Source organism: Octadecabacter sp. SW4, assembly GCF_008065155.1.
Classification (GTDB): Bacteria; Pseudomonadota; Alphaproteobacteria; order Rhodobacterales; family Rhodobacteraceae; genus SW4.
Genome location: NZ_CP042819.1, coordinates 3,196,751 through 3,253,330, shown reverse-complemented (window position 1 = coordinate 3,253,330; position 56,580 = coordinate 3,196,751). Strand labels below are relative to the sequence as shown.

The window sequence follows — 56,580 nt, the reverse complement described above, 5'->3', positions numbered from 1 at the left end:
TCCATACATTCCGCTTTCAATATGATTTGCGCCAAAGCGCCCCACAGGCCAAGGAGACCCCAATGGCAACCGTAGCAGTTACCGACGACACATTTGACGCCGAAGTCCGCCAATCCGATATTCCCGTTGTCGTAGATTTCTGGGCCGAGTGGTGTGGTCCCTGCAAACAGATCGGCCCGGCATTGGAAGAATTGTCGGACGAGATGGCTGGCAAGGTTAAAATCGTCAAAGTGAATGTTGACGATAACCCAAATTCCCCGGCCCAGATGGGTGTGCGTGGTATTCCGGCGCTGTTCCTGTTCAAGGGCGGCGAAGTTGTCGCCAATAAAGCGGGCGCCGCCCCCAAAGCGGCCTTGAAGGGCTGGATCGAAGAATCGGTTTAAGCCACGCAAAACTTGGCAAGAACGGGCGCTTTCGGGCGCCCTTTTTTGTGGAAACCTTGTGTCGTGCGCCCAGCGCCGCCATATAGCTTTGCAAGCGAAAGGATGACGTCATGGCAGATCAAGAGTTTCCGGGCTGGCACGGCACGACAATTATCGGCGTGCGCAAGGGTGGCGAAGTCGTCATCGCGGGTGACGGCCAGGTCAGCGTTGGTCAGACCGTGATGAAAGGCACCGCGCGCAAGGTGCGCCGCCTGTCGCCGGGTGGCTATGATGTTGTCGCGGGCTTTGCCGGATCGACGGCGGATGCCTTTACCCTGCTTGAACGGCTTGAGAAAAAGCTCGAGGCCACACCCGGACAGTTACAGCGCGCCAGCGTTGATCTGGCCAAGGACTGGCGCACCGACAAATATCTGCAAAAGCTTGAGGCGATGTTGATCGTCACAGATGGCGCTGACCTTTATGTCATCACCGGCGCGGGCGACGTGCTCGAGCCGGAACACGATGTGACTGCGATCGGATCGGGCGGTAATTTCGCCCTTGCCGCCGGTCGTGCCCTGATGGACAGCGATTATGACGCCGAAGAAATTGCACGCCGCGCGATGGCAATTGCCGCCGATATCTGCGTCTACACCAACGGCAACCTCACTATAGAAAAGATCAGCAAATGACAGACCTGACCCCCGCGAAATCGTGAGCGAGCTTGACCGGTTTATCATCGGCCAAAGCGATGCCAAACGCGCCGTGGCCGTGGCCCTGCGTAATCGCTGGCGGCGCAAACAGTTGGGCGATGATCTACGTGACGAGGTTTATCCAAAGAACATCCTGATGATCGGACCCACCGGTGTCGGCAAAACCGAAATCAGCCGCCGTCTGGCCAAACTTGCCCGCGCGCCCTTTATCAAGGTCGAGGCGACAAAGTTCACCGAAGTCGGCTATGTCGGTCGGGACGTCGAACAGATCATCCGTGATCTGATGGATGCCGCCATCGTTCAGGTGCGCGAGAACATGCGCGAAGACGTCAAGGCCAAGGCCGAAGCCGCCGCCGAGGAGCGTGTGATTACTGCGATTGCCGGAAGCGATGCGCGCGAGGGCACACGCGACATGTTCCGCAAGAAACTGCATACCGGAGAGCTTGATAATACCATGATCGAGCTTGAGCTGGCCGATACGTCCAATCCCCTGGGCAGTATGGATATTCCCGGCCAGCCGGGGATGGCGCCCGGGATGGATATCGGTGCGATCTTTGGTAAGGCCTTTGGCGGGCGCACCATCAAAAAGCGGGTCACCGTCGCCGAAAGCTATGGCCTGCTGATCTCGGACGAAGCCGACAAACTGCTGGACGATGAAACCGTGAACAAGGCCGCGCTTGACGCCGTTGAACAGAACGGGATCGTATTTCTGGATGAAATCGACAAGGTATGCCGCAACGCAGACGCGCGCGGCGCAGATGTGTCACGCGAAGGTGTGCAGCGCGATCTGCTGCCGCTGATCGAAGGCACGACTGTCAGCACCAAGCACGGGCCGATCAAAACCGACCACATCCTATTCATTGCATCCGGTGCGTTCCATATCGCCAAACCTTCAGACCTGCTGCCCGAACTGCAGGGTCGCTTGCCGATCCGCGTTAATCTACGCGCCCTGACCGAAGGCGACTTTGTGCGTATCCTGACCGAAACCGATAATGCGCTGACCCGTCAATACACGGCCCTGATGGCAACCGAAGAGGTCACTGTCGATTTTAGCGATGATGGCATTGCCGCCCTTGCCAAAATCGCTGCCGAGGTGAACGAGTCGGTTGAAAACATCGGTGCGCGTCGTCTTTATACGGTGCTCGAGCGCGTGTTCGAAGATCTCTCCTTTGCCGCGCCTGATCGATCCGGCGACACCGTCAAGGTTGACGCCGATTTCGTCGAACAGCATCTGGGCGAACTGTCGCGCTCAACCGATCTCAGCCGCTACGTCCTTTAACGCGCCGTGGTTGGGTTCGCGCTAACGATTTGCGCTTCCCTTTCCGGCTCAACGCTCCCAAAGATGGCGCATGCCTTGGGTATCCTTCCTTCGTGAAAACGCAGCCTTCCTATTTGCGGGGTTCTTGTTTGCATTCACGTCATCCTATGGACAGACCTATTTCATCTCGCTTTTTGCAGGTGAAATTCGGGGTGAATTCGGCCTAACTGACGGACAGTGGGGGGGAATTTACACCCTCGGCACGACGCTGTCGGCGATCGCGATGATCGGCGCGGGCGTTTTGACGGACCGGTTTCGCGCGCGCACGCTTGCGATCTGGATCAGCATTGGTTTGGCGCTGGCTTGTCTCGCGTTGGCATCGGTTCCAAATGCTGTTGTGCTGATCGCGGTCATCTTTGCCTTGCGGTTCTTCGGGCAGGGAATGATGTCACAGCTTTCAGCCGTTTCGATGGCGCGTTGGTTTGTCGCGACCCGCGGGCGCGCGCTTTCGGTCGCATCAATGGGATTTTCGGTGGCGCAGGCGATCTTGCCCGTCATATTCGTCGCCCTTTTGGGCGTGATTGCCTGGCGCGGCTTGTGGGTCTTGGCGGCCGTTCTGGTCCTGATCACAATCCCTGTTCAACGGCGACTTTTGCGGCTTGAACGCACACCCTCAAGCATGGCCGAAGCAAATCAGGCCCTGGGCATGGGTGGAAAACACTGGACCCGGGGCCAGGTGTTACGCAGCCCACTGTTTTGGCTCATGGTGCCAGCATTGCTTGGGCCGCCCGCCTGGGGGACAGCACTGTTTTTTCAACAGGTGCATCTGACCGAGGTCAAAGGCTGGGATCTGGTCAGTTTCGTCGCTCTCATGCCGCTGTTCACTGGCGCAGCCATCGGCGCAACTTTCGCGTCCGGCGGTGCAATTGACCGGTTCGGAGCCAGGCGGCTTATCCCGTTCTATATGCTACCTTTTGCGCTGTCGTTTCTAATCCTGGCTTTCGCGCAAACCATCGGTCACGCCGCCATAGGATTGGCTGTGTTCGGGATTGGACAGGGCATGCAAGCGACGATTCCAGCATCCTTTTGGGCAGAATATTTCGGCACCCGGCATCTTGGGTCGATCAAGGCCATCGCGGCGGCAATCATGGTGTTTGGCTCGGCCATCGGTCCCGGCGTATCAGGGGCGCTGATTGATTTCGGAATCACCTTTCCCGAACAGATGATCAGCATCGCCGTCTATTTTCTGCTGGCGGGTCTGTGTGCGACAGTCGGGGTTATCAGGTTTCGCAGCGCCCTAGCGATGGCGACGTAGATAGACGTAAAATGCTCCGTGCCCGCCGTGCTTCAGATGTGCCTCGCTTACTTGCAGCACGGCACCGGCCAGCGGCCCAACGCGCAGCCATTGCGGAACCTGGTGGCGCAATACCCCCATGCGGGTCGGGATCGGGCCGCCATCGTCGCGATCCTTTCCCTTGCCGGTAATCACCAGAACAAGCCGCTTGCCTGCCGCATGTGATGAAAGAATAAACGACACCAGCGCCGGATGCGCCTGATCAAGCGTCATGCCGTGCAGATCAATCCGGCCTTCCGGCCTTAGCTTGCCGCGTTTGAGCTTGCCAAAGGACTTGCGATCCATCGCCACCGGCGCGCCCGCAAGCTGCGCCGACAGCGACGGCAGCAGATCATGCGTGCCGTGGTGATCGACATTTTGTCCAACCCTGAACGGTTCAATCGCACGAGCCTGTTCAGGTGGCTGCACTTTTTTCGGGCGCGGTTGCATGGATTTGGGCACTGCGCGGGGCTTCTTGATCGGTTGGGTCCGCCCGGCAACCTGATCCCACAATGCGCGTTCTTCCGCACTCAGGTGTCGTGGCCGCCGATTCATTCGATGACTTCGGACAGCAATGCATAGGCGCGCTGAATCGGCATCAACACAATCAGACGCCCGCCGTCCCTGATCCGACCGGCGGCGCGGCCCGCCTGCGCGCCCGTGCCGAAAAACACATCGGCCCGCTGCGCGCCTTTGATCGCCGATCCGGTGTCTTGGGCAATCATCAGACGGTGCAGTGGAACAGCGCCTTCCTTCTCGATCCAGACCGGAGCGCCAAGCGGAACATAAGCCGGATCAACGGCGATAGACCGCATGGCGGTGATTGACCGGTTCATCGCACCAAGCGGTCCAAGGTCGGCGGGCACTTCGCTCACCTCTCGGAAAAACACATAGCTTTGGTTTGTCCACAACAGCGCGCGCCCTTCTTCGGGGTTATCGCGCACCCAGTTGCGGATAACCTGCGCGGAAACCTCATGCGGCTGGTAGATGCCCTGGCGCACCAGTTCTTCCCCGATCGAGCTATATTCATGGCCGTTTTTACCGCCATACCCCACACGGATCATCCGCCCGTCCGGCAAACGAACGCGGCCCGATCCCTGCACTTGCAAGAAAAACACATCGACCGGATCATCAATCCACGCAATCTCAAGCCCCTGCCCCGCCAGTGCTTCGGATTCTTCGATCTCTTGGCGGGTCAACCACGGCGCGCCTTCCTCAATGTCAGGCGGAAGCGCATAAAGCGGGTATTGATAGCGGCCGCCCTGTTCCAACGCGCCGCGCAATTCGGGTTCATAATAACCTGTAAAAAGCGGGTCTTGGCCGTCTTGGATCAGAACAGGCTGAAATGCGTATTCAAAAAATGCGCGCGGATCGGTCCCAGCTTTGGCCATCTGGCACAGCGCATGCCAATCGGGATCCTCCAGGTCGCCGCAGGTATTCAGGAACACGTCAAGGGCGGCTTGATGGTCATCTTCTGCCCAGCCATCCAGCGTATCAAACGAAAGCATCCGATATGTCGTGTCGGCCATGCCCGTCCCCGCGTTCAGTAGCAGGCCCGCAGTTGCCAGGGCCTGCCAGATCATTCGCCCGTTGCCACCAACAACCAATTCGGATCGTCGCTGCCCATCGTGCGTGCAAACGTCCAGATATCGCGCTGGCGTTTGATTTCGGTGGCGCTGCCTTCGACAACTTCGCCGGCCGCGTTGCGCACCACGGACGTCAATTCACCAACAAACTTCACGCTGACGTCACCCTCGCGGGTGGTTTCATCAAATTCAGCCGCGACAAGGGCCAGATCGCTGATCCCGACGAACGTCGCATCAATCGTGATCCCTTCGGCATGGCGGGCTTCAACGACGCTGGCAAACGCTTCATAGACGTCATCATTCAGGAACGATCTGATTTGCTCCAAATCACCCTTTTCAAAGGCCATCAGAATCATTTCATAGGCACCGCGCGCACCCTGCAGGAATTCGGTGACACTGAAAGTCGGATCAGCCTTTTTCATGGCCGCAAGCGCACTGGCAGCGGCACTGTCCTCGGCGACATGATCAGTGATGTCACGATCCGGTCCGCCTTCGATCACTTCGAATTTCTGGCGCGCCTTGCTCGCATCAGGGTCTGAACGCGGCACGGGCGGCTTCTCAAATCCTTCGCGTGTCCCAAGCACACTACGCAGGCGCAGAATCAGGAAAATGGCGATGGCGGCAAGCACTAAGAGTTGGATCACGGGGTTTGTCATAAAGGCCTCTTTCGGGCGGGCATGGAAACGCAGTTACTTAGCACTTATGTAGGGCAGGGGTGTGATCAAGTCCACCACGCCCGAAACAACCAATGAGGTGCCGCAATGTGGCTGTTAATTCTGTTCATAGTCATTCCGCTGATCGAAATCGCGCTGTTTATTCAGGTCGGCGGCGCGATTGGGCTACTGGCAACGCTCGTGATTGTGATCGGGACCGCTGTCCTTGGCGCAGCACTGGTTCGCTCGCAAGGGGCACAGGCAATGGCGAACCTACGCCAGTCGATGAACGAATTGACTGATCCGACAGAACACTTGGCCCACGGCGCGATGATCCTGTTTTCGGGGGCTCTGCTTTTGACGCCTGGGTTCTTTACCGATGCTGTAGGGTTTGCCCTGCTTGTGCCCGCGATCCGGCTGGCGGTTTACAAGGCCTTGCGCGCCCGCATGGATGTGCAATCCTTCGAGATGGGCCAGAATCCGCGGCCTCGTGGCCCGCAGGATCAGGTGATTGACGGCGAATTTGAAGAGGTTGATCCCGAAAAGCGCCCGACCCACGGGCCGTCCGGCTGGACCAAGCACTAACCATTGAGGCTGGCGCGCTGGGCTGATAGGACACGTCCAACTTATTTTTGATAACCGGAGATGCCTAAAATGGCCGACGAACAAGATCCCGCACAGAATGGCGCGACACAGGCGCCGCAGATCAACCAGCGCGTGCTGGCGCAGTATATTCGTGACATGTCGTTTGAAAACGTCATGGCGCAAAAGGGCGTCAAAGGCGAAGTTGCCCCTGAAATCGCTGTTCAGGTCAACCTTGATGCGCGCAAACGTTCGGTCGAAGGGCAATACGAAGTCATCACCAAGCTGAAAGTCACGTCTTCGAACAAAGAGAGCAAAGACGTTCTGTTCCTGCTCGAGCTGGAATACGCTGGAATCTTCCAGATCGAAGGCGTCCCGGACGAGCAAATCCATCCTTATCTACTGATCGAGTGCCCGCGCATCACATTTCCCTTCGTGCGCCGTGTGGTCAGTGATGTGACACGCGATGGCGGTTTCCCACCACTGAACCTTGAAACGATTGATTTTCTTGCGCTTTATCGCAACGAATTGGCCCGCCGCGCGGCCGAACAAAGAGCAGACGCTTAGACGTCCAGTTTTTTCCACAAAGCGCCGTCGCCCAGGGTTTCGATGAAATCAGCGTGGGCGGCGGCTTCTGCTTCGGTCAGACGCTTTGTCAGTTGAGTTGGGCGTCGGCGTGCGCGCCAATCCTGGCTTTGCGTGGTTTCCGGACCGGGGGCAGTTGACGTGGCCAGCCCGAAATCCGGCTGCCGCCCACCAATCAATTCCAAATACACTTCGGCCAGTATTTCGCTGTCCAAAAGCGCGCCGTGCAACGTGCGCGACGAGTTGTCGATGCCGAACCGGCGGCAAAGCGCATCCAATGACGCAGGTGATCCGGGGAATTTGCGGCGCGCAATGGCGAGCGTGTCGATCGCCTGGTCCAGCGGCAGCAGCGGTCGTTTAAGCCAGCCAAGTTCGGCATTCAGGAATTTCATATCAAACGCGGCGTTGTGAATGACCATTTTGGCCTCACCGACAAAATCCACAAAGGCCTGGGCGATGTCTGCAAATATTGGTTTGTCAGATAGAAATTCGTCTCCCAAACCATGCACCGCAAAGGCGCCGGCAGGCATTTCCCGCTGTGGATTGATGTATTGATGATAGGTGCGGCCCGTGGGCACATGATTCAGCAGTTCGACCGCGCCGATTTCAACGATGCGGTCGCCGTCAAAGGGTTCGAATCCCGTTGTTTCGGTATCCAATACAATTTCACGCATCCGCTTTACCTTGCTTGATCTTCGCAATCGCATCTCGCACGGCAGCGCGGGCACCGTCCATAGTATCGGTCGGAATTAGATAATCCGCGCGAGCGCGTTTTTCAGCATCCGGCATTTGGCGCGACTGTATTGTTTCAAACTGCGCCTCGGTCATTCCATCACGCGCCAATACGCGCTGTTTCTGGGTTTCCTCATCAGTGGTGACCACAGCGATTGCATCCAGCCAGGCATCGGCGCTTGTTTCAAACAAAAGCGGGATATCAAAAACGGCAAGCGGGTCGTCAGGATGGTTTTCAATGAATTTGGCCCGATCTGCGGCGACAAGAGGGTGAATAATAGACTCTAACACGGCCAAAACGCTAAGGTCTGCGGCGATCATCTTTTTCAGGGCTGGGCGCGATACGGCGCCGTTCTCTATCGCCTCGGGTAACATATCGGCAAGCGCTTTTGCGCCTGCACCGTCGGCTTGATAAAGCTCGTGAACCGTCGCGTCCGCATCCCAAACTGGAATACCCTCATCACGAAACATCTGCGCCGTGGTGGATTTGCCCATGCCAATAGAACCGGTCAATCCCAGTAAGAACGTCATCGTAACACTGCCGCCCGGGTGGCCACATCAACGTCGGGTCGCACACCGAACCAACGTTCAAACCCAGGAACGGCCTGATGCAACAACATGCCCAGCCCATCAACCGTGACACAGCCAGCGGCATCGGCTACGTCCAGCAGTTTGGTTCGTAGCGGCGAATAGACCAGATCGGTCACGACAGTGCCGCGCCGCAATCCATCAAGCGGTACACGAAATTCAGCGCCGCCGGTCATGCCAAGCGCAGTTGTGTTCACAACCGTCGCGCAATCCTCAAGCATATTGCCGGCCTGCACCCAATCAACAACCCGCACCTTCGAGCCAAATTCCGCTTTCAGGGCTTCGGCCTTGGGGCGTGTCCGGTTCGCCAGAAAAATCTCGGTGGTTCCAACATCGATCAATGACGCAACCACTGCGCGGGCCGCCCCACCGGCCCCCAAAACCCCGGCCGGTCCGGCACTGGGGTTCCAGCCCGGTGCGCCCTGTTTGAGATTTGCAATAAAACCGTAACCATCCGTATTGTCAGCATGAATTTTGCCATCCCGGCGAAAGATCAAGGTATTGGCGGCACCGATCAGGGTCGCGCGGTCTGTCACCAGATCGGCAATATCCAAGATCGCGACCTTATGGGGGATCGTAATATTGACGCCAACGAAGCCCATCTTGGGCAACGTGCGAATGACGTCTTCAAGATCGTCCTCGCGCACATCCATCGCGATATAGGCACCAGGCAAACCATAGGTTTTAAGCCAGTGACCATGCAACTGGGGTGATTTCGAGTGGCCGATCGGATGGCCAATAACACCAGCAAGGGGGATCTTGTGATCTGTCATGTGGGTAGTGTTCCGCGAAGAGAAAGATATGACAAGAGTTCCAGCAACGGTAGACCAAGAACAGTGAAGTAATCACCTTCTATCTTCTGAAACAAGCGCGCGCCTTCTTCTTCCAGTTTGTAACATCCAACGCTCCACCGCAGACTATCCCAATTTCGGGCAAGATAATCGTCGCGATAGGCATCTGAAATCTCGCGCATCGTCAAGCGCACCTTACCAACATGGCGCCACTCAGGCTTGGCATCACTATAAAGACAAACCGCCGAGAGCAGACTGTGGGTTTGACCGCGAAGCTGGGTGAGCTGGCGCGTTGCATCTTCGATATCGATAGGCTTGGACAAGCACTCGCCGCGAAAATCCAATACCTGATCGCAACCGAGCACCAACGCATCAGGATGCTTTTCAGAGATCTTTCTGGCTTTCATTTCAGCAAGCGCATCCGCGATATCACGCGGCGTCGCTTGCTCGGCCAAGAGCGAGTGGCGAATCGACTCTTCGTCAATGCGCGCGGGAATCACTTGATGTGGCACACCCGCATTTTGCAGCAAACGGGCGCGAATTTCCGAGGATGACGCAAGAATGATCGCTTTTTTCATGTGGATAACCTTGGTGACGAATGACGGGAAAATCCAGAAGATTAAACGGGTGATCAGAGAGGGCGACAACGGACTGGGGATGGAAGGCTCGGCCACGGATCGTTCACGCGCTTTATCCCTTATGGATAAGGATAAGTTCCCGGTGTGGATAAGTTTTAGGTTTCGCGGGCGTCAACCCTTACAAAACACTTAATACGACATCGCATTTTTAAATTATTCATATTTTACAATGCACTAAATAACAAATTTCGCTGGCCTCTGGCAAGTCTTTCACTTTAGGCTTGGGATAACTTGGTGGATAGGAAAGCCATCCACAGATTCGGCGATCCCTACTTACAACAACATCCTTCTTTTCTTTTCTATTTATTTAAGTAGGCCTGCGAGAGCTTGCCCCTGCCTTGGATTGATTGACGCGTAGCCTTGAAACAGCTAGGACAAGGCGGAACCCGTCCGGGTTTGAGATTTTCCAATTTTAGTCCAACGACGAGGCCTTTTGGCCTGAGAGGCGAAGAATGTCCCAAGACCGTTTGAATCTTGCCGACCTGAAGGCACAAAGCCCGAAGGATCTACTGTCCCTTGCCGAAGAGCTTGAGATCGAAAATGCATCGACGATGCGCAAGGGCGACATGATGTTCGCCATCCTCAAGGAACGGGCTGATGACGAGTGGGTGATCGGTGGTGATGGTGTTCTTGAAGTCTTGCAGGACGGTTTCGGGTTTCTACGGTCACCCGAGGCGAACTATTTGCCAGGCCCGGATGATATCTATGTCTCGCCCGAGATGATCCGCTTGCACAGCCTGCGCACCGGTGACACCGTAGAGGGGGTTATTCAGGAGCCAAATGATAACGAGCGCTATTTTGCGTTGATGAGCGTTGAAAAGATCAATTTTGAAGATCCGGAGCGGGCAAAACACAAGGTCGCGTTTGATAACCTGACCCCGCTTTATCCCGATGAGCGGCTGACGATGGAAGTCGAGGATCCGACGATCAAGGATCGGTCGGCGCGGATCATTGATCTGGTTGCGCCAATTGGGAAAGGCCAGCGATCGCTGATCGTCGCACCACCGCGGACGGGTAAAACGGTCTTGTTGCAAAATATCGCCAACAGCATCGAAAAGAACCACCCCGAGTGTTATCTGATCGTGCTTCTGATTGATGAACGACCGGAAGAAGTGACCGATATGCAGCGTTCTGTTAAGGGCGAGGTTGTCTCTTCGACCTTTGATGAACCGGCATCACGCCATGTTGCGGTGTCCGAGATGGTGATCGAGAAGGCGAAAAGACTGGTCGAGCACAAGCGCGATGTGGTGATCCTGCTGGATTCGATTACCCGACTTGGACGGGCGTTCAACACGACAGTGCCATCTTCGGGCAAGGTTCTGACGGGCGGTGTCGATGCAAACGCATTGCAGCGACCCAAACGTTTCTTTGGGGCGGCGCGCAACATCGAAGAAGGCGGTTCGCTGACCATTATCGCGACTGCGCTGATTGATACGGGCAGCCGGATGGACGAGGTGATCTTTGAAGAATTCAAAGGCACGGGTAACTCGGAAATTGTGCTTGACCGGAAAGTCGCTGACAAGCGCGTGTTCCCTGCGATGGATATCCTCAAGTCCGGCACGCGCAAGGAAGAGCTGCTGGTCGACAAGATCGACCTGCAAAAGACATTTGTCTTGCGGCGCATTCTGAATCCGATGGGCACCACAGACGCGATCGAATTCCTGATTTCGAAATTGAAACAGACCAAGTCGAACGCCGAGTTCTTTGATTCGATGAACACGTAACTATTGTTATAAAACAATAGGTTAGACATGGATACTATCTTTGCTCTTGCCACAGCGCGGGGAAAGTCAGGGCTGGCAGTCATACGCATTTCGGGGCCGGAAAGCCTTGCGATGGCTACGACATATTGCGGGCAATTGCCAGCGGGCGGGCGCGGATTGCGCCGTATTGTCGATGGTGAAGGGCAGATAATTGACGAAGCGTTGATTCTTGTTTTCCCCGAAGGTCACAGTTTTACCGGCGAGACTGTCGTTGAACTGCACCTTCATGGAAGCACAGCTATTGTGAAAGCAACCCTTGCGCTTCTGGGCGGGGATGGGCGCGGTCGGTTAGCGGAGCCTGGTGAGTTTACCCGCCGTGCGCTTGAAAACGGTAGGCTTGACCTCGCGCAGGTCGAAGGACTTGCTGATTTGATCGATGCCGAAACCGAAGGGCAGCGCAAGCAAGCCATGCGGGTATTTGCGGGCGCGCTGGGCGACAGGGCGGCCATGTGGCGCGAGAAGCTCGTGCGCGCGGCCGCGTTGGTCGCGGCGACAATTGATTTCGTTGATGAGGACGTGCCGGTTGATGTCTATCCCGAGGTGCGTGCGCTGCTAGGTGACGTGACCCAAGATCTGAAACGTGAAATTGACGGGGTTAAGGTCGCAGAGCGGATACGTGATGGGTTTGAAGTCGCCATCGTCGGGGCTCCGAATGTCGGGAAATCGACGCTTCTGAATCGCCTTGCTGGTCGGGATGCGGCGATTACGTCGGAGTTCGCCGGGACAACGCGCGACGTGATAGAAGTGCGCATGGATCTCGACGGTTTGCCTGTCACATTGCTTGATACGGCTGGTATTCGTGAAACAGGTGACTACGTCGAAGAAATCGGGATTTCGCGTGGATTGGAACGCGCGGCGCTTGCCGACCTGCGGGTGCTGCTGGTCGAAGATGCGACGGACGTGCCGGACCTTTTTCGCGAGGGTGATATTATTGTTGTCGCCAAGGGCGATAGCTACGCTGGTGACGCGCCAAGTGTTTCTGGCAAAACCGGTCTTGGGGTGGATGCATTGGTTGCCAAGATTACGGCAGTGCTGCAAAAACGTGTCATGTCCGCTGGTGTAGCGGTGCGTGAACGGCACGAGCTGGCAATGCGGGCGTGTGTTGAATGTCTGGATAATGTTGAGGGACTGTTGCGCAATGATACGGCTCTAGCGGATTTGATTGCCGAGGAGTTGCGTGCGGCCATCGCCAGCCTGGACGCTCTCGTTGGGCGCGTTGACGTTGAGGACCTGCTTGACGAGATTTTTGTCAGCTTCTGTATTGGCAAGTGAGGAGCGTTTCACGTGAAACATTTTGATTTTGACGTGGTGGTGATTGGCGGTGGCCATGCCGGTGCTGAAGCCGCGCATGCTGCTGCCAGGGCTGGTGCACGCGTGGCCCTGTTGACGTTGAACGCTAAAGGTATTGGTGTGATGTCGTGCAACCCGGCGATTGGCGGGCTGGGCAAGGGCCATTTGGTGCGCGAAATTGATGCTTTGGACGGGGTTATGGGCCGGGTCGCCGACCTTGCAGGCATCCAGTTCCGGCTGCTTAACCGCAAGAAAGGCCCGGCGGTGCAGGGGCCGCGCGCGCAGTCAGATCGGGCGATCTACCTCAAGGAAATGCAGCGCGAAATTCACTCGGTTGCCGGGCTCACCGTTCTTGAGGGCGAAGCGACAGACCTGATGATGGTGGGCCACCGTGTGTCGGGCGTCGTTTTGGCTGATGGCAGTCAAATACCCGCGCAGTCGGTCGTTTTGACAACGGGCACTTTTTTGCGCGGGGTGATTCACATCGGTGATGTCGCCAAACCCGGTGGGCGTGTCGGCGAACGTCCCTCAATTCGGTTGGCCGAACGGCTGGATGGGTTCGGCCTGGCGCTGGGTCGGCTTAAAACTGGTACGCCGCCCCGCCTTGATGGTCGCACGATTGCCTGGGATAGGCTGGACATGCAGCCCGGTGACGACGATCCTGAGATGTTTTCGTTTATGTCGCGGCACCCGACAGCGCGTCAGATCGCCTGCGGGATTACACATACGAACACGCAGACCCATGACATTATCCGCGAGAACCTGGCGCGTTCAGCGATGTATGGCGGCCACATTGATGGTGTCGGACCACGCTATTGTCCGTCGATCGAGGACAAGGTTGTGCGGTTTGCCGACAAAGATTCACACCAAGTTTTCCTGGAACCAGAAGGGCTTAACGATCATACGGTCTATCCAAATGGCATTTCCACATCGCTCCCCGTCGAGGTGCAAGAGAGTTACGTCAAATCGATTTTCGGGCTTGAAGACGCAACGATTACCCAGCCGGGATATGCGATTGAGTATGATTACGTCGACCCAACAGCGCTTGGCGCTGATATGCAGCTGCGGGACGTTCCCGGGCTGTTCCTTGCGGGTCAGATCAATGGCACAACCGGTTACGAGGAGGCGGCGGCGCAGGGGCTTGTCGCAGGGCTGAATGCGGCACATCGCGCTTTGGACAAAGATGCCGTATTGTTTAGCCGGGCGACATCCTACATCGGCGTGATGATTGACGATCTCGTGACGCGCGGGGTGACAGAACCCTACCGGATGTTCACCTCACGCGCCGAATTTAGGCTTGCGTTACGCGCTGATAACGCTGATCAACGCCTGACACCCCTGGGGAAAACCCTCGGGATTGTATCTGACGTCCGCGCGCGTGCCTTTGATGTCAAAATGGCAGCACTGGCAAGCGGCGTTCGGCAACTCAAGGATACCCGATTTAGCGCCCGCGCGTTGCATGGCGTTGGTATTCGTGTGAATCCGGACAGCCAAACGCGCGATGGATACGCGGCGCTGACAATTGCGGATGCTGACTTTTCCCATTTGTTGGAGATCGAGCCAGGCCTGTCGTCGATCCCCCCTGAGGCACAGGTGCAGATCAAGCGCGACGCGCTCTATGCGACCTATATCGAACGGCAGATCAAGGAGATCGAAGGCCTGGCCCGTGATGAGGCACATGAGATTCCCAGTGATTTTAAATATATAGGGCTTCCTGGCCTCTCAAACGAGCTTGCGAACAAACTCAGCAAGGCCGCCCCACGCTCGCTCGCGCACGCGTCGCGCATCGACGGGATGACACCGGCCGCGCTGGTTCTTATCCTCGCGCATCTGCGCAAACTCAAAGACCGCAAGTCTGCCTGATGGACCAGGACCAGATCGAACTTTGTGCGGGCCTTCGTGTTTCACGTGAAACAATGGATAAGCTTCGCGCATTCGAGCAGCTCGTCAAAAAGTGGACAAAGGGGATCAATCTTGTCTCAAAGGCCACCGTTGATCACCTTTGGGAGCGGCATATCATTGATTCAGCACAGATTTACACTATCGCGCCATCGATCTGGCAGCGCTGGGCTGACCTGGGGAGCGGTGGGGGATTTCCTGGAATTGTGATTGCAGTTATCGCCCAGGAAAAAAAGCCACAAGCGCAGGTCGTGCTGGTTGAAAGTGACCAGCGCAAGGCTGCGTTTTTGCGAACAGCGGCCCGTGAGCTTGATCTACCTTCCCAAGTGATCTGCAGCCGGATCGAGGCGATCGAGCAGTTAAACGCTGATGTCGTCAGCGCCCGCGCGCTCGCGGACCTATCGCAGCTTTTGTCCCTCTCGGTGCGACATCTAAGGCCACAGGGTTGCGCTATTTTCCCCAAAGGTGCGCGTGCCACCGACGAAATAGCGATAGCGCGTCTGGATTGGCACTTTGCCTTAGAGGAGATCCAAAGTATCACCGAACAGCAAGCCCGCATACTCAAGATCGAAGGGATCAGCCGTGCCCGACTTTAGTCGTTCAAAAGAAACGAAAATTATTGCGGTCGCAAATCAAAAGGGCGGTGTCGGTAAGACGACGACGACGATCAACCTGGGCGCCGCTTTGGCCGAACGTGGCCGCAAGGTTTTGCTTGTCGATCTTGACCCTCAGGGAAACGCATCAACCGGGTTGGGCATCGAAAACGAAGACCGCGACCTGACAACCTATGACCTGTTGCTTGGTGAAGCCGCACCGGATGAACTTGTTCAACCCACGACAGTTAAAAACCTGTCAATTATACCCGCAACAACCGATCTGAGTTCCGCTGATATCGAGCTGACCGCCAACGAAAAACGCAGCTTTCTGTTGCATGACGCACTGCGCCAGCCAGCTTTCGACTCGCTGGCGCTTGATTATATCTTGATTGATTGCCCACCATCCCTGAACATCTTAACGGTTAACGCGATGGTTGCGGCGCATTCCGTCTTGGTGCCTCTACAAAGCGAGTTTTTCGCACTAGAAGGGTTGTCGCAGCTGATGATGACAGTCCGCGAGGTGCGCCAGACAGCGAACAAAAAGCTTCGCATCGAGGGTATCGTGCTGACAATGTATGATCGTCGCAATAACCTGTCCCAACAGGTCGAGGTCGACGCGCGCGAAAACTTGCGAGACCTCGTTTTCAAAACCAAGATTCCGCGCAATGTCCGCCTGAGCGAGGCGCCGTCCTATGCGATGCCAGCGCTGGATTATGACCCGCTTTCAAAGGGTAGCGTTGCTTATCGCGAACTCGCCCAAGAGCTGATGGCCCGTGAACAAAACGAAAAGGTGTAACAATGGCAAAGAAGAATAACCGAGGTCTGGGTCGCGGCCTTTCCGCGCTGATGTCCGACGTTGCCCAAGCCGATGAAGCGAGCCAAGCCGACCGCCCGCGGCGTCCCGATCTTCTAGTGCCCATCGAATCGGTCGAACCCAACCCGGATCAGCCAAGGCGGAGCTTTGATGAAGAAAGCCTGAATGACCTGACCGCATCAGTGCGTGAAAAGGGAATTATTCAGCCGCTGATCGTGCGTCGGAAGCCAGGCGACGGCACGACATATGAAATTGTCGCGGGTGAACGTCGCTGGCGTGCCGCGCAACGTGCCCAGTTGCATGAAATCCCTGTTCTTGTTCGCGAATTTACCGATACCGAAGTGCTGGAAGTCGCGATCATCGAGAACATTCAACGCTCTGATCTGAACGCCATCGACGAGGCTGCGGGTTATCGTCAGCTTATGGATCGCTTTGGCCATACCCAAGACAAGCTCGGTATCGCGCTTGGCAAAAGCCGTAGCCATATCGCCAACCTTATGCGCCTTTTGACCCTGCCCGAGCCGGTTCAATCGCTTGTCGCGGACGGTCGCCTGAGTGCTGGCCACGCCCGTGCCCTTGTCGGCCAGGATAATCCGCTGGAGCTTGCCCAGAAAATTGTGCGCGAGGGTCTCTCTGTGCGCGATACGGAAAAGCTGGTCCGCAAGGGCATTGCAAAACCGAAACCAGCCACAAAACCCCGCACCAAGGACGCCGATACTGTCCAAATCGAGCGGGAGCTGTCGGCCGCATTGGGGATGGGTGTTCAGATTGACCCAAGTAACGATGGTGAAAGCGGCAAGCTGACGTTGAACTATCGGAACCTTGAACAGCTTGACGACCTGCTGCGCGCATTGTCGGGCGGCTAATCGTCCAAAAGGCAGCGCAGCACACCATTCAGAACGGGGCGGCCAAGCGGTGTCACCCTGAGGGTGCGCCCATCGAATGTCACAAACCCCGAATCGCGTAAACCATTGATTTTATTTTGAAAAACGTCATGTGGGGGCAACAAGACACCATCAAGGTCAACTCCTTCGGACAGCCGCAACCCCATCAGTAGCCGTTCGGCCCATTGATCCTTGGTCGACAAAGGCGAGCGCAGGCTTTCGCCCGACCCTGTTGTTTCAACGTCTTCAAGCCAGCGACCCGGCGCAAGTGACGTTTCGGTCGCGTATTTGACGCTATCAATTGTCAAGCGCCCATGTGCCCCCGGCCCAACCCCGGCATAGTCCTGATAGCGCCAATAGGTTAGGTTGTGCGCGCTTTCATAGCCATCTTTGGCATGGTTAGAGACTTCATAGGCCCGTAGACCAGCCTTTTCGCAAACCTCCTGCGTGACCTCGTAAAGGTCCGCAGCAAGATCTTCGTCAGGCAGCCCGCGCAATTTGCCAATAGCATACCGGTCTCCAAAGGCTGTGCCGTCTTCGATCGTCAGTTGGTAGAGCGACAGATGGTCCAGCCCCAGGGCAAGCGCGCGTTCAAGTTCCGCCTGCCAGTCGGCGACACCCTGCCCTTGTCGCGCATAGATCAGATCAAAACTGACCCGATCAAAAATGCCGCGCGCCGTTTCAAATGCGGCCAGGCCTTCGTCCACCGTATGCAGCCGCCCCAACGCCCGCAGGTCCGCATCATTCATCGCCTGAATACCCATCGAGATGCGGTTGACGCCTGCCTGCCGATAGCCATGAAACCGCCCGGCTTCAATCGAGGTCGGGTTGGCTTCCAAGGTAACTTCGATCGAATTGGAAAGCGGCCACATTGCCCGCACGGCCGCCATGATTCCGTCAACCGTTTCAGGGTCCATCAGGCTGGGTGTGCCACCACCAAAGAACACGCTGGTGAGCGTGCGACCCTTCGTGAGTGCGCCAACGCGGGCAATTTCAGCGACGTAAGCAGCAAGCCAACGTTTCTGATCAATATGGCGCGCAACATGCGAGTTGAAATCGCAGTAGGGGCACTTGGCCTGACAAAACGGCCAATGAATATATAGGCCAAACGCCTCAGGCAAAGCAGCCAGCGATCAGCTTTTTGAACGCATCGGCGCGATGGCTGATCTCGTTCTTTTTCCAGCGATCCATTTCGCCAAAGGTCGTGTCAAATCCATCGGGTTGAAAGATCGGATCATACCCGTGCCCTTGATCGCCGCGCATCGGCCAAACGATCCGGCCCGGCATCACGCCAGCGAAAACCTCATCATGACCATCGGGCCAAGCCAATACCAAGGTGCAACAGAACCGCGCGGTGCGGGGCTGGGGCGCGTTTGCGGCCTCCAGCTTGTCCCAGGTCACACGCATCGCATGTTCAAAATCGCGCCCCTGGGGTGTTTCGGCCCAGTCTGCCGTGTAAACACCTGGCGCACCGTTCAGTGCGTCGATTTCGATCCCGCTATCGTCGGCCAGCGCGGGCAAACCCGTGGCCTTGGCCGCCGCATGCGCCTTGATCCGTGCGTTTCCGACAAAGGTCGCTTCGGTTTCTTCCGGTTCTGGCAGTCCGTGATCGGCATTTGATGTCAGTGTCACTTGATAGGGCGCCAGCAGCGCGGCAATTTCATCGCGTTTCCCCACATTGTGGGTCGCAATGACCAGCTCTGCACCCTCAAACCGCCGTGTCATGCGGTGGCGGCCTTTTGCATGGCAACCAATTCGCCCACGCCCTTCTCCGCCAGATCAAGCAGCGATTCCATCTGCGCGCGGGAATAGGTTGCGCCCTCGGCCGACATCTGCACTTCGATCAATTGCGATCCGGTCATTACGAAATTTCCATCAACGCCGGCTTCGCTGTCTTCCGGGTAATCCAGATCAAGCACCGCCTGCCCCGCAAAAATCCCGCAACTGATCGCCGCAACGGGATCAATCAACGGATCGCTTATTACATCACCCGCTTTCATCAACTTGTTCACCGCCAGTTTCAGCGCAACCCAACCGCCGGTAATTGAGGCGCAGCGCGTTCCCCCGTCGGCCTGAATCACATCGCAATCCACAACAATCTGCCGCTCGCCCAGCGCGACACGGTCAACGCCGGCCCGCAAGGACCGTCCGATCAGCCGTTGGATTTCCTGTGTGCGTCCCGACTGTCCGTTCTTGGCCTCGCGCCGCATACGCGTATGGGTGGCCCGTGGCAGCATCCCGTATTCCGCAGTGACCCAACCAAGGCCGGAATTTTTCAGAAACGGCGGCACCCGTTCATCAATCGTCGCGGTGCAAAGTACATGTGTGTCACCGCACCTGATCAAACAGGATCCCTCGGCATGGCGTGTTACGTCGGTTTCAATGGAAACGGTCCGCATTTCATCTGTCTGACGTCCAGAGGGGCGCATTGGAAAATCCCTTTTGTTGATTTCGCCACGGGGATACGCGCCGCGCGCCACAAAGCCAAGACCGATTGACCCCATGCGATCAGCTGTTCTACGTTGACCGGCGCTCATAAAGTCAAAGGCCATGCCAGAAACCGGACCCATCTTTCAGGATATGAACGACCGCTCGCGCGAGGTGTTTCGCCGGGTCGTCGAAGGGTATCTGGAAACCGGTGCCCCCGTTGGGTCGCGCACCCTGACCCGCACTATGACCGAAAGCGTCAGCGCCGCAACGATCCGCAATGTGATGCAGGACCTCGAACATCTTGGCCTGCTCGGGTCGCCGCATGTCAGCGCCGGGCGTATTCCCACGCAAACCGGTCTGCGCATGTTTGTTGATGGCTTGCTCGAAGTTGGCGATCTTGATCAAGACGACCGCGCCAAGATTGATGAAAGTCGCGGGGCGAACGATACAGATGTCAGCGCGCTGCTTGATCGCGTTGGGTCGGCTCTATCCGGTGTCACGCGCGGCGCGAGCCTCGTGCTTACGCCAAAACACGAAGCGGCGATCAAACATATCGAGTTTGTCTCGCTTGCGTCTGATCGCGCTTTGGCGGTTCTTGTCTTTGCCGATGGTCACGTGGAAAATCGCGTCTTCACGCCCTCGCCCGGGCAAACACCCGCCTCGATGCGCGAGGCTGCGAATTTCCTGAATGCGCTGGCCGAAGGGCGCACGCTATCGGAACTCAGTACGCTGATGCGGCGCGAAATCACCAACCGCCGGCGCGAAATCGATACACTCGCCCGCACGATGGTCGAAGAGGGGCTGGCCGTCTGGACCGACCAGGGCGAATCAACCGAGCGGCTGATCGTGCGTGGACGCGGCAATCTGATTGGCGAACAGGCAGACGAGGCCGATCTTGAGCGTATCCGCTCCTTGTTTGATGACCTCGAGCGTAAGCGCGATATCGCCGATTTCCTTGATCTGACCGAAGAAGGCGACGGTGTGCGCATCTTTATTGGCTCCGAGAACAAACTTTTTTCACTTTCGGGTTCCTCTCTGGTGGTCTCTCCATATATGAACGCGGATCGTAAGATCATCGGCGCCGTTGGCGTCATTGGGCCGACCCGTCTGAATTATGGGCGGATCGTGCCGATTGTGGATTATACCGCGCAGTTGGTCGGGAAAATGATCGCTGACCGCGGCTAAGGAAAAGAAGACGATGGCAGAGCGTAAGACAGACGAAGAAATCGCCCGCGAAATGGTCGCGGAAAACGATCCCATGCTGGCCCAGGAGCCCGAAATCGAAGACGAGATCGACTCCATCGAGTCGGTCGATGCGGTTGCAGAGCTCAAGCGCGAGCGTGATGAGATGCGCGACCGTTTCATGCGTGCGCTGGCCGATGCTGAAAACACCCGCAAACGCGCCGAACGCGACCGGCGAGAGGCTGAAAATTATGGCGGATCCAAGCTCGCCCGGGATATGTTGCCTGTTTACGACAGCTTGGAACGCGCTTTGATGATGGCGACTGAAGACGGTAAGGACGGCGACAAGGCCCTGCTGGAAGGGGTCGAACTGACCATGCGCGAATTGCGCAACGTCTTCAAAAAACACGGCGTCGAGGTGATCCGCCCCGAAATTGGTGAACGCTTTGATCCGCAGTTGCACGAAGCCATGTTCGAGGCACCCCTGCCCGGCACCAAAGCGGGCGACATCATTCAGGTGTCGGCAAGCGGTTTCATGTTGCACGATCGCTTGCTACGGCCCGCGCAGGTTGGCGTTTCCTCGACACCCGCCAGCTAGTTCCTGCTACTTGCCCATATCCTTGAGGCGATAAAGCGTTTCAAGCGCTTCAAGCGGGGTCATCTGATCGGGATGAATCGTCTCTAATGCCGCCTCAATCGCGCTTTCCTCGGTCCTTTGTCGGGGCGGCGCAGCCGGCGTCGCTGAGAAGAGCGGCAGATCATCAATCAGGGCTTTTTGCGTGCTGCCGCCCTCACGCTCGCCTTTTTCAAGCGCTTCAAGAACGACTTTCGCGCGCGCGACAACGGCTGGCGGCAATCCGGCAAGGCGCGCGACCTGAACACCATAGCTGCGGTCCGCCGTGCCGCGCTTTACCTCGTGCAGGAACACCACATCGCCCTCCCACTCCTTGACCGTGACAGTTGCGTTCTCAACGCCGTCCAGCTTGGCCGAAAGGGCTGCCATTTCGTGATAATGCGTGGCGAATAATGCGCGACAGCCGTTCACATCATGGAGGTGTTCAAGCGTGGCCCAGGCAATCGACAACCCGTCATAAGTGGCCGTGCCGCGCCCGATTTCGTCCAGGATCACCAGCGCCCGATTGTCCGCCTGGTTCAGGATCGCGGCGGTCTCGACCATTTCCACCATGAAGGTTGATCGGCCCCGCGCCAGATCGTCTGACGCGCCGACCCGGCTGAACAACTGGCTGACCACGCCAATGGTGGCAGTGCGCGCGGGAACGTAGCTGCCGGCCTGCGCTAGCACAGCAATTAGCGCATTCTGCCGCAGAAAAGTTGACTTACCGGCCATGTTGGGGCCGGTCAGCAGCCAGATGGGCGCATCGGTCAGGCCGCAGTCATTGGCGACAAACGGCGTGCCCTCCTTCTGCAGCGCGCGTTCGACGACCGGGTGGCGGCCGCCTGTCACGGCAAAGGCGCGACTGTCCTCCATCGCTGGGCGACACCAGTCCTGCGCGCGCGCCAGATCCGCCAAAGCCGTGGTAAAATCGAATTCCGACAAGGCCCGGGCAAGGCCCGACACCGGCCCCGCTTGCGCCATTACAGCCTCAGTTAAGGTGGAATAGAGGCTTTTTTCGATCTCAAGCGCCCGTCCGCCCGCGTTTAGGATCTTGGTTTCCAGCTCGCTTAGCTCAAGCGTGGTGAACCGCACTTGATTGGCTGTGGTTTGGCGATGGATAAATGTTTCGTTCTGTGGCGGGGCCAGCATTTTCTCGGCATGGGTCGCGGTGGTTTCAATGAAATAGCCCAGCACATTGTTGTGCTTGATTTTCAAGGCATTAATGCCGGTCGTTGCCACGTATTGCGCCTGAAGCGATGCGATCACCGATCGCCCTTCGTCGCGCAGTTTGCGGGCCTCATCCAGATCAGCGTCAAAGCCGGCGGCAATGAAGCCGCCTTCACGCGCCAAGAGTGGCGGTTCCGCCACCAAAGCCGCATCCAAAAGCGTGTGCAGCGCATCGTGACCGGTCAGATCAGCCCGCGCCTCTGCCAGAACATCAGGCAAATCGACACCGGATACCATGCTGAATAGGGCCTCGCCTTCGGCCAGCGAATTGCGGATCGCCGCAAGGTCGCGTGGCCCACCCCGCCCCAATGCCAGACGTGAAAACGCGCGATCCACGTCATGGACGCCGCGCAGCACCTCGCGAATGTCACCCATCAAACGCGTGTCATCCAGCATCGCCGCGATTGCATCATGGCGCGCGCCGATCACGGCCAGATCGCTGGACGGCGAAGACAGCCGCCGCTCTAGCACCCGTGCGCCGCCTGCCGTCACCGTGCGATCAATCACCGACAACAGCGATCCCGATCGCCCGCCTGCCAAGGCATGGGTCAACTCAAGCGAGCGCCGCGTCGGGGCGTCGATCTGCATGGTTTTGGTCTGCCCTTCCTGCACTGGCGGGCGCAGCAACGGCAGATTCCCCTTTTGCGTGATATCAAGGTATTCGATCAGGCCCGCCAGCGCCGAAATCTCGGCCCGCGCGAACGATCCGAAGGCATCAAGCGAGGCGACACCATATAGCGCCAGCAGCCGCTTTTCGCCGCCTGTGCTGTCAAATGCCGCATTGCCTAAACACGTCAGCGCAGCACCTGAATCAGACACTGTTTCACCGTAACTTGCGCCTTCCGCCTCGGTCATCAAGACTTCGCGCGGGGCTAACCGTGCCAGCTCAGGCCCAAGGCGAACAGGGGCGCAGGGCATCACGCGGACCTCGCCGGTGGAAATATCGGCCCAAGCCAGCGCCGCGTCGTCCCGCACTTGTGCAAACGCGGCAAGAAAGTTGTGCTTGCGGGCATCAAGCAGGGAATCTTCGGTTAGGGTGCCGGGTGTTACCAACCGCACCACTTCGCGCCGCACCACGGATTTCGATCCACGCTTTTTTGCTTCGGCGGGGTCTTCCATCTGCTCGCAGACGCCAACGCGAAACCCTTTGCGGATCAGTGTCAGCAGATACCCTTCGGCGCTATGCACCGGCACGCCGCACATCGGAATATCCTCGCCCTGATGCTTGCCGCGTTTGGTCAGCGCGATATCCAACGCTTCGGATGCGGCAACCGCATCGTCAAAGAACATCTCGTAGAAATCGCCCATGCGATAAAACAGCAGCGCATCAGGATGCCCCGCCTTGATTTCAAGAAACTGGGCCATCATTGGCGTTACGGTATGCTGCGCGGTGTTCATTCAGCCCCCCAAGGTATCACCGCGACCCTACAGGCCCCGTGTTAGCGACAAAAGTCGAAAACGAAGCCGTTGCGGCCCCCTGCCCCGACCCGTTAGAACAGCGTGACGTCGAGGGAGAGAGAAATGTCAAAATCACGAGTCACGCGCGAGGACGCTTTGGCGTTTCACCTTGAGCCGACACCCGGCAAATTCGAGATTCAGGCAACGGTCCCGATGACAACGCAGCGCGATCTGTCGCTGGCCTATTCCCCCGGTGTCGCCGTCCCCTGCGAGGAAATCGCCAGCAATCCCGAACTCGCCTATGACTACACAAACAAGGGCAATCTGGTCGCCGTGATTTCCAACGGCACCGCCGTTCTGGGCCTTGGCAATATTGGCGCGCTGGGCAGCAAGCCTGTCATGGAAGGCAAAGCGGTGCTGTTCAAACGTTTCGCCGATGTGAACTCGATCGACATCGAACTGGACACCGAAGACCCGGATGCGTTTTGCAACGCCGTGCGTTTGATGGGGCCAACCTTTGGCGGCATCAACCTCGAGGACATCAAGGCGCCTGAATGTTTCATCATCGAACAACGCCTCAAAGAGGAAATGGACATTCCCGTTTTTCACGATGATCAGCACGGAACAGCCGTGATCTGTGCCGCCGGATTGCTGAATGCGCTGCACCTGTCGGGCAAGAAAATCGAAGATGTGCGCATCGTTGTAAACGGCGCGGGTGCAGCCGGGATTGCGTGTATCGAGCTGATCAAATCAATGGGTGCCCGGCACGACAACTGCATTTTGTGCGACACCAAGGGCGCGATCTATCAGGGCCGCACCGAAGGGATGAACCAGTGGAAATCTGCCCATGCCGCCAAGACCGATGCGCGCACGCTTGAGGATGCGATGATCGGCGCAGACGTGTTTCTTGGTGTCTCCGTCAAGGGCGCCGTGACACCGGAAATGGTGCTCAGCATGGCTGACAATCCGGTTATCTTTGCGATGGCCAACCCCGATCCTGAAATCACGCCCGAAGATGCCCATGCCGTGCGCGTTGATGCCATCGTCGCCACAGGGCGCAGCGACTATCCCAACCAGGTCAACAACGTTCTTGGCTTTCCCTATCTGTTTCGCGGCGCGCTTGATATTCATGCCCGCGGCATCAACGATGAGATGAAGATCGCCTGCGCTCAGGCGCTGGCCGACCTCGCGCGCGAGGATGTCCCCGACGAGGTGGCGATAGCCTATGGGCGCAAGCTGACGTTCGGGCGGGACTATATCATTCCGACGCCGTTCGATCCGAGGTTGATCCACCGTATCCCCACGGCGGTGGCGCGTGCGGGGATGGAAACGGGCGTGGCACGGCGGCCGATCGTCGATATGGACGGCTACGAGGCCTCGCTGAAATCCCGCATGGACCCAACCGCCTCGATCCTGCGCGGCATTCACGCCCGCGCCAAGGCAGCGCAATCGACTGTGGTCTTTGCCGAAGGCGATGATCCACGTGTGTTGCGCGCTGCCGTGTTGTATCAGCGTTCGGGTCTTGGCCGCGCCCTTGTGGTGGGGCGCGAATCGGACGTGAAAGCCAAACTCGAAGCCGAAGGGCTGGGCGATGCGGTGCGCGAATTGCGCGTGGTGAACGCTGCCAATACCGACCACCTCGATACCTATAAAACCTTCCTTTACGAACGCTTGCAGCGCAAAGGCCAAGACCGTCAGGATATCCACCGGCTTGCGTCGCGCGACCGGCATGTGTTTGCGGCGCTGATGCTGGCGCACGGCCACGCCGATGGCATGGTGACGGGAGCCACCCGAAAATCGGCGCATGTCCTGGAATTGATCAACCACGTGTTCGACGCCCAACCCAAAGACGGCGCTGCCGGCATTTCCGCAATCCTGCACAAGGGCAGGATCGTGCTTTTGGGCGATACGCTGGTGCATGAATGGCCCGATGAACACGATCTGGCAGATATCGCCGAACGCGGTGCCGCCGTCGCCCGCGATCTTGGGCTTGAACCGCGTGTGGCTTTTGTCAGCTTTTCCACCTTCGGCTATCCCGTGTCCGAGCGGGCCGAGAAAATGCACCAGGCACCCGTCGTGCTCGACCAGCGCGGTGTCGATTTCGAATACGAAGGCGAGATGGCCGTCGATGTCGCCCTGAACCCGCGTGCGCAAGAAGCCTATCCGTTCTCGCGTCTGACCGGCCCCGCCAACGTATTGGTCGTGCCTGCGCGGCACTCTTCCTCGATCTCGGTCAAGCTGATGCAGGAAATGGGCGGGGCAACCGTGATCGGCCCGATCCTGAGCGGCATCAACAAACCGATTCAGATTTGTTCAACGGGATCGACGGTGAATGACATCCTGAACATGGCCGTGATCGCAGCCTGCAAGGTCGGTTAGCATGGCCATCTGGAACCTTGGGTCGATCAACGTCGATATCGTTTACGCAGTCCCGCATATTCCTGCACCCGGAGAAACGCTCGCTTCAACAGGGCGCGAGGTGTTTCTAGGCGGGAAAGGCGCGAATATGTCTGTGGCTGCTGCGCGCGCTGCCGCCCGCGTGAATCATATTGGCGCGGTGGGCGCTGACGGGGGCTGGACGGTTGAACGGTTGCTGGAATATGGTGTTGATACGCGGCATATTATCGAAGTTGATCACGACACCGCGCAGGCAATCATCATGGTCGATGCGCATGGTGAGAACGCGATCATTCTTCATCCGGGCGCAAACCACGAAATCCCGCTCGCAACTTTGGAGGGCGCGCTGAGCGAGGCTGAAACTGGCGACTGGCTGGTGTTTCAAAATGAAACCAACCTGCAAAAAGTCGCCGCGCAAATTGGCCGCAAGATGGGCCTCAGGGTTGCCTATGCGGCGGCGCCGTTTTCGGCCCAGGCGGTGCAGCGTGTCCTCGAATATCTCGACTTTCTGATTCTGAACAAGGTTGAAGCCGAACAGCTGCGCGCTGCAACGGGCAAAGCCCCGCAAGATCTGGGCGTTGCAGATGTGATCATCACGCTTGGGGCGGATGGCGCCAAATGGTTCGGTGCAAAGGGTGAAGTTGATGTCCCCGCCATATCGGTAAAACCGGTCGATACAACAGGCGCTGGCGACACGTTCACCGGCTATGTCCTTGCCGGTCTTGATCGCGGACTTCCGATGGAGCAAGCCCTCGCGCTCGCCGCCAAGGCCGGTGCGCTTATGGTCACGCGCCGTGGCACAGCGGATGTTATTCCCGACCTGTCCGAAGTTCAGGCGTTTCAGGCCTAGTTGGCAAAGGGCGCGGCACTGCCCCAAAGCTGGCGAACGCGAGCATCGCGCCCACAGCCATTACGATAGAATGTGTAGGCATCGGCGCGGGTCTTGATGCCCGCGCGCGTCACGATCCTGTCGGTCCCGCGGTAATAATCCTGATGGTAGGCTTCAGCGGGATAAAATGTTGCGGCGGCCAGAATAGGCGTCACAATCCGCTGACCAAGATCGCGCTGCGCCCGTGCAATCGCAGCCTGTGCGGCCTGCTGTTCCGCTTGATTAGAGACGAAAATCGCCGTGCGATAGCTGTCACCTCGATCACAGAACTGCCCGCCCGCATCCGTCGGATCGATGGATCGCAAGAAGGCATGCAGCAACTGTTCGTAAGACACGCGATCCGCATCATAGGTGATTTCCACGACTTCGTAATGACCTGTTTCGCCGCGCGTGACCTGGCGGTAGGTCGGGTTCACTGTGGTGCCGCCCGCAAACCCGGATACCACTGAAATCACCCCACCAACTTTCTCGAAATCCGCTTCAACGCACCAGAAACAGCCGCCGGCCAGCACGGTCTTTTGAATATCGCGCGCCTCGGCTGGCGATGAATGAAGGGCAAACCCCAGCACAATTGCAATCGACAGGATGACAGTTTTGATATTTCGTGAACGGCGGGTCATGACGATCTCCTCTTTTGATTACCCTGCGGGACGGGCCATGCATCGACAACTCACCGCAGCGTGAGTTCACGGGCGTTTTACCCATTGGAACATTTGCCGCCCCGTCTTAGCCTGCGAAAAATGACCGGAGTCACCCCATGCAAGACAGCGTCACCACCCATCAGGCCGAAGATGACCTGCGCAACCAGTCTATCCTCATTTATGTCGACGGGCAGCTCAAGCCGCGCGCCGAGGCAACGGTCAGCGTTTATGACAGCGGCTTTATGCTGGGCGATGGTGTTTGGGAAGGTCTGCGGCTTTACGATGGAACATGGGCCTTTCTGGATGAACACATCGACCGGCTGTTCGCGGCCGCAAAGGCGATTGACCTTGATATCGGGATGAACCGAAAAGGCGTGATTTCAGCCTTGTTGGAGACACAAAAAGCCAATGACATGACAACGGATGTGCATGCGCGCTTGATGATCACGCGCGGGGTCAAGGTGCTGCCGTTCCAGCATCCGTCCTTGTCGCGGTCCGGTCCGACATTCGTGATCATCATGGAACATTCGCGGCCGAAACTGCCCCGCCCGATCCGTCTTGCCACTGTGCCGCATCTGCGCGGATTGCCGATGACGCAAGATCCGAAATTGAACAGCCATTCAAAGCTCAACTGCATCCTTGCCTGCATCGCCGCCGAAAAGGCAGGGGCCGACGAGGCGCTGATGCTTGATATCAACGGTTTCGTGAATACGACCAACGCCTGTAACTTTTTCATCGTTCGCAAGGGGGCCGTTTGGACCAGCACCGGCGATTATTGCATGAACGGGATCACCCGCCAAAAGGTCATCGACCTGTGTCGCGCCAACGAAATTGCGGTGTTCGAACGTAACTTTTCCCTCGTTGATACCTATGGCGCGGACGAGGCGTTTTTGACCGGCACATTCGGGGCGCAAACGCCTGTCAGCGAAATTGACGGTCGCCAGATCGGTAGCGGTGACATGGGGCCCGTCACACAGCGGTTGCGCGATCTTTACAAAGGGCTGATCGCCGATCAGATCACCCGATGACACCCATATCATTTCCATACGCTTTCCATACGGATTCCATATCATGAAAATTGCCATGTGGTCGGGGCCGCGCAACCTCTCGACGGCGATGATGTATGCCTTTGGCAACCGCCCCGATTTTGCGGTCTGGGACGAACCGTTTTATGCCGCCTACCTGCTGCACACGGGTGCCGACCACCCCATGCGGGACGAGATTATGGCTGCCCATGAGGCCGACCCGGCGATGGTTTCTGCCATCTGTGCCGGTTCGATCCCTGATGACAAACCGAACTTCTACATGAAGCATATGGGTCTGCATATGCTGGACGGTTTCCCGATGGATTGGGCGCAGGGCTGCATTAATATCCACCTGATCCGCCATCCCGCCCGCGTGGTTGCCAGCTATGGCGCAAAACGTGATGAGGTAACGCTGGACGACATCGGCTTCCGTCAGCAGGTCGAGGTGTTCGATCAGGTTGGCGGCGTTGTCATTGACAGCCACGACATCCGTGACGATCCCGCCGGGATGCTGGAAAAACTCTGCGCGATCATTGATTTACCCTTTGATCCCGCAATGCTGTCCTGGCCCGCCGGGGGGCACAAATCCGACGGCATCTGGGCGCGCCACTGGTACGGCGCCGTGCATCGCAGCACGGGGTTCGCAGGTGCGGAAGGGCCATTGCCGGACCTTTCAGGACGTGACGCCGACCTGGTCCGCGCGGCACTTCCGTTCTATGAAAAGCTCGCGGCGCGCAAGATTTAGCGCTTTAGCCGACGATCCCGCGCAGCAAGCAGTTTCAGGCGCAAGGCGTTCAACTGGATAAACCCGGCCGCGTCCTTTTGATCGTAGGCCCCGGCGTCATCTTCAAATGTCACATGTGCTTCGGAATAAAGCGAATGATCCGACCAGCGGGCGACGCAGGTGGCGGCCCCCTTATACAGCTTCAACCGCACGGTTCCGGTCACGTGTTCCTGCGATTTATCGATCGCGGCCTGCAACATCAGACGTTCGGGCGAAAACCAGAAACCGTTGTAAATCAGCTCGGCGTAGCGCGGCATCAGGCTGTCCTTGAGGTGGCCAGCGCCGCTGTCCAGCGTGATCTGTTCGATCCCGCGATGCGCCTCAAGCAGGACGGTGCCGCCGGGCGTTTCGTAAATACCGCGCGACTTCATTCCGACAAAGCGGTTCTCGACAAAATCAAGCCGTCCAATGCCGTGTTTGCCGCCCAGCTCGTTCAGTTTGGTGAGGATCGTCGCAGGCGACAATGTTTCACCATCGATTGACACCGCATCGCCCTTTTCAAACCCGACCTCGATGAATTCCGGGGTATCTGGCGCATCTTCGGGCGCGACGGTGCGCTGATAGACGTAATCAGGCGCGACCTCGGCGGGGTCTTCCAGAACCTTGCCCTCGGACGATGTGTGCAGCAGGTTCGCATCAACGCTGAACGGCGCTTCGCCGCGTTTGTCCTTGGCAATCGGAATTTGGTTTTTCTCCGCAAAATCAATCAGCTTGGTGCGGCTGGACAGATCCCATTCGCGCCACGGCGCGATCACTTTGATGTCGGGGTTCAGCGCATAACAGGCGAGCTCGAACCGCACCTGATCGTTGCCTTTGCCAGTTGCGCCGTGGGCGACGGCATCCGCGCCTTCAGCTTCCGCAATTTCGACCAGGCGCTTGGAAATCAGCGGGCGCGCGATAGAGGTGCCAAGCAGATACAGGCCTTCGTAGATCGCATTGGCGCGAAACATCGGAAAAACGAAGTCGCGCACGAATTCTTCGCGCAGGTCTTCGATGTGGATCGACGCAGCACCCATCATTTCCGCCTTCTTGCGGGCAGGCTCAAGTTCTTCGCCCTGTCCCAGGTCGGCGGTAAAGGTCACCACCTCGCAGCCATATTCCGTCTGCAGCCATTTGAGGATGATCGAGGTATCAAGACCACCGGAATAGGCGAGGACAACTTTTTTGGGTGCGGACATGGGTCAGTCTCCATCATGCGTGTTGCGCGCGGCAATATCGGGTTATCTGCGTCAGGGCAAGCGAGGCCGCAGGACGCCAAAGAGGCTTGCGACAAAATCCGCATCGCCCGGGTTTCCGAGTGTTTCGAATGCCGCATCGGGAGTGAGCCATAATGCTGTGTGCCCATCCTCTCGCGGGGGCCATGCGGGCGTATGGGGCGCGCTGTGTAGATATGGCACAGCTTTTCCGCCCACATGTCATATTCGGGCATATAGACAAAACGGCGAAACGCCCCCAAGCGGCGTGGCGTGGCGATATGCCAGCCGGTTTCCTCGAATACTTCGCGGTGCAGGGCGCGCAAGGTGCTTTCGCCTGGGTCAACTCCACCGCCGGGCAGCTGCACTTCGACGCGCGGATGGGTTTGCAGTGTCACCAGCAGCTTGCCGTCACGCGGCAGCACCGCATAAGCACCCGCGCGATGAATATAGCGTTGCCTTGATACCACGGGTTCCCCGTATCGCCTGATCATAACCCCTTGGACCTTTGCTTGCCGCACCTATATGGACGCGGTATGCCAATCTCCGACCTCTAAGGAAACCCCATGACCCTCGGCTCTCAAATCGCCTGGGACGATACTGTCCTGCCTTTTCAGCTTGATGCTTCGGACATCCGCGGGCGCGTTGCCCGCCTTGACGGTGTTCTGGATCAGGTCCTGAGCCAGCACGACTATCCCCCGTCGATCGAGGCGCTGGTGGCCGAAATGTCGCTTTTGACGGCGCTGATCGGTCAGTCGATCAAGCTACGCTGGAAGCTGTCGCTGCAGGTTCGCGGCGAAGGTGCTGCGCGCATTATCGCGACCGATTACTATGCGCCAAAGGCAGACGGCGAACCAGCGCAGATCCGCGCCTACGCAAGCTATGATGCAGAACGGTTGGATCACAGTGCCGACCCATTCAGCCAGATCGGCAAGGGTTACTTTGCCGTGCTGATCGACCAAGGGCCAGACATGACCCCCTATCAGGGGATCACGCCGATTGCTGGCGGGTCACTTTCGGCCTGTGCAGAGACCTATTTTGCCCAATCCGAACAACTCCCGACACGGTTCTCCCTCACGTTTGGACGTTCGCGAATGGCGGGCCAGAACGAAAGCTGGCGCGCGGGTGGCGTGATGTTGCAGCATATGCCCAAGGCATCGCCATTTGTCGCAAGCGACGGCGCGTCAGGCGATCAGGGGTTGCTTGATGCGGCGGATATTCTTGACTCGGACGAGGGCGAAAACTGGTCACGCGCCAATTTGCTTTTGGATACGGTCGACGCACTCGAGCTGATCGGCCCAACCGTTCAACCCACAGAGCTTCTGGTGCGTCTGTTCCATGAGGAAGGTCCGCGCGTGTTCGACCCGCAGCCGGTACAGTTTGGCTGTTCGTGCTCTGATGAAAAAGTGCGCCAAAGCCTGTCGATCTATTCCGCCAAGGATATCGGCCATATGACGACCGACGAAGGGATCGTCACCGCCGATTGCCAGTTTTGCGGTGCACATTACGAATTTGAACCCGACACCCTTGGGTTCGAGGCCAAGCGCAATGCAAGTGACGCGTCCTGATCTGATCCAAACCATTGGTGCGGCCCTGTCGTCGAGCGGGGCCGCTACATCTGATTTCGATCTCAACCCTGATATCAAATTGCCTGTGGGCCGGGTTTTGCGACCCGCTGCTGTCCTGATCCCCATTACGTTGACATCGGGCCGCGCCGAGGTGCTGCTGACGATGCGATCTTCGCAGTTACGTCACCATCCCGGCCAAATCGCTTTTCCCGGCGGCAAACAGGACGCAGGCGATGCAACGCTGGTTGACGCGGCGCTGCGCGAATCTGCCGAGGAAATCGGTCTGCCGCACGGAATCGCCGATATCTTGGGTGAATTGCCACCACACGAGACAGTGACGGGCTTCAAAGTGACACCTTTCGTGGGTTGGATAACTGAGGATTTCGATACGATTGCCGAGGCAGGCGAAGTCAGCGAGGTGTTCCGCGTCCCGCTGGATCATCTAGCCGACCCAGCGAACTACCGCATTGAATCGCGGATATGGCAGGGGCGACGGAGGCATTTCTTTGTTGTTCCCTTTGGTCCCTATTACATTTGGGGGGCAACCGCGCGGATGCTGCGCTCTCTGGCAGATCGGATGGCCCAATGACCCGAATTACTGCTGATTGGCTGAACAGCGATGCTGCCCGCACAGTTTGCGGGGTGCTGACGGATGCGGGGTATCAAGCGTGGTATGTTGGCGGCTGTGTGCGCAACGCGCTTTTGGGCGCGCCGGTTGCGGATCTGGATCTGTCCACCGATGCCTTGCCCGAAGATGTGATGCGCCTTGCAGGTGCCGCCGGATTGCGTGCCATTCCAACTGGAATTGCGCATGGAACAGTCACTATTGTTGCGGGAAATACCCCTTTTGAGGTCACGACCTTCCGCAAGGATATCGACACGGACGGGCGGCGCGCCACGGTGGCCTTTGCCGATAACATCACCGATGACGCGCATCGTCGCGATTTTACGATGAACGCACTCTATGCTGATCCTGACGGTGTCGTTGCTGATCCGTTGGGCGGTCTGGTTGATCTGAAAGCGCGCCACGTCCGATTCATCGATGATCCCGAGGCGCGGATCAAAGAGGATTATCTGCGTATTCTGCGGTTTTTCCGATTTCACGCGTGGTATGGCGACCCCAATGGCGGGCTGGATGCCGACGGATTGGCTGCATGTGCCGCCAATGGCGATGGTCTTGGCCAACTGTCGCGCGAACGTGTCGGAAGCGAGATTCGAAAACTGCTTGGTGCCCCTGATCCCGCGCCCGCTGTTGCCGCGATGGAAACCGCCGGTGTGCTGATGCGTGTGTTGCCAGGGGCGAACGCGGCATCGCTGGCCGTTCTTGTGCATATCGAAGGGCAGGTAGGTCTTGCACCCGATCCTATCCGTCGTCTGGCCCTGATTGGCGGCGAAGACGTTGCAATGCGGTTGCGTCTGTCAAAGCGTGAAGCTGCCGATCTAGCGGTGTTGCGTGACGGGCTTGGGAATGGATTGCCTGCCGAGGTGCTGGGCTATCGGCATGGCGGGCAGGCGCTTGACGTTCTGGCGCTGCGCGCCGCGATGGGTGGTCTGGAACTGGACCCAAATCTGGTCGCTCACGCCAGATTTGGTGCGGAACAGGTCTTGCCCGTCTCAGCCCGCGATTTCATGCCTGACTTGCAAGGCGCCGCGTTGGGCAAAGCGGTAAAAGATGCCGAGGAGCGCTGGATCGCCTCGGGCTTCACGCTGACTCGCGACACATTGCTTGGTAGATAGCTGCGGGTTTTGCTTGGGGTAGATTGGGGCTATATCCCGATGATAACCCTGAACAAGGTCTGCCCCCCGTGTTTCGATTTTTCGAACGACTCGTCGATCCCTATGAACCCTACAAGGAACTCGACACGCCCCCGACGCGCCTTTGGCCGTTCCTGATGGGCTATGCGCGTCCGTTCAAACGGGTGTTTTGGGCTGCCGGGCTTATGTCGGTGGTCGTAGCAGCGGTCGAGGTCTGGCTGATTTTCTACATGGGGCGTCTGGTTGATCTGATGGGGCAGGTCGAACCAGCTGCTGTGTGGGCGCTGCACGGGTTTGAACTGCTTGTTGTTGCGCTATTCATTCTGGTCTTGCGTCCGTTGTTTCAGATGCTTGATGTGGGTCTGTTGAACAACAGTATCATTCCGAACTTTGGCACGATTGTGCGCTGGCGTGCGCATCGGCATGTCTTGCGGCAGTCTGTTGGCTGGTTTGAGGATGACTTTGCCGGTCGGATTGCCAACCGCATCATGCAAACGCCCCCTGCTGCGGGCGAAGTGGCGTTTCAGACCTTTGATGCGGTCACCTTTGCGCTGGCCTATCTGGTTGGTGCCGCGGTGTTGCTGGCCGATGCAGACCTGCGGTTGATGCTGCCGCTTCTGGTCTGGTTCGGTCTATATATGCTGTTGATGCGCTGGACGGTGCGCCGCGTGGCCCCCGCCGCCAAAGCATCAAGCGATGCGCGCTCCGAAGTCACGGGCCGCGTCGTGGACAGCTATACCAACATCCATTCGGTCAAGATGTTCGCGCATCATGATCGTGAGGTCGAATACGCGCGCGATGCCATAGAAAACACGCGCCGCACCTTGCAACGTGAAATGCGTCTCTATTCGATCATGGATCTCGCGCTGGTGGTGCTGAATGGGTTTCTGATTGTCGCGGTCGTCGGCTGGGCGATTTGGCTGTGGTCGGTTGGTTCGGCAACGGTGGGTATTATTGCCGCCGCCGCCGCCTTGACGCTGCGTTTGAACGCGATGACGGGCTGGATCATGTGGGCGGTGACCAACCTGTTCCAGAATCTTGGTATCATTCAGGAAGGAATGGAGACCATTGCCCAGCCGATTACCCTGATTGATCGCCCCGGTGCGCAGGAACTGGCCGTGTCCAAAGGCGAGATCGTGATTGATGGATTAAGCCATCACTATGGCAAGGACAGTGGCGGTCTACAGAACATTCACCTGACAATCGCGGCTGGTGAAAAGGTTGGTCTGATCGGGCGGTCCGGCGCCGGGAAATCGACCCTCGTAAAGCTGCTTTTACGGTTTTATGACGCCGAGGGCGGTCGCATTCTGGTTGACGGTCACGACATTGCAGATGTGACCCAAGACAGCCTGCGCAGTGCCATTGGCATGGTGCAGCAAGATTCGGCGTTGCTGCACAGATCGGTGCGCGACAATATCCTTTACGGCGCGCCCGGCGCGAGCGAGGCAGAGATGATTGCCGCCGCCAAAAAGGCCGAAGCACATGATTTCATTCTTGGCCTTGAAGACGGCGCGGGGCGCAAAGGGTACAGCGCGCAAGTCGGGGAGCGTGGCGTCAAGCTGTCTGGTGGACAGCGCCAGCGGATCGCACTGGCCCGTGTGATCTTGAAAAACGCGCCGATCTTGCTGCTGGACGAGGCGACGAGCGCGCTGGACAGCGAAGTCGAGGCGGCGATTCAGACGACACTGTATGGCATGATGGAAGGCAAGACCGTGATCGCGATTGCCCACCGTCTGTCCACAATTGCGCGCATGGACCGGATCATCGTGATGGATAACGGCCAGATCGTTGAAGACGGGACACATGACAGCCTGCGGGCCAATGGCGGGCTTTATGCCGGGTTCTGGGAAAGGCAATCGGGCGGGTTTATCGGCGCGGATATCGAGGCGGCGCAATGACGCGTGTGTTGCATTGGCTGGGCGGGATGATCGACGGGTTTCGCCCCGCAGACGGGCCGCCGCCGCGCGAATTGGCCGCCTTTTTCCGTTGGTGTCTGGCGGGGGCGTGGCCTGCGCTGGGCGTGGCCGCTTTTGTGTCGGCGCTGGCTGGGACGCTTGAAGTGGTCACCGCCTATCTGCTGGGTCTTGTGATTGACAGTGCGACCGAGGCAGGCATGCAAACCTACTTTGCGGACAACGCGACCCTGTTGCTGGGGTTCGCGGGCTTTTTTGTCATCCTGCGCCCGCTTGTGTTCGGCGTAAGTGCCGCGTTCAACGGAATTGTCGTCCCGCCCAACATTTATCCGCTTGTTCAAAGCCGCCTGCATCGCTGGAGCCTTGGGCACTCTGTTTCGTTCTTTGACAATGATTTCGCAGGGCGCATTGCACAAAAGCAAATGCAAACCGCGCGGGCCGTCACCGAAGTGACCGCGGAAATCATCAATGTGGTATTTTTCGCGCTTGCCTCGCTTGTCGGGTCGGTCATCTTGTTGTTGGCGATGGACTGGCGGATCGCGGTTGCGCTGGTGCTTTGGCTGGGTCTCTATTTTGCGATGATCCGCTGGTTCATGCCACGTATTCGCGTCCGGTCCGCAGCGCGCGCATCGGCGCGGGCGATGGTGACTGGACAGGTCGTTGATACTGTCACGAACATCAAAACTGTAAAACTGTTCGGCCATATTGATCACGAAGATCGCTCGGCGCTGGATGCGATGGCACAGTTGCGGGGCAGGGCGCTGTCGTTCGGGCAATTATCCACGGGGTTCCGTTTTGCGCTGATGACGGTGGCGGGGGTTTTGCCGGTGATCCTGATCATCGGTGCGGTGATGTTGTGGCGCGTCGGTATTTCGACGGCTGGGGATATTGCCGCTGCGGGCGCTGTCGCGATCCGGATCAGCCAGATGACGGGGTGGGTCAGTTTTACCCTCATGGCGATCTATTCCAACATCGGTGAGGTCGAAGACGGAATGCGCACCCTCACGCCGCCGCACGATCTTGTGGATGAAAGCGACGCGACCATCCTCAAGGTGCCTCGTGCCGAGGTATTGTTCGATCACGTTTCCTTTGCTTACGGCGAAGCGACAGGCGGTATCAGGGATGTTCACTTGCGGATCGGCGCGGGTGAAAAGCTGGGGATCGTCGGCGCATCGGGTGCGGGCAAGTCGACCCTCGTGGCGCTGCTGTTGCGGCTTTACGATGCGGAGGAGGGTGCCGTCACGATCGATGGTCAAGACCTACGCGCAGTTACGCAGAACAGCCTGCGCCAGCAGATCGGGATGGTCACGCAGGAAACCGCGATGTTCAATCGCTCGGCGCGCGACAATATCTTGTATGGCCGCCCTGATGCCAGCTTTGACGCGGTCGTGGACGCCGCGAAACGGGCCGAAGCGCATGACTTTATTCTTGATCTCAAGGATCACAAAGGCCGCACTGGCTATGACGCCTATCTGGGGGAGCGCGGCGTGAAATTGTCAGGCGGGCAACGCCAGCGCATCGCCCTGGCCCGTGCAATTTTGAAAGACGCGCCCATCCTTGTGCTTGATGAGGCGACCAGCGCTCTGGACAGCGAGGTCGAGGCGAGCATTCAGACCGCGCTGGAAATTGTGATGGAGGGCAAGACCGTTGTGGCGATCGCCCACCGCCTGTCCACGATTGCGCGGATGGATCGCATCATTGTGCTGGACAACGGCCGTATAGCCGAAGAAGGCAGGCACGACGAACTTTTGGCGCTGGGCGGACTTTATGCGCGGTATTGGAACAGACAATCGGGCGGCTTTATCCGCACCAGGGACGCGGCGGAATAGATATGTTGATTGAATCACTAACCCATCAGGGGCTTGGCCGCACTGCGGATGGGCAGTTCGTTCCGCGCACGCTGCCCGGCGAGGAATTAGGACTGCGAGATGATGGCAGCGTGCAAATTCTGACGCCGTCATCTGATCGCGTTGCGCCACCCTGTCGGCATTTCAAAACCTGCGGTGGTTGCGCGATGCAGCATGCAGCTGACCCGTTTGTCGCACATTGGAAGGCTGGCATCGTAACCCGTGCATTGGCTGCCCACGGTATCGACATTGATATTCGTGGTATTCACACTTCGCCGCCGCACGCGCGCCGCCGCGCAAAGTTCGCGGGCAAACGCACCAAGAATGGTGCCATTGTCGGATTTCATACGCGCGCGTCCGATACGGTGATTGCCGTGCCAGATTGCCAGCTGCTCTTGCCCAGCCTGCGTGAGGCCATTCCCGCGCTCGAGGAATTGACGGTGCTGAGTGCGTCGCGCAAGGCCGAGATCGCGCTGACTGTGACCGACAGCAAGGCGGGCCTGGATGTCTGGGTTGAATCTGACAAGCCGCTGGATGGTCCGTTGCGGATCACTTTGGCCGAGTTTGCTCAACGCCACGGATTTGCCCGGCTGGCATGGGGGGACGAACCGGTCGTGACGATCAACGCACCCTCGCAGCGGTTCGGGCGCGCCGATGTGATACCTCCGGCCGGTGCGTTTCTGCAAGCCACCCGTGAAGGCGAAATGCAACTTCTGGCCGCCGCTGTTGATGCGACCAAAGGCGCGGACCGGATCGTCGATTTGTTTTCCGGTTGCGGCACATTTGCGTTGCCCCTGGCCGAAACAGCGATGGTGACAGCCGTGGAAAGCAGCGCACCCATGTTGAACGCGCTTGATCAGGGGTGGCGCAGGGCGCAGGGGCTCAAGCGGGTCAAAACCGAAACGCGCGACCTGTTTCGCCGCCCGCTTGAACCAGATGAATTGCGCTATTTTGATGCGGCGGTGATCGACCCGCCCCGCGCCGGTGCGCAGGCGCAGACCGCCACGCTGGCCCGGTCAACAATCCCGCGCATCGCGATGATTTCCTGCAATCCGGTTACTTTTGCCCGCGATGCCAAGGTTTTGGTTGATGCGGGGTTCGTGATTGACTGGATTGATGTCGTGGATCAGTTTCGCTGGTCGGCGCATGTCGAGGTCGCGGCGGCGTTCACCCGGTAATAAGATGCGCGGCCTTTGGTGCGTCCTAGCCCCCCAGGACCAGCGTATACCAGATTTTGCCGTTGCTATCCTGATACCACGCAAAGCCCAAATCGATGGCTGCCGCGTCAAGAATGACGTCGCGCGTGCTGGGAAGCTGCATCCACGCGGCGAGGGTTTCCAGCTCGGTTTCATAGGTCTCCGAGATGTTTTCGCCGATAAGTTTGCCGGTGTAGCCGGCGCGACTTATGCGATCCAAGGGCGATGATCCGTCAGAACCAAAATGCCAGGGGCGGTTTTGCACCGACATATCGCGCGAATGGGTCGCGGCGGCCGCATTCAGGCGCGCATCCATCTTCAAGGCGGGCACACCCGCCGCTTGCCGCAGGGAATTCACGCCATCCAGCATGCGGAATTGCACATCTGCCGCATCCACAGCGCTAATCTGGTAAATTTGAGGCAAAGGCAGCCCATCGGGGGCAAGTGGAACGGTCGGGACGGGCGCACAGGCAGAAACCAAAGCAACAAAGGCGCTTAGGATAATAGAAATACGCAACATCAGGTTACCTTGTGTCTGTTCATTGCTTGCAATAGCCCCAACGGAGGCGCAGTTCAAACCCACATCGGTGCTTTGACGCCAAAGTGAGTTGCGCAAGGCCCGTAAAGCACGGTCTGGCAAGAAAAAAGTGGCCTGAACGACAATCTGGTTTGTCAGAGATCAACGCAGGTAGCAGGGGCTTTGATACATTGGCAGGGTGATGAACCCATTGCTGAAGTTTTCGGCGTAACGGGCCACGCAAACCAAGTGTTGCTTATTTGACGACATTTTTGGCCATTTTTGTGGCGAAACCAACGCAAGCCTTTGCAATTTCGCTTGATTGCTGGTTAAGACTGTATACGAGGTAAGACTTGGGTGCCTGCTGCCGTCCTCAATTTTTTTAGGGAGCGGGCCAATACTGGAGATTGTGAAATGAAGAAAATCGTTCTCGCCGCCGCATTCACTGCAGCAGCTTCGACCGCCTTCGCCGGCGGTATGGCACCGGTTGTGGAAATGGAACCAGTCGTAATCATGGAAGAAACCAAAGGTTCTTCCGGTTCCGGTCTGATCGTTCCGCTGATCCTGATCGCATTGATTGCAGCTGCTGCTTCCTAATCGAAGCAGATCAGTTTGATCTAAGAAAAGGCCGCAAGCATTTGCTTGCGGCCTTTTCCTTTGTCCCGACCTTAGTCGTCCAGCCAACCGCGCAGGTTTTGTGAAATGACACCCGACAAGGCCGCGATATGGGCCGCATCGTCATTCAGGCAGGGAATATAGGTGAAATGTTCACCGCCCGCGTGTTCAAAGCTCTCTTTGATTTCTTCGTTGATTTCTTCCAGCGTTTCGATGCAGTCGGCGGAGAAGGCAGGCGCGCAGATGGCGATATTTTTCTTGCCTGATTTGGCCAGGCGCGCCACTTCCTCGACGGTGTAGGGTTTGAGCCATTCTTCGGGGCCGAATTTCGACTGGAACGTTGTTTTGATCTGTGTGTCATCCCAGCCCAGCCGTTCCTTGAGCAAACGTGTCGTTTTCTGGCATTGGCAATGATAGGGATCGCCCTCGCGCAGGTAGCGTTCCGGCACACCGTGATAGGAACATACCAGTATATCAGGTTTCTTGTCGGCGCTCGCGTAGGCCTTTTCAACCGATTGCGCCAAGGCATCAATATAGGCCGGATCGTCGAAATATGGCGGCACGACACGGGCGATCGGTTGCCATTTTTCCTTCATGAGCGCGCGAAAGAACTGGTCATTTGCCGTGGCTGACGTTGCGCCTGCGTAGTGCGGGTAAAGCGGGAAAAACAGGATCTTGGTGCAGCCGGCCTCGACCATCGCACGGACCTTGGACTCGGTGGATGGATTACCATAGCGCATGCAGAAATCGACCATCACATCGTCGCCGTAGCGCTGCGCCATTTCCGACTTCAGCGCCGCGGTCTGCGCCTTGGTGATTGTCATCAGCGGGCTTTCATCGGCGTCTTCGTTCCAGATGGATTTATAGGCGGCACCGCTGGTAAAGGGCCGTTTTGTCAGGATCACCAGCTGCAACAGCGGTTGCCACAGCCATGCGGAATAGTCGATTACGCGTTTGTCCGACAGGAATTCGCCCAGATAGCGCCGCATCGACCAATAGTCCGTAGCATCTGGCGTCCCGAGGTTTGCCACCAGCACCCCGATTTTTTCGGCAGGGATTTTCGGGTGATCGGCGGGCGCGTGGGCAGGGCAGGTGGCGGTCATTGGCATATCTTTCATGGCGGTTTGTTGTGAAGTAACCGGATCTGCGCGCAGGTCAATCCTGCGTCGGGTCCAGCTTGCCCTCGCCCGTGCCGAGAAAGTCAGCAAGGCGGTGGGTCGCAGAGCCGGGGCGCAGGGGCTTTGGCTGGCTATGATCGGGCGCCCAGCCGGTGAGGGTGACAACCTCAAATGTTGCGGGAATACGGCCATCGCTGTCGGCAAAGCTGTCGTGATAAATTTGTGCAGCAAGGCGCAGCACATCGGCGCGCGTTGCTGTCCGTAGCCGCGCGCCCATCACGTTGGTTTCGCCCATGCCGCGCAGGTCGCGCATCAGGTGCAACGCGCTGGCATAGCTGACGTTGAATTGTGCGCCGTCGGCCACTGGCAGCGCCAAGCCAGCCCGTTGCAACAACCCGCCCAGATCGCGGATTTCAGCCATCGGTGCGACGCGCGGCGACAATCCGCCCTGAATACGCGATTCCGCCTCGGCAAATGCGCTGCGCAGCTCGTGCAACGTTTGACCGCCAAATAGCGTTGCAATCAACAGGCCGTCAGGACGCAGCGCGCGGCGTGACTGCACCAACTGCCCAACCGGATCGTTCGCCCAGTGCAAAGCAAGGTGATGAATGATCAAATCATGCGCGCCGACCTCAAATGCGAGAGTTTCGTCATCGGCCACGATACGTGCATCGGGCAGACGCGCGGTCCAGACCTGCGGCCAGCCTGTCACAACGGCGGGCGCTGTAAACGTTCTGTTAACCTCAATGAGTCTTTCCTGAACTTCGTCGGCCACGGCCTCTTGCATGAAAAGGGTGGCGTCACGCGCGGCGCGTGAGCGGCGCAGGTGCAGGGCAGGGCGGTCAAACAGAAGCGGGGCGTCTTGCATATCCCCGATGTAGGAGAGTTGGATGCTAATGCAAAGCGCGATCAGGCTGGTCTACCCGCCGCAGTGCCTGATTTGTGACGCGCTGACCGAAACAGATTTCGCGCTGTGCGGCGCGTGTTGGCGCGATACGGCCTTTATTGGCGGGCTGGTGTGCGATTGTTGCGGCACGCCGTTGCTGGGCGAAGATACCGGTGACCGCGAAGTTTGCGACGATTGCGTTGCCACCGCGCGCCCTTGGGATCGTGGCCGAGCGACGCTGGTTTATCGTGATACCGGGCGGCGGTTGGTGCTGTCGTTAAAACACGGGGACCGGACCGATCTGGCGCGTCCGGCTGGCATGTGGATGGCGCAGACCGCGCGCGATCTGATCGGCGATGATACAGTGATCGTGCCTGTTCCGCTGCACTGGACCCGCCTGTTGCGGCGAAAATACAATCAGGGGGCGGAGCTGGCCAAGGCGCTGGGCCATGTGATGGAACGCACCGTTCTTCCCGATGCCCTGCTTCGTATCGCACGTACCCGCCCCCTTGAAGGGCACAGCCGCGATCAACGGTTCGCGGCGCTCCAAGATGCGATGCGACCGCACCCCAAGCGCGGGGCGGCATTGCAGGGCAAGCATGTCATTCTTGTCGATGACGTGATGACAAGTGGTGCCACCTTTGCCGCCGCAACCGAGGCCTGTCGCGCCGCAGGTGCCCGGCAAATTGACGTGCTGGCCCTAGCCCGCGTGGTAAAGGATGCGTAAATAGGGGTAACGCTGCACGAAAGGCCCCTGCATATGAAACAAGTCGAAATCTATACCACGCCGTTCTGCGGCTATTGTCACGCGGCAAAAAGGCTGCTGAATAGCAAGGGCGTTTCTTTTATCGAAGTGGACGTAATGGCGAACCCCGACCGCAAGGCCGAGATGATCCAGCGCGCCAATGGCGGCCGCACGGTGCCACAGATATTCATCGACGGTGAACTTGTCGGCGGCAGTGACGAATTGCATGCGCTGGAACGGGCGGGCAAGCTTGACCCGCTGCTGGCGGCATGAAGGCCGCGCTTCTTCAGATTTGTTCTTCGGACGATCCAGAGCAGAATATACCGGTCGTGACGGCGATGATGCGCGACGCCGCCCATGCGGGCGCGCAGTTCATCCAGACACCAGAAGTTACCAATTGTGTGTCGATGGATCGCGCGCACCATCGCAGTGTGTTGCGCCATGAAGCCGATGATCCGACACTTGCAGTATTGCGTGATGAAGCACGCAATTTGGGTGTCTGGCTGTCGATCGGGTCACTGGCCCTGCGCACAGACGATCCTGACGGTCGTTTCGCCAACCGGTCGTTTCTGATATCGTCCGACGGTGACATCGTCGCGCGCTACGACAAGATTCACATGTTCGATGTGCAGGTAAACACCCAAGAAACCTACCGCGAATCGGCTGGTTTTCGGGCCGGTGACCGCGCGGTGCTGGCCGATACCCCTTTTGGCAAAGTCGGGCTGACGATCTGTTATGATCTGCGGTTTCCCCAACTGCATCGCGCTTTGGCCAAGGCGGGCGCTGATATTTTGCTCAGTCCGGCCGCGTTTACGCCTGTCACGGGGGTTGCCCACTGGGAACCGCTCTTGCGTGCCCGCGCCATTGAAACGGGGTGTTTTGTCTTGGCGGCGGGGCAAACGGGAACCCACGCGGCCACAACAGAAAATAGCCGCACAACATATGGGCACAGCCTCGTTGTTTCACCCTGGGGTGAGGTTTTGGCGGACGCTGGCACAGGGATTGGCATCACAATTGTTGATCTTGACCTTGCGGAAGTGGCACAAGCACGGCAGCGCATTCCCGCGCTGTCCCATGATGCGAGTTTCAGCGATCCAGATGAATGATGTAACCGACAGCCTTGCGGTATCGCTGTTCAGCGAAATCCTGACTGTTGATCAGTTGGCGCGCAACCGCGTGGCCAAGGCCCTTCCCAAGGGGATGGAGCTGTCGCATTTTTCGGTATTGAACCACCTCGCGCATACGCAAAGCGAACGCAGCCCAGCGCAACTTGCCCGCACCTTTCACCTGACGCGGGGCGCGATGACCAATACCCTTGGCAAGCTCGAATGGGCGGGCTGGGTGCATATTCGCCCCGATTGGGAAGATGCGCGGCGCAAGATGGTGTCGATCAGCCCATCGGGCCTTTCGGCGCGCGATGCGGGTCTGGCCGCGATCACACCGTTGATCGCCGATGTGGTCAGCAAGGTCGGCGATGACAAAGTCCGCGCGATCCTGCCGATCCTGCGTGAAATGCGGGTCCGGCTTGCCGACAAGGGCTAGGGTCGCAGGCTTGCGGTGACGTAGTTCACCGACAAATCGCGATCTGAAATCCGCCATGTCCATGCCAGTGGATTGAACTGAAACCCCTTGCGGTCAACGGGATTCAATCCGGCCTTGCGCAGCAGGTCGAACAATTCATCGGGCGTAATGAATTTGCCCCATTCATGCGTGCCTTTGGGTAGCCAACGCATCACCCATTCCGCCCCGACAATTGCCATCGCGAAACTTTTTGGATTACGGTTGATCGTCGAGCAAATGTGCAGCCCGCCGGGTTTCAACAGATCATGACAGGCGGTCAGATAGGTCAGCGGATCAGCAACATGTTCGATGACTTCCATATTCAGGACCACGTCGAAGAGTTCGCTATTGTCGGCCATCGCTTCGGCGGTAGTGTGGCGATAATCAATCGACAGGCCCGATTGTTCGGCGTGCACCTGCGCGACGGGGATGTTGCGTTCAGCGGCGTCCGCACCAACGACAGTCGCCCCAAGCCGCGCCATCGGTTCACACAGCAATCCACCACCGCAGCCGATATCAAGGATGCGCAGACCGGCGAAGGGTCTGTCGTTCATCAGGTCGCGCCCGAATTCAGCGCCGATCTGGCGTGTGATGTAATCAAGCCGCGTCGGGTTCAGCATGTGCAGCGGTTTGAACTTGCCCTCAAGATCCCACCACTCGGCGGCCATCGCCTCGAATTTGGCGACTTCGGCAGGGTCGACGGTATTGCGCGCGGTTTGCATTGCTTGTTTCCTCGTGGCATCGCTGGGCATGGATCATACCCTTGCGTGGGTATATAGGACGAATATGGACAAGGTCTCAGGTCAAAAGCGCACACAGACGCGTCTTTATCCGCCGATTGATCCCTTTGATCAACGGATGCTGGAGGTTGGCGACGGCCACCGCATCTACGTTGAACAATGCGGAAACCCCGACGGTATTCCCGTTATCGTGCTTCATGGCGGCCCCGGTGGCGGTTGTAGCCCCGCGATGCGCCGCTATTTCGACCCTGATGTTTACCGTGTCATCTTGTTTGATCAGCGTGGCTGCGGGCGGTCGCGCCCTCATGCAAGCGTTGAAGATAATACGACGTGGCACCTAGTGCGTGACATCGAACTGATCCGCACGACCCTTGGGATAGAACGCTGGATCGTGTTTGGCGGAAGCTGGGGCGCGACGCTGTCCTTGATTTACGGGCAGGAACATCCAGATCGTGCCGCGGCGCTGATCTTGCGCGGTGTCTTTCTGATGACCCAACCCGAGCTTGACTGGTTTTATGGCGGTGGTGCCGGGCAATTCTGGCCCGACCTTTGGCAAAAGTTTGTAAGTCTGGTGCCTGAGAGTGAACGCGGCGATCTGATCGCGGCCTATCACAAACGCCTGTTTTCGGGAGATCAGGCGCAAGAAGTCCGCTTTGCGCGCGCTTGGGCATCCTGGGAAAACGCGCTGGCGTCGATCAGTGCCGATGGCATGTCAGGTGAAAGCCCGGCGCAATATGCGCGCGCCTTTGCGCGGCTTGAAAACCATTATTTCCAGAACGCCGGATTCCTGTCGCCAGATCAGCAAATCATGGTGCGTATGGATCGTATCAAGGATATCCCCGGGGTGATCGTGCAGGGGCGGTATGACATGATTTGCCCTCCCCATTCCGCCTATCATTTGGCGCAAAACTGGCCCAAGGCACGTCTGGAAATGATCGGTCAGGCGGGGCACGCCCTGTCGGAACCGGGCATCACCTGCGAATTGATCAGCACGATGGATGCGATCGGGTCACAGCGCGGCAGCTTGGGCCTTTAGGCTTTACAAGTGATCTGTAGCCGCTACGCTTACTGCAACCTGCGGGGAAACGAACACTTGGACACCGTCCTACGAATTATTATTCAACGCTTGGCGCTTGGCGTTGTGACGCTTTTGGTTGTGTCTGTCGTTATTTTTGTGGCGGTCAATCTGCTGCCGGGTGACTTCGCAGAACTGATCCTTGGTCAAAGCGCAACACCCGAAGCGGTCGCCTCCATTCGCCGTGATCTAGGACTCGATCAGCCGATGATCGTGCGGTATTTTGACTGGCTTGGCGGGATGCTGACGGGCGATCTTGGCACCAGCTTTGCCCAGCTGAACTTTCAAACCAACCTTGGCGGCGGCGGTGGCGTGACGGTGATCGAACAGATCGCGCCGCGTTTTTCCAATACGCTGTTTCTGGCTGGTGTCACGGCGATGATCGCTGTGCCGATCTCGCTCTTGCTGGGTGTTCTGGCGGCGCTTTACCGCAATTCGACCTTTGACAAGTTTACCAACATTTTCACCCTCAGCAGCATCAGTAGCCCTGAATTTTTCATGGCCTATGTGCTGATCCTGTTTCTGGCGGTGCTGAACCCGATTCTGCCCAGCCTGTCCAATATCTATGAGGGAATGGCACTAAGTGAACGATTCGAGAAATCGCTTTTGCCAGCGCTGACGCTGACTTTGGTGGTGATGGCGCATATGATGCGGATGACGCGGGCAGCGATCATCAACTTGCTCGCCAGTCCCTATATTGAAATGGCGCGCCTCAAGGGGATGTCGCCGATGCGGGTGATCGTGAAACACGCCCTGCCCAACGCACTGGCGCCGATCATCAACGTGATCGCGCTGAACCTCGCGTATCTGATCACCGGCGTTGTCGTGGTCGAGGTGGTGTTCGTTTATCCCGGCATCGGCCAGCTTTTCGTCGATAGCGTCAAAATCCGCGATATTCCGGTGGTGCAGGCCAGCTGCCTGATCTTTGCCGCAGCCTATATCCTGCTGAACCTGACTGCTGATATCCTGTCGATCATCAGCAATCCTCGTCTGAGGCACCCGAAATGACCTGGTGGATCTGGATCATACTGGCGCTTGTCGTCATGGGTGGATTGGCCTGGGTTTTGCGCGCGGCGGGGCAAGTCGCGACCGGCAACACGCCCGCGTTTCGTGATATGCCATTTGGTGTTGCCTATGGCTATATCCTTGCGGCGGCATTCATCACCGCAGTTGTTTGGGCCTATCTGCAAAGTTTGAGCGCCGAAACGGCCGTTGCCAACAAGTTCTATTTCGTTGGGCGGGCGGTCGAAGGGTTCATCATCTTTGGCATCGCCGCCTATCTGTTTCGCATGCTGGGCCGCTTGGTTGGCACGCAGTGGTCGCGCAAGATGTTCCGCTCCATGCCGCTGACCGCATCCTTTGGTGTACTTGTCATTCTGGTTTATGCGTTTGTGGCGATTTTCGCAGGCGTGCTTGCCCCCTACGGTCAGGCCGAGATTTTGCCGATTGCCAATATCGTACCGGGCGGCAATCCTGACCTGGGCGGCGATCCAAAGCATATCATGGGCACCGACCAGATCGGTCGCGATGTCCTCAGCCGCTTGATTTACGGCGCGCAGAACACCGTTGGGATTGCCTTTGTCACGACATTGCTGGCGTTCTTTATCGGTGCGTCGCTTGGGTTTTTGGCGGCAACGCTGGGTGGTTGGCTTGATCAATTGCTATCGCGTGCGGTTGATGTGCTGATGGCCATTCCGTCGCTGATTTTCGCGCTGTTGCTGATGACAATCGCCAGCGTCTGGGCGCCGATCCTTGGTATTCCGCTGACCTATTTCATGGTGGTGATCATTGCCGTGATCGACAGCACCCGCGTGTTCCGTCTGGCCCGCGCTGTGGGTGCGAACATCGTGGTTATGGACTATATTGAGGCAGCAAAGTTGCGCGGCGAAGGCCTGCGTTATCTCGTGTTCAAGGAAATCTTGCCCAACGCAACCGCGCCATTACTGGCCGAATTTGGCCTGCGGTTCTGCTTTGTGTTCCTGACGATTGCCGCCTTGTCGTTCCTGGGTGTTGGTATCCAGCCACCGCTCGCAGACTGGGGCACGATGGTGCGTGATAGCGCGGCCTTCATCAACTATGCCGCATTCGCACCAACGGCTGCATTGCCGCCCTTGTTGGCCGCGGGCGCGATTGCCCTGCTGACCGTCGGCGTGAACTTTGTTGTCGACTGGATGCTGCACAAGACATCGGGGCTGAAAGAATGACCGATCAGTTGTTGAGAATTCGCGGCCTCAAGATTGAGGGGCGTTCTGACGAAACCTGGAGCCCGATCATCAATGGTGTCGATCTGGACCTGAAAAAGGGCGAAGTGCTGGGGTTGATCGGCGAAAGTGGCGCGGGCAAATCAACCATCGGGTTGGCCGCGATGGGCTTTACCCGTGATGGCGTGCGCATCTCCGCAGGATCGGTCGAATTTGACGGGATTGATTTGGTGACGGCTTCGGCCGCGGTCAAGCGCAACCTGCTGGGCAAGCGGATTGCCTATGTGGCGCAGTCTGCCGCCGCCAGCTTTAACCCTGCCCATCGCATCATTGATCAACACACTGAAGCGCCCGTGCAGCACGGTGTGATGTCGCGCGCGGATAGTATTGCCGATGGGATCGAGCTTTATCGCAAGCTGCGCTTGCCTGATCCGGAAAACATCGGTTTCCGCTACCCGCATCAGGTATCCGGTGGCCAACTTCAGCGCGCGATGACGGCGATGGCGATGTCCTGCCGACCCGATCTGATTATTTTTGATGAACCGACGACTGCGCTTGATGTGACCACCCAGATCGAAGTGCTGGCTGCGATCCGCGAGATCGTCGAGGAATATGACACCGCTGCGATCTATATCACGCATGATCTGGCCGTGGTCGCGCAGATGGCCGACACTATCAAGGTGTTGTTGCGTGGCGACGAAGTTGAACAGGCCGACACCCGCACCATGCTGTCCGCCCCGACGCAGGATTACACCAAAAGCCTGTGGGCCGTGCGCAGCTTTGAGCGCCCCGCCAAACCAGCGGTGAGCGGTGGCGCTGTGCCCGTCGTGTCAGTGCGCCATGTTGATGCGGCCTATGGCAAGGCCAAGGTTCTGCACGACGTCAGCTTTGACATTCATGCGGGCCGCACCGTGGCTGTAGTTGGCGAAAGCGGATCGGGGAAATCGACCGCTGCGCGCTGTATCACCGGCCTGCTGCCCCCCACCAAGGGCGAGATCGCGTTCGATGGCGAGGCGTTGCCGGGTGATTACCGCAAACGATCAAAAGATCAGTTGCGGCAGGCGCAGATGATCTACCAGATGGCCGATACGGCGCTGAACCCGCGCAAGACAATCGGTCAGATCATTGGCCGCCCCGTGCAGTTTTACATGGGGCTGACCGGGGCGGACCGCCGCCGCCGTGTCAATGAACTGCTCGAACAGATCGAGCTGGAACCTGCCGAGTATTTCAATCGCCTGCCTTCAGAGCTGTCTGGTGGCCAAAAGCAGCGGATCGGGATTGCCCGCGCGCTTGCGGCGGAACCCAAGTTTATCATCTGCGATGAAGTGACCAGCGCCCTGGATCAGCTTGTCGCCGAAGGGATTTTGCGCCTTTTGGCCGATCTGCAAGACAAACTTGGCCTGTCTTACATGTTCATTACCCATGATCTGGCAACGGTGCGCGCCATTGCCGACGAAGTTGTCGTGATGAAGGATGGCCGCGTTGTTGAACAGGGTGAAAAGACCGCCATGTTCACGCCGCCGCACCACGCCTACACTGACCTTTTGCTGTCGTCTGTCCCGGAAATGGACCCGGACTGGCTTGATAATCTGCTCGCGGAACGCGGAGTTGATAACATTGGCGATGCAGCAGTTGATAAGATGTAAAACGAATCGCCCGGCAAATGGGCGGACCAAGACTTAACAAGGGAGACTAAAATGACGACGATGAATAGACGCGGACTGCTCAAGACCGGTGTCGCGGCAGGTGTTCTGGCCGCAACCGGTATGCCTCTGCGTGCGCAAATGATGCGTGGCGGCAAGCTGACAGCGGGCCTTTCTGGCGCCAATACGAGCGATAGCTGGGATGCGCGGACGCACTCTGACATCTTCATGATCGCGTCCTGTCAGGGAGCCGTGTTTGACAGCCTGACCGAAGTTGCCGCTGACGGCAGCCTGGTCGGCGAACTGGCCGAAAGTTGGGAAGCGAGCGCCGATGCCAAAACCTGGACATTCAACCTGCGTCAGGGCGTGACGTTCCACAATGGCAAGTCCTTTGGCGCGGATGACGTTATCGAGTCGCTTCAGATGCACGTTGGCGAAGATTCCAAATCGGCGGCCAAGCCAATCGTCGAAGCCATCGCCGAGATGAACAAGATCACCGATAGTCAGGTGCAGTTCGTGCTTGCCGCCGGCAACGCCGACTTCCCCTATCTCATGTCCGATTATCACATTATGATGTATCCTGCTGGCATGATCGAAGAGGCCATTGCCAACGGGATCGGCACAGGTCTTTATCAGGTGCAGTCGTTTGATCCGGGTGTGCGGATGGTCGCAACCCGCTATGCAGATCATTACAAAGGTGACAGCGCCGGTTTCTTTGATGAAATCGAATATATTGCGATCAACGACAACACGGCCCGCATGAACGCCCTGATGACGGGGCAGGTCGATGCGATCAACAGGATCGACTTCAAGACAGAAGCGCTGTTGAACGCGAATCCGAATGTGCGCATTCAGGAAGTGACAGGCAACCAGCACTATACCTTCCCAATGCTGACCGGCACCCCGCCGTTCAATGATGTGAATGTGCGCAAAGCTCTGAAATATGGCGTCAACCGTCAGGAGCTCGTCGACAAGATCCTGCTGGGACATGGTCAGGTCGGGAATGATTCACCGATCGGTCCCGCGAACCCCTATTACCTGGAAATGGAGCAGCTGGAATACGATCCGGATCAGGCGCGTTTCTACATGCAGCAGGCCGGTCTTGATTCGATCGACGTTGATCTGTCTGCCTCCTCGGCGGCGTTTGAAGGCGCTGTTGATGCGGCGCAGCTTTATCAGGCCTCAGCGGCTGCGGCTGGCATCAATATCAATGTCATTCAGGAACCAGCGGATGGTTACTGGTCCAACGTCTGGCTGAAAAAGCCCTGGTGTGCGTCTTACTGGTCGGGTCGTGCGACTGAAGACTGGATGTTCTCGACGGCCTACGAGGCCGGTGCGCCGTGGAACGACAGCCAGTGGGATCACCCGCGCTTCCAGGAGTTGCTGTTGTCGGCCCGCGCCGAGCTTGATAGCGCCAAGCGCGCCGAACAGTATGGTGAAATGCAAATGATCCTGCGCGACGAAGGTGGCGTGATTATTCCGATGTTCGCCAACTACGTTCAGGCTTTGTCCATGTCGATCCAGACACCTGAAACCGTGGGTAACCTTTGGCAGATGGATAACGGCCGTATGGCCGAGCGTTGGTCCAGAGCCTAGGATCAACCAGCCGTGACAAACGAAAAGCCCCGCCGAATGGCGGGGCTTTTTGCCTTAGGCGGCCATTCCACCTTCGGCGATCCGCTTTTTCACGGTGCGCATCATTACAAGATACATCAGCGCTACGCCGCACAGAAACGAGCCCGCGCCGACAGTTACCAAAAGTCCATAGTCCATATTTCTCTCCATTCAGGTTTCGTCTGGCAGCGTGGTTAATGCGCGATTGCGGCGGTTTTTGGACCGAGGCAGCATTCTACTTGCAGACTCACCTGAACGGGCCTATATCCCTTTTCAACAGCGGCGCGCTGGCTTCCACCCCCAGCGCCCACCGGAAATTTCAACGGGCCGCGCGCCCGTTTTTTTGTGCCTGGAGCAAGCTTGTCTGATCTGATCGCCAACGCGGCCATTGACCGTCGCATCACTGAAATCATTGCCCCCGTCATCGAAGACATGGGGTATGAGCTTGTGCGCGTGCGCCTGATGACCGGCAAGGAAAGCACCTTGCAGATCATGGCGCAGAAACCTGACGGCACCATCGAGGTGGACGATTGTTCCGAGATCAGCACCGCCGTCAGCGCCGTTCTTGACGTCGAGGATCCGATTGTCGAGGCTTATACTCTCGAAGTCAGCAGTCCCGGTATCGATCGCCCGTTGACCCGGTTGAAAGATTTTGACCGGTGGGAAGGCTTTGAGGCCAAGCTGGAAACCGACGAAATGATCGACGGGCGCCGCCGTTTCAAAGGCCAGATCGCCGGGACTGAGGGCGACGAAGTGTTGATCGAAATCGAAGACCACGGCGAAACTGTGACGATCGGTCTGAAATTTGACTGGCTGACCGATGCCAAACTTGTGCTGACGGATGATCTGATCCGTGACGTATTGAAAGGCCGCAAAGACGCGGGCCAAATCGACGAAAAACAATTCGATGAAGTGCAGACCATCGTGGATGGGACTGATGAGGAGAACGACTGATGGCTATTACGTCCGCTAACCAGCTTGAGCTTTTGCAAACCGCCGAGGCTGTGGCACGCGAAAAAATGATCGACCCGGGTCTGGTCGTCGAAGCAATGGAAGAATCGCTCGCACGTGCTGCGAAATCCCGTTACGGCGCCGAAATGGACATCCGCGTTCACATTGATCGCAAGACCGGCAAGGCGACATTCACCCGTGTGCGCACGGTTGTGGACGAGGAAGAGCTTGAGAACTATCAGGCCGAATTTACCGTCGATCAGGCCAAGCAATATATGGACGACCCCAAGGTTGGCGATACCTTGGTCGAAGAAGTGCCGCCCGTTGAAATGGGCCGGATCGCCGCACAATCGGCCAAGCAGGTGATCTTGCAAAAGGTCCGCGAAGCCGAGCGTGACCGCCAATACGAAGAATTCAAGGACAAGGCCGGCACGATCATCAACGCGCTGGTCAAGCGCGAGGAATACGGCAACGTTATCGTCGACGTGGGCGCGGGCGAAGCGATCCTGCGTCGCAACGAAAAAATCGGTCGTGAGGCCTATCGCCCCAATGATCGTATCCGTTGCTACATCAAGGAAGTGCGCCGCGAACAGCGTGGTCCGCAGATTTTCCTGAGCCGCACCGACCCACAGTTCATGGCCGAATTGTTCAAGATGGAAGTGCCTGAAATCTATGAAGGCATCATCGAGATCAAGGCCGTCGCCCGCGACCCCGGGTCGCGCGCCAAGATCGCCGTGATTTCCTATGACGGCAGCATTGATCCCGTCGGTGCCTGCGTTGGTATGCGCGGCAGCCGTGTGCAGGCGGTCGTGAACGAATTGCAGGGTGAAAAGATCGACATCATTCCGTGGAATGAAGACATGCCGACATTTCTTGTGAACGCGTTGCAGCCCGCCGAAGTGTCCAAGGTTGTTCTGGACGAGGAGGCCGGCAAGATCGAAGTTGTCGTGCCCGAAGAACAGCTGTCGCTGGCGATTGGCCGCCGTGGCCAGAACGTGCGTCTGGCCAGCCAGCTGACCGGCCTTGATATCGACATCATGACCGAAGAAGAAGAATCCAAGCGTCGTCAGGCGGAATTCGAGGTCCGCACCAAGCTGTTCATGGACAAGCTGGATTTGGACGAATTCTTTGCCCAGCTGCTGGTATCCGAAGGCTTTACCAACCTTGAAGAGGTCGCCTATGTCGAAGTTGACGAATTGCTGGTGATTGACGGTGTTGACGCAGATACCGCCAACGAATTGCAGGCCCGGGCCCGCGATGTGCTGGAAGCAGCGAACAAGGCCGCTCTCGACCACGCCCGCGAATTGGGCGTCGAGGACAGCCTTGTTGCATTCGAGGGCCTGACACCCCAAATGATTGAAGCGCTGGCCGAAGATGGCGTGAAAACGCTCGAAGATTTCGCAACCTGCGCGGATTGGGAGCTTGCCGGTGGCTGGACGACCGAAAACGGCGAACGGGTCAAGGACGATGGTGTGCTTGAAAAGTTCGACGTGTCGCTGGAAGAAGCTCAAGACATGGTCATGACCGCCCGCGTGATGCTGGGCTGGGTTGATCCTGCCGATCTGGTTGCCAAGTCGGAAGACGACGCAGAAGAACTGGAGGCGGAGGCCTGATCGCAGGCCTTCGAGGGCGCGACATGGCACGAGGTGGTCAATCCAGGAAACGCGACGAACCGGAGCGCAAGTGCATCGTCACCGGCGAGGTTCAGCCGAAATCAGGGCTGATCCGGTTTGTCGTCGGCCCGGATGATCTGGTCTTTGCCGACGTGTTCGACAAATTGCCGGGTCGCGGCATGTGGGTGACTGCGGAACGTGCCGTTCTTGAAAAGGCGGCAAAGGGGCAGTTTTCGCGCTCTGCGAAACAGCCTGTGAATGTGCCCGAGAACCTTGTCGACGAGGTGGAGCGCCAGCAAGTGCGCCGCGTCGTTGACCTGATCGCGATGGCTCGCAAGGCCGGATATGCGGTTTGCGGGTTTGAAAAAGTTAAAAGCTGGCTGGCAGGCGGTGCGCGGGTGCGTGTCTTGCTGCAGGCCAGCGATGGTTCTGAACGGGGGAAGGCCAAGTTGTGGACCCCCGAAGGTGCCCGGTTCTTTGGCTGTTTGACAGCGCAGGAATTGGGTTTGGCATTTGGGCGCCAAAGTGTGATACATGGCGCGCTCGCGGCTGGTGGACTCGGCAATCGTGTTGTAGAGGAAGCCACAAAGCTGAAAGGCTTGCGCGAGATTGACGGTAGCGACAGTGCTGCCGGGAAGGATAAGTAGCTAAATGAGCGATAACGACGGCAAAAAACCACTTGGTCTGGGCGGATCGCGTCCTGCGAACGTCAAGCAAAGCTTTAGCCACGGGCGCACCAAGAACGTCGTGGTGGAAACCAAACGCAAACGCGTTGTGGTGCCAAAACCGGGTGCGGCAAAGCCAGCCGTTTCCGGCGGCGCACCGACGGGCGGTGATCCGTCCAAGCGTCCTGCCGGGATCTCGGACGTCGAGCTCGAGCGCCGGATGAAGGCGCTTGCACTGTCCAAGGCCCGCGAGGCCGAAGACGCCGCCAAGCGCGAAGCCGAGGAAAAAGAACGCGCCGCCGAACGTGAAGAACGTCGTGCGGACGCCGAGGCAAAAGAACGCGAAGAGCGCGAGCGCGAAGAAGCGCTGAAAGCCAAGGCCGAAGAAGAAGAACGCAAAAAGCGTGAAGCCGAAGCCGCCGCGCAGGCCGCCGCCGCACCTGCTGCGGTCGTTGATCCTGACGCCGCCGCGGTGCGCGGCCCGACCCGTTCGGCACCGCAAGCGACGCCGCGTAAGAACGAATCTGATCGTGAACAGCGCAACACCCGAAACAAGGGCGGCGACGATGGCCGCCGGTCCGGCAAGTTGACCCTCAACCAGGCGCTGTCAGGTGGCGAAGGCGGACGCCAGCGCTCAATGGCTGCGATGAAGCGCAAACAGGAACGCGCCCGCCAAAAGGCGATGGGCCAGAACGTCGAGCGCGAAAAGGTTGTGCGTGACGTCAAGCTGCCCGAAGCGATCGTCGTGTCCGAACTGGCCAATCGCATGGCCGAGCGCGTGTCGGATGTTGTGAAGTCACTGATGAACAACGGCATCATGGCCACGCAAAACCAGTCGATTGACGCGGATACTGCCGAACTCATCATCGAGGAATTTGGCCACAAGGTTGTGCGTGTGTCCGATTCCGACGTCGAAGACGTGATCACCAAGATCGAGGAAGATCCCAAGGATCTGCAAGACCGTCCGCCGGTTATCACGATCATGGGTCACGTTGACCACGGCAAGACATCGCTGCTGGACGCGATCCGCGACGCCAAGGTTGTCGCCGGCGAAGCGGGCGGGATTACGCAGCATATCGGGGCCTATCAGGTGACGACCAACAGCGGTCAGGTGCTTTCTTTCCTGGATACGCCGGGCCACGCGGCGTTTACGTCGATGCGGTCGCGCGGCGCGCATGTGACGGATATCGTTGTGCTGGTTGTTGCGGCCGACGATGCCGTCATGCCGCAAACCATCGAGGCAATTAACCACGCCAAGGCCGCCAAGGTGCCGATGATTGTAGCGATCAACAAGGTCGACAAACCAGCGGCAAATCCCGACAAGGTGCGCACAGACCTGTTGCAGCACGAGGTGATCGTCGAAAAGATGTCTGGCGATGTGCAGGATGTCGAAGTGTCGGCCATCACCGGTCAGGGTCTGGATGAGCTGCTTGAAGCGATCGCGCTACAGGCGGAAATTCTGGAACTCAAGGCCAACCCGGATCGTGCCGCCCAAGGGGCCGTCATCGAAGC

Annotated in this window: 56 protein-coding genes and 1 pseudogene (1 of these 57 running past the window's edge); 38 read left to right on the top strand and 19 right to left on the bottom strand. The window is 58.1% G+C overall.

The features are described 5' to 3' along the window. Window positions 1-62: 62 nt before the first annotated feature. The 4 genes from trxA to FTO60_RS16125 all read left to right on the top strand — a co-directional run bounded on the left by trxA (window position 63) and on the right by FTO60_RS16125 (window position 3,645). On the top strand, window positions 63-383 hold the full coding sequence (gene trxA, locus FTO60_RS16140) for a thioredoxin (RefSeq protein ID WP_148056917.1): 321 nt from the start codon (window positions 63-65) through the stop codon (window positions 381-383). A 110-nt stretch (window positions 384-493) separates the two neighbouring features. Then, a complete protein-coding gene (gene hslV, locus FTO60_RS16135; RefSeq protein WP_148056916.1) occupies window positions 494-1,051 on the top strand; it encodes an ATP-dependent protease subunit HslV in 558 nt (185 codons plus the stop codon). A gap of 19 nt (window positions 1,052-1,070) precedes the next feature. Continuing rightward, the gene (gene hslU, locus FTO60_RS16130; protein ID WP_148056915.1) at window positions 1,071-2,351 is read left to right on the top strand and encodes an ATP-dependent protease ATPase subunit HslU; all 1,281 of its coding nucleotides are present in this window, start codon (window positions 1,071-1,073) and stop codon (window positions 2,349-2,351) included. Window positions 2,352-2,421: 70 nt separating this feature from the next. Next, window positions 2,422-3,645, top strand: a complete 1,224-nt coding sequence (locus FTO60_RS16125) for an MFS transporter (protein ID WP_148056914.1) — start codon at window positions 2,422-2,424, stop codon at window positions 3,643-3,645. Here the strand turns inward: FTO60_RS16125 and FTO60_RS16120 are convergent. The 3 genes from FTO60_RS16120 to FTO60_RS16110 are packed head-to-tail and all read right to left on the bottom strand — an operon-like array spanning window position 3,628 to window position 5,905. After that, entirely contained in the window at window positions 3,628-4,218 is a 591-nt protein-coding gene (locus FTO60_RS16120) for a Smr/MutS family protein (protein ID WP_148056913.1), read from the bottom strand. The genes FTO60_RS16125 and FTO60_RS16120 overlap by 18 nt on opposite strands. Then, complete coding sequence (locus FTO60_RS16115; RefSeq protein WP_254696834.1) at window positions 4,215-5,246, bottom strand: murein transglycosylase A; 1,032 nt, start codon at window positions 5,244-5,246, stop codon at window positions 4,215-4,217. Before FTO60_RS16115 ends, FTO60_RS16120 begins: the two co-directional genes overlap by 4 nt. Further along, window positions 5,243-5,905: a Tim44/TimA family putative adaptor protein gene (locus FTO60_RS16110; RefSeq protein ID WP_148056912.1), complete on the bottom strand. Its 663-nt coding sequence runs from the start codon at window positions 5,903-5,905 to the stop codon at window positions 5,243-5,245. The genes FTO60_RS16115 and FTO60_RS16110 overlap by 4 nt, the downstream gene beginning before the upstream one ends. Before the next feature lie 105 nt (window positions 5,906-6,010). On the opposite strand from FTO60_RS16110, the gene FTO60_RS16105 reads away from it, so the two are divergent. After that, complete coding sequence (locus FTO60_RS16105; protein WP_148056911.1) at window positions 6,011-6,487, top strand: FxsA family protein; 477 nt, start codon at window positions 6,011-6,013, stop codon at window positions 6,485-6,487. A gap of 69 nt (window positions 6,488-6,556) precedes the next feature. Further along, window positions 6,557-7,051, top strand: coding sequence for a protein-export chaperone SecB (secB, locus tag FTO60_RS16100; RefSeq protein WP_172623915.1), 495 nt, complete (start codon window positions 6,557-6,559; stop codon window positions 7,049-7,051). On the opposite strand, the gene dnaQ is transcribed toward secB, so the two are convergent. The 4 genes from dnaQ to FTO60_RS16080 are packed head-to-tail and all read right to left on the bottom strand — an operon-like array spanning window position 7,048 to window position 9,758. Beyond that, window positions 7,048-7,743, bottom strand: a complete 696-nt coding sequence (gene dnaQ / locus FTO60_RS16095; protein WP_148056909.1) for a DNA polymerase III subunit epsilon — start codon at window positions 7,741-7,743, stop codon at window positions 7,048-7,050. The genes secB and dnaQ overlap by 4 nt on opposite strands. Further along, complete coding sequence (gene coaE / locus FTO60_RS16090) at window positions 7,736-8,332, bottom strand: dephospho-CoA kinase (protein WP_148056908.1); 597 nt, start codon at window positions 8,330-8,332, stop codon at window positions 7,736-7,738. Before coaE ends, dnaQ begins: the two co-directional genes overlap by 8 nt. Continuing rightward, entirely contained in the window at window positions 8,329-9,162 is an 834-nt protein-coding gene (locus tag FTO60_RS16085) for a shikimate dehydrogenase (protein ID WP_148056907.1), read from the bottom strand. Before FTO60_RS16085 ends, coaE begins: the two co-directional genes overlap by 4 nt. Further along, window positions 9,159-9,758: a nucleoside triphosphate pyrophosphatase gene (locus FTO60_RS16080; RefSeq protein WP_148056906.1), complete on the bottom strand. Its 600-nt coding sequence runs from the start codon at window positions 9,756-9,758 to the stop codon at window positions 9,159-9,161. The genes FTO60_RS16085 and FTO60_RS16080 overlap by 4 nt, the downstream gene beginning before the upstream one ends. A 512-nt stretch (window positions 9,759-10,270) precedes the next feature. Between FTO60_RS16080 and rho the strand changes: the two genes are divergently transcribed. From rho to FTO60_RS16050, 6 genes are read left to right on the top strand one after another with little or no spacing between them, the layout of a single operon-like run. After that, window positions 10,271-11,542, top strand: a complete 1,272-nt coding sequence (rho, locus tag FTO60_RS16075; RefSeq protein ID WP_148056905.1) for a transcription termination factor Rho — start codon at window positions 10,271-10,273, stop codon at window positions 11,540-11,542. Window positions 11,543-11,569: 27 nt separating this feature from the next. Further along, a complete protein-coding gene (mnmE, locus tag FTO60_RS16070) occupies window positions 11,570-12,853 on the top strand; it encodes a tRNA uridine-5-carboxymethylaminomethyl(34) synthesis GTPase MnmE (protein ID WP_148056904.1) in 1,284 nt (427 codons plus the stop codon). A gap of 12 nt (window positions 12,854-12,865) precedes the next feature. Then, on the top strand, window positions 12,866-14,734 hold the full coding sequence (gene mnmG / locus FTO60_RS16065; protein WP_148056903.1) for a tRNA uridine-5-carboxymethylaminomethyl(34) synthesis enzyme MnmG: 1,869 nt from the start codon (window positions 12,866-12,868) through the stop codon (window positions 14,732-14,734). Then, window positions 14,734-15,366 (top strand): 16S rRNA (guanine(527)-N(7))-methyltransferase RsmG, encoded by a 633-nt coding sequence (gene rsmG, locus FTO60_RS16060; protein WP_148056902.1) that lies wholly within the window; start codon window positions 14,734-14,736, stop codon window positions 15,364-15,366. Before mnmG ends, rsmG begins: the two co-directional genes overlap by 1 nt. Further along, the gene (locus tag FTO60_RS16055; RefSeq protein WP_148056901.1) at window positions 15,353-16,162 is read left to right on the top strand and encodes a ParA family protein; all 810 of its coding nucleotides are present in this window, start codon (window positions 15,353-15,355) and stop codon (window positions 16,160-16,162) included. The genes rsmG and FTO60_RS16055 overlap by 14 nt, the downstream gene beginning before the upstream one ends. Before the next feature lie 2 nt (window positions 16,163-16,164). Continuing rightward, entirely contained in the window at window positions 16,165-17,046 is an 882-nt protein-coding gene (locus tag FTO60_RS16050) for a ParB/RepB/Spo0J family partition protein (RefSeq protein WP_148056900.1), read from the top strand. Here FTO60_RS16050 and hemW read toward each other — a convergent pair. The 3 genes from hemW to rph are packed head-to-tail and all read right to left on the bottom strand — an operon-like array spanning window position 17,043 to window position 19,493. Further along, window positions 17,043-18,185 (bottom strand): radical SAM family heme chaperone HemW, encoded by a 1,143-nt coding sequence (hemW, locus tag FTO60_RS16045; protein WP_254696833.1) that lies wholly within the window; start codon window positions 18,183-18,185, stop codon window positions 17,043-17,045. The two genes, FTO60_RS16050 and hemW, sit on opposite strands and share 4 nt — an antisense overlap. Continuing rightward, on the bottom strand, window positions 18,178-18,789 hold the full coding sequence (gene rdgB / locus FTO60_RS16040) for an RdgB/HAM1 family non-canonical purine NTP pyrophosphatase (protein ID WP_148056898.1): 612 nt from the start codon (window positions 18,787-18,789) through the stop codon (window positions 18,178-18,180). Before rdgB ends, hemW begins: the two co-directional genes overlap by 8 nt. After that, a complete protein-coding gene (rph, locus tag FTO60_RS16035) occupies window positions 18,786-19,493 on the bottom strand; it encodes a ribonuclease PH (RefSeq protein ID WP_148056897.1) in 708 nt (235 codons plus the stop codon). The genes rdgB and rph overlap by 4 nt, the downstream gene beginning before the upstream one ends. A 121-nt stretch (window positions 19,494-19,614) precedes the next feature. Here rph and hrcA point away from each other — a divergent pair, with 121 nt between their 5' ends. Both hrcA and FTO60_RS16025 read left to right on the top strand, forming a co-directional pair. Continuing rightward, window positions 19,615-20,679, top strand: a complete 1,065-nt coding sequence (gene hrcA, locus FTO60_RS16030) for a heat-inducible transcriptional repressor HrcA (RefSeq protein ID WP_148056896.1) — start codon at window positions 19,615-19,617, stop codon at window positions 20,677-20,679. Between the two features lie 13 nt (window positions 20,680-20,692). Then, window positions 20,693-21,274, top strand: a complete 582-nt coding sequence (locus tag FTO60_RS16025; protein WP_148056895.1) for a nucleotide exchange factor GrpE — start codon at window positions 20,693-20,695, stop codon at window positions 21,272-21,274. Window positions 21,275-21,280: 6 nt separating this feature from the next. Here the strand turns inward: FTO60_RS16025 and mutS are convergent, their stop codons facing one another. Next, window positions 21,281-23,917, bottom strand: a complete 2,637-nt coding sequence (gene mutS / locus FTO60_RS16020) for a DNA mismatch repair protein MutS (RefSeq protein ID WP_148056894.1) — start codon at window positions 23,915-23,917, stop codon at window positions 21,281-21,283. A 123-nt stretch (window positions 23,918-24,040) separates the two neighbouring features. Here mutS and FTO60_RS16015 point away from each other — a divergent pair, with 123 nt between their 5' ends. Further along, window positions 24,041-26,296 (top strand): NADP-dependent malic enzyme, encoded by a 2,256-nt coding sequence (locus tag FTO60_RS16015; RefSeq protein ID WP_148056893.1) that lies wholly within the window; start codon window positions 24,041-24,043, stop codon window positions 26,294-26,296. Window position 26,297: 1 nt separating this feature from the next. After that, complete coding sequence (locus tag FTO60_RS16010) at window positions 26,298-27,164, top strand: ribokinase (RefSeq protein WP_148056892.1); 867 nt, start codon at window positions 26,298-26,300, stop codon at window positions 27,162-27,164. On the opposite strand, the gene msrA is transcribed toward FTO60_RS16010, so the two are convergent. Further along, the gene (gene msrA / locus FTO60_RS16005) at window positions 27,161-27,823 is read right to left on the bottom strand and encodes a peptide-methionine (S)-S-oxide reductase MsrA (protein ID WP_148056891.1); all 663 of its coding nucleotides are present in this window, start codon (window positions 27,821-27,823) and stop codon (window positions 27,161-27,163) included. The genes FTO60_RS16010 and msrA overlap by 4 nt on opposite strands. A gap of 137 nt (window positions 27,824-27,960) precedes the next feature. Here msrA and FTO60_RS16000 point away from each other — a divergent pair, with 137 nt between their 5' ends. Then, the gene (locus FTO60_RS16000) at window positions 27,961-28,872 is read left to right on the top strand and encodes a D-amino acid aminotransferase (RefSeq protein WP_148056890.1); all 912 of its coding nucleotides are present in this window, start codon (window positions 27,961-27,963) and stop codon (window positions 28,870-28,872) included. A 43-nt stretch (window positions 28,873-28,915) separates the two neighbouring features. Further along, window positions 28,916-29,614, top strand: coding sequence for an HAD family hydrolase (locus FTO60_RS15995; protein WP_148056889.1), 699 nt, complete (start codon window positions 28,916-28,918; stop codon window positions 29,612-29,614). Here the strand turns inward: FTO60_RS15995 and FTO60_RS15990 are convergent. Both FTO60_RS15990 and FTO60_RS15985 read right to left on the bottom strand, forming a co-directional pair. Continuing rightward, window positions 29,611-30,831: an argininosuccinate synthase gene (locus tag FTO60_RS15990; RefSeq protein ID WP_148056888.1), complete on the bottom strand. Its 1,221-nt coding sequence runs from the start codon at window positions 30,829-30,831 to the stop codon at window positions 29,611-29,613. The two genes, FTO60_RS15995 and FTO60_RS15990, sit on opposite strands and share 4 nt — an antisense overlap. Window positions 30,832-30,882: 51 nt before the next feature. Continuing rightward, a pseudogene (locus FTO60_RS15985) lies at window positions 30,883-31,340 on the bottom strand (NUDIX domain-containing protein). A 72-nt stretch (window positions 31,341-31,412) separates the two neighbouring features. Here FTO60_RS15985 and FTO60_RS15980 point away from each other — a divergent pair. From FTO60_RS15980 to FTO60_RS15955, 6 genes are all read left to right on the top strand, one after another. After that, window positions 31,413-32,414, top strand: a complete 1,002-nt coding sequence (locus FTO60_RS15980) for an Hsp33 family molecular chaperone HslO (RefSeq protein ID WP_148056887.1) — start codon at window positions 31,413-31,415, stop codon at window positions 32,412-32,414. Beyond that, on the top strand, window positions 32,395-33,003 hold the full coding sequence (locus tag FTO60_RS15975; protein WP_148056886.1) for a CoA pyrophosphatase: 609 nt from the start codon (window positions 32,395-32,397) through the stop codon (window positions 33,001-33,003). Before FTO60_RS15980 ends, FTO60_RS15975 begins: the two co-directional genes overlap by 20 nt. Further along, entirely contained in the window at window positions 33,000-34,151 is a 1,152-nt protein-coding gene (locus FTO60_RS15970) for a CCA tRNA nucleotidyltransferase (RefSeq protein WP_148056885.1), read from the top strand. Before FTO60_RS15975 ends, FTO60_RS15970 begins: the two co-directional genes overlap by 4 nt. A 68-nt stretch (window positions 34,152-34,219) precedes the next feature. Next, window positions 34,220-36,067, top strand: a complete 1,848-nt coding sequence (locus FTO60_RS15965; protein ID WP_148056884.1) for an ABC transporter ATP-binding protein — start codon at window positions 34,220-34,222, stop codon at window positions 36,065-36,067. Then, the gene (locus FTO60_RS15960; protein WP_148056883.1) at window positions 36,064-37,911 is read left to right on the top strand and encodes an ABC transporter ATP-binding protein; all 1,848 of its coding nucleotides are present in this window, start codon (window positions 36,064-36,066) and stop codon (window positions 37,909-37,911) included. Before FTO60_RS15965 ends, FTO60_RS15960 begins: the two co-directional genes overlap by 4 nt. 2 nt (window positions 37,912-37,913) lie before the next feature. Next, a complete protein-coding gene (locus tag FTO60_RS15955; protein WP_148056882.1) occupies window positions 37,914-39,107 on the top strand; it encodes a class I SAM-dependent RNA methyltransferase in 1,194 nt (397 codons plus the stop codon). A gap of 25 nt (window positions 39,108-39,132) precedes the next feature. Here FTO60_RS15955 and FTO60_RS15950 read toward each other — a convergent pair whose 3' ends face one another. Next, on the bottom strand, window positions 39,133-39,645 hold the full coding sequence (locus FTO60_RS15950; RefSeq protein WP_148056881.1) for a CAP domain-containing protein: 513 nt from the start codon (window positions 39,643-39,645) through the stop codon (window positions 39,133-39,135). 411 nt (window positions 39,646-40,056) lie between these two features. On the opposite strand from FTO60_RS15950, the gene FTO60_RS15945 reads away from it, so the two are divergent. Continuing rightward, window positions 40,057-40,239 carry a hypothetical protein gene (locus tag FTO60_RS15945; protein WP_148056880.1) on the top strand — a complete coding sequence of 61 codons (183 nt, stop codon included), beginning with the start codon at window positions 40,057-40,059 and terminating at the stop codon, window positions 40,237-40,239. Between the two features lie 71 nt (window positions 40,240-40,310). On the opposite strand, the gene hemH is transcribed toward FTO60_RS15945, so the two are convergent. Then, window positions 40,311-41,375, bottom strand: a complete 1,065-nt coding sequence (hemH, locus tag FTO60_RS15940) for a ferrochelatase (protein WP_148056879.1) — start codon at window positions 41,373-41,375, stop codon at window positions 40,311-40,313. A 37-nt stretch (window positions 41,376-41,412) separates the two neighbouring features. Next, the gene (locus FTO60_RS15935) at window positions 41,413-42,243 is read right to left on the bottom strand and encodes a methyltransferase domain-containing protein (protein WP_148056878.1); all 831 of its coding nucleotides are present in this window, start codon (window positions 42,241-42,243) and stop codon (window positions 41,413-41,415) included. 22 nt (window positions 42,244-42,265) lie between these two features. On the opposite strand from FTO60_RS15935, the gene FTO60_RS15930 reads away from it, so the two are divergent. Genes FTO60_RS15930 through FTO60_RS15915 form a run of 4 tightly spaced genes read left to right on the top strand, consistent with a single transcriptional unit; the run spans window position 42,266 to window position 44,548 of the window. Beyond that, complete coding sequence (locus tag FTO60_RS15930) at window positions 42,266-42,988, top strand: ComF family protein (RefSeq protein WP_148056877.1); 723 nt, start codon at window positions 42,266-42,268, stop codon at window positions 42,986-42,988. Window positions 42,989-43,021: 33 nt separating this feature from the next. Next, window positions 43,022-43,279 carry a glutaredoxin 3 gene (grxC, locus tag FTO60_RS15925; protein ID WP_148056876.1) on the top strand — a complete coding sequence of 86 codons (258 nt, stop codon included), beginning with the start codon at window positions 43,022-43,024 and terminating at the stop codon, window positions 43,277-43,279. Further along, window positions 43,276-44,112 (top strand): carbon-nitrogen hydrolase family protein, encoded by an 837-nt coding sequence (locus FTO60_RS15920; protein WP_148056875.1) that lies wholly within the window; start codon window positions 43,276-43,278, stop codon window positions 44,110-44,112. Before grxC ends, FTO60_RS15920 begins: the two co-directional genes overlap by 4 nt. Beyond that, a complete protein-coding gene (locus tag FTO60_RS15915) occupies window positions 44,105-44,548 on the top strand; it encodes a MarR family winged helix-turn-helix transcriptional regulator (protein ID WP_148057186.1) in 444 nt (147 codons plus the stop codon). Before FTO60_RS15920 ends, FTO60_RS15915 begins: the two co-directional genes overlap by 8 nt. Here the strand turns inward: FTO60_RS15915 and ubiG are convergent. Further along, window positions 44,545-45,288 carry a bifunctional 2-polyprenyl-6-hydroxyphenol methylase/3-demethylubiquinol 3-O-methyltransferase UbiG gene (ubiG, locus tag FTO60_RS15910; protein ID WP_148056874.1) on the bottom strand — a complete coding sequence of 248 codons (744 nt, stop codon included), beginning with the start codon at window positions 45,286-45,288 and terminating at the stop codon, window positions 44,545-44,547. The two genes, FTO60_RS15915 and ubiG, sit on opposite strands and share 4 nt — an antisense overlap. A gap of 64 nt (window positions 45,289-45,352) precedes the next feature. Here ubiG and pip point away from each other — a divergent pair, with 64 nt between their 5' ends. Genes pip through FTO60_RS15885 form a run of 5 tightly spaced genes read left to right on the top strand, consistent with a single transcriptional unit; the run spans window position 45,353 to window position 51,821 of the window. Next, window positions 45,353-46,342 carry a prolyl aminopeptidase gene (gene pip / locus FTO60_RS15905; RefSeq protein WP_148056873.1) on the top strand — a complete coding sequence of 330 codons (990 nt, stop codon included), beginning with the start codon at window positions 45,353-45,355 and terminating at the stop codon, window positions 46,340-46,342. A 57-nt stretch (window positions 46,343-46,399) separates the two neighbouring features. Further along, the gene (locus tag FTO60_RS15900; RefSeq protein ID WP_148056872.1) at window positions 46,400-47,389 is read left to right on the top strand and encodes an ABC transporter permease; all 990 of its coding nucleotides are present in this window, start codon (window positions 46,400-46,402) and stop codon (window positions 47,387-47,389) included. After that, window positions 47,386-48,585 (top strand): ABC transporter permease, encoded by a 1,200-nt coding sequence (locus FTO60_RS15895; RefSeq protein ID WP_148056871.1) that lies wholly within the window; start codon window positions 47,386-47,388, stop codon window positions 48,583-48,585. Before FTO60_RS15900 ends, FTO60_RS15895 begins: the two co-directional genes overlap by 4 nt. Continuing rightward, a complete protein-coding gene (locus FTO60_RS15890) occupies window positions 48,582-50,228 on the top strand; it encodes an ABC transporter ATP-binding protein (RefSeq protein WP_148056870.1) in 1,647 nt (548 codons plus the stop codon). The genes FTO60_RS15895 and FTO60_RS15890 overlap by 4 nt, the downstream gene beginning before the upstream one ends. 51 nt (window positions 50,229-50,279) lie before the next feature. Next, complete coding sequence (locus FTO60_RS15885) at window positions 50,280-51,821, top strand: ABC transporter substrate-binding protein (protein ID WP_148056869.1); 1,542 nt, start codon at window positions 50,280-50,282, stop codon at window positions 51,819-51,821. 54 nt (window positions 51,822-51,875) lie between these two features. Here the strand turns inward: FTO60_RS15885 and FTO60_RS17990 are convergent, their stop codons facing one another. Further along, window positions 51,876-51,998 carry a hypothetical protein gene (locus FTO60_RS17990; protein ID WP_302849695.1) on the bottom strand — a complete coding sequence of 41 codons (123 nt, stop codon included), beginning with the start codon at window positions 51,996-51,998 and terminating at the stop codon, window positions 51,876-51,878. Between the two features lie 201 nt (window positions 51,999-52,199). Here FTO60_RS17990 and rimP point away from each other — a divergent pair, with 201 nt between their 5' ends. The 4 genes in view from rimP to infB are tightly spaced (at most 23 nt apart) and all read left to right on the top strand, a layout consistent with a single transcriptional unit that may run on beyond the window. After that, the gene (gene rimP / locus FTO60_RS15880) at window positions 52,200-52,793 is read left to right on the top strand and encodes a ribosome maturation factor RimP (protein WP_148056868.1); all 594 of its coding nucleotides are present in this window, start codon (window positions 52,200-52,202) and stop codon (window positions 52,791-52,793) included. After that, complete coding sequence (nusA, locus tag FTO60_RS15875; protein ID WP_148056867.1) at window positions 52,793-54,403, top strand: transcription termination factor NusA; 1,611 nt, start codon at window positions 52,793-52,795, stop codon at window positions 54,401-54,403. Before rimP ends, nusA begins: the two co-directional genes overlap by 1 nt. A gap of 23 nt (window positions 54,404-54,426) precedes the next feature. Then, a complete protein-coding gene (locus FTO60_RS15870) occupies window positions 54,427-55,050 on the top strand; it encodes an RNA-binding protein (protein WP_148056866.1) in 624 nt (207 codons plus the stop codon). A gap of 4 nt (window positions 55,051-55,054) precedes the next feature. Continuing rightward, window positions 55,055-56,580: the 5' portion of a translation initiation factor IF-2 gene (gene infB, locus FTO60_RS15865; RefSeq protein ID WP_148056865.1), read on the top strand. It continues 958 nt past the right edge of the window; only the first 1,526 of its 2,484 coding nucleotides appear in the window; it begins with the start codon at window positions 55,055-55,057; its stop codon lies beyond the right edge, outside the window.

Coding starts and splice junctions, on each gene's coding strand:
- pip (WP_148056873.1), top strand. CDS start 45,353: ATGGACAAGGTCTCAGGTCAAAAGCGCACACAGACGCGTCTTTATCCG.
- ubiG (WP_148056874.1), bottom strand. CDS start 45,288: ATGCAAACCGCGCGCAATACCGTCGACCCTGCCGAAGTCGCCAAATTC.
- hslV (WP_148056916.1), top strand. CDS start 494: ATGGCAGATCAAGAGTTTCCGGGCTGGCACGGCACGACAATTATCGGC.
- FTO60_RS16110 (WP_148056912.1), bottom strand. CDS start 5,905: ATGACAAACCCCGTGATCCAACTCTTAGTGCTTGCCGCCATCGCCATT.
- FTO60_RS16080 (WP_148056906.1), bottom strand. CDS start 9,758: ATGAAAAAAGCGATCATTCTTGCGTCATCCTCGGAAATTCGCGCCCGT.
- dnaQ (WP_148056909.1), bottom strand. CDS start 7,743: ATGCGTGAAATTGTATTGGATACCGAAACAACGGGATTCGAACCCTTT.
- rho (WP_148056905.1), top strand. CDS start 10,271: ATGTCCCAAGACCGTTTGAATCTTGCCGACCTGAAGGCACAAAGCCCG.
- FTO60_RS15975 (WP_148056886.1), top strand. CDS start 32,395: ATGCAAGTGACGCGTCCTGATCTGATCCAAACCATTGGTGCGGCCCTG.
- FTO60_RS15950 (WP_148056881.1), bottom strand. CDS start 39,645: ATGTTGCGTATTTCTATTATCCTAAGCGCCTTTGTTGCTTTGGTTTCT.
- FTO60_RS15955 (WP_148056882.1), top strand. CDS start 37,914: ATGTTGATTGAATCACTAACCCATCAGGGGCTTGGCCGCACTGCGGAT.
- FTO60_RS16120 (WP_148056913.1), bottom strand. CDS start 4,218: ATGAATCGGCGGCCACGACACCTGAGTGCGGAAGAACGCGCATTGTGG.
- nusA (WP_148056867.1), top strand. CDS start 52,793: ATGGCTATTACGTCCGCTAACCAGCTTGAGCTTTTGCAAACCGCCGAG.
- hemH (WP_148056879.1), bottom strand. CDS start 41,375: ATGAAAGATATGCCAATGACCGCCACCTGCCCTGCCCACGCGCCCGCC.
- FTO60_RS16085 (WP_148056907.1), bottom strand. CDS start 9,162: ATGACAGATCACAAGATCCCCCTTGCTGGTGTTATTGGCCATCCGATC.
- FTO60_RS15995 (WP_148056889.1), top strand. CDS start 28,916: ATGAAAATTGCCATGTGGTCGGGGCCGCGCAACCTCTCGACGGCGATG.
- FTO60_RS15945 (WP_148056880.1), top strand. CDS start 40,057: ATGAAGAAAATCGTTCTCGCCGCCGCATTCACTGCAGCAGCTTCGACC.
- mutS (WP_148056894.1), bottom strand. CDS start 23,917: ATGAACACCGCGCAGCATACCGTAACGCCAATGATGGCCCAGTTTCTT.
- FTO60_RS15960 (WP_148056883.1), top strand. CDS start 36,064: ATGACGCGTGTGTTGCATTGGCTGGGCGGGATGATCGACGGGTTTCGC.
- FTO60_RS16125 (WP_148056914.1), top strand. CDS start 2,422: ATGCCTTGGGTATCCTTCCTTCGTGAAAACGCAGCCTTCCTATTTGCG.
- FTO60_RS17990 (WP_302849695.1), bottom strand. CDS start 51,998: ATGGACTATGGACTTTTGGTAACTGTCGGCGCGGGCTCGTTTCTGTGC.
- msrA (WP_148056891.1), bottom strand. CDS start 27,823: ATGACCCGCCGTTCACGAAATATCAAAACTGTCATCCTGTCGATTGCA.
- rph (WP_148056897.1), bottom strand. CDS start 19,493: ATGCGCCCCTCTGGACGTCAGACAGATGAAATGCGGACCGTTTCCATT.
- FTO60_RS16015 (WP_148056893.1), top strand. CDS start 24,041: ATGTCAAAATCACGAGTCACGCGCGAGGACGCTTTGGCGTTTCACCTT.
- rsmG (WP_148056902.1), top strand. CDS start 14,734: ATGGACCAGGACCAGATCGAACTTTGTGCGGGCCTTCGTGTTTCACGT.
- FTO60_RS15885 (WP_148056869.1), top strand. CDS start 50,280: ATGACGACGATGAATAGACGCGGACTGCTCAAGACCGGTGTCGCGGCA.
- FTO60_RS15870 (WP_148056866.1), top strand. CDS start 54,427: ATGGCACGAGGTGGTCAATCCAGGAAACGCGACGAACCGGAGCGCAAG.
- FTO60_RS15930 (WP_148056877.1), top strand. CDS start 42,266: ATGCTAATGCAAAGCGCGATCAGGCTGGTCTACCCGCCGCAGTGCCTG.
- FTO60_RS15890 (WP_148056870.1), top strand. CDS start 48,582: ATGACCGATCAGTTGTTGAGAATTCGCGGCCTCAAGATTGAGGGGCGT.
- FTO60_RS16010 (WP_148056892.1), top strand. CDS start 26,298: ATGGCCATCTGGAACCTTGGGTCGATCAACGTCGATATCGTTTACGCA.
- FTO60_RS15935 (WP_148056878.1), bottom strand. CDS start 42,243: ATGCAAGACGCCCCGCTTCTGTTTGACCGCCCTGCCCTGCACCTGCGC.
- secB (WP_172623915.1), top strand. CDS start 6,557: ATGGCCGACGAACAAGATCCCGCACAGAATGGCGCGACACAGGCGCCG.
- hrcA (WP_148056896.1), top strand. CDS start 19,615: ATGCCAGAAACCGGACCCATCTTTCAGGATATGAACGACCGCTCGCGC.
- FTO60_RS15970 (WP_148056885.1), top strand. CDS start 33,000: ATGACCCGAATTACTGCTGATTGGCTGAACAGCGATGCTGCCCGCACA.
- FTO60_RS15895 (WP_148056871.1), top strand. CDS start 47,386: ATGACCTGGTGGATCTGGATCATACTGGCGCTTGTCGTCATGGGTGGA.
- FTO60_RS16000 (WP_148056890.1), top strand. CDS start 27,961: ATGCAAGACAGCGTCACCACCCATCAGGCCGAAGATGACCTGCGCAAC.
- FTO60_RS15915 (WP_148057186.1), top strand. CDS start 44,105: ATGAATGATGTAACCGACAGCCTTGCGGTATCGCTGTTCAGCGAAATC.
- grxC (WP_148056876.1), top strand. CDS start 43,022: ATGAAACAAGTCGAAATCTATACCACGCCGTTCTGCGGCTATTGTCAC.
- FTO60_RS16105 (WP_148056911.1), top strand. CDS start 6,011: ATGTGGCTGTTAATTCTGTTCATAGTCATTCCGCTGATCGAAATCGCG.
- FTO60_RS15980 (WP_148056887.1), top strand. CDS start 31,413: ATGACCCTCGGCTCTCAAATCGCCTGGGACGATACTGTCCTGCCTTTT.
- FTO60_RS16025 (WP_148056895.1), top strand. CDS start 20,693: ATGGCAGAGCGTAAGACAGACGAAGAAATCGCCCGCGAAATGGTCGCG.
- FTO60_RS15990 (WP_148056888.1), bottom strand. CDS start 30,831: ATGTCCGCACCCAAAAAAGTTGTCCTCGCCTATTCCGGTGGTCTTGAT.
- coaE (WP_148056908.1), bottom strand. CDS start 8,332: ATGACGTTCTTACTGGGATTGACCGGTTCTATTGGCATGGGCAAATCC.
- FTO60_RS16115 (WP_254696834.1), bottom strand. CDS start 5,246: ATGATCTGGCAGGCCCTGGCAACTGCGGGCCTGCTACTGAACGCGGGG.
- FTO60_RS15920 (WP_148056875.1), top strand. CDS start 43,276: ATGAAGGCCGCGCTTCTTCAGATTTGTTCTTCGGACGATCCAGAGCAG.
- trxA (WP_148056917.1), top strand. CDS start 63: ATGGCAACCGTAGCAGTTACCGACGACACATTTGACGCCGAAGTCCGC.
- FTO60_RS16050 (WP_148056900.1), top strand. CDS start 16,165: ATGGCAAAGAAGAATAACCGAGGTCTGGGTCGCGGCCTTTCCGCGCTG.
- mnmE (WP_148056904.1), top strand. CDS start 11,570: ATGGATACTATCTTTGCTCTTGCCACAGCGCGGGGAAAGTCAGGGCTG.
- rdgB (WP_148056898.1), bottom strand. CDS start 18,789: ATGACACGGCGGTTTGAGGGTGCAGAGCTGGTCATTGCGACCCACAAT.